46 protein-coding genes and 1 tRNA gene (2 of these 47 cut by a window edge) are annotated in these 57,671 nt (G+C 43.5%); 34 read left to right on the plus strand and 13 right to left on the minus strand.

Annotation, left to right across the window (positions count from 1 at the left end):
- The 4 genes in view from ACRD6K_RS10330 to ACRD6K_RS10345 are tightly spaced (at most 44 nt apart) and all read left to right on the plus strand, a layout consistent with a single transcriptional unit that may run on beyond the window.
- Nucleotides 1-389 carry the end of a Gfo/Idh/MocA family protein gene (locus tag ACRD6K_RS10330; RefSeq protein ID WP_430973200.1) on the plus strand. 1,207 nt of this gene lie to the left of the window's left edge, so only the last 389 of its 1,596 coding nucleotides appear in the window; the start codon falls outside the window, past its left edge; its stop codon occupies nucleotides 387-389.
- A 10-nt stretch (nucleotides 390-399) separates the two neighbouring features.
- The gene (gene nagA / locus ACRD6K_RS10335; RefSeq protein WP_430973201.1) at nucleotides 400-1,644 is read left to right on the plus strand and encodes an N-acetylglucosamine-6-phosphate deacetylase; all 1,245 of its coding nucleotides are present in this window, start codon (nucleotides 400-402) and stop codon (nucleotides 1,642-1,644) included.
- A 44-nt stretch (nucleotides 1,645-1,688) separates the two neighbouring features.
- Nucleotides 1,689-2,927, plus strand: coding sequence for an Nramp family divalent metal transporter (locus ACRD6K_RS10340; RefSeq protein ID WP_430973202.1), 1,239 nt, complete (start codon nucleotides 1,689-1,691; stop codon nucleotides 2,925-2,927).
- Between the two features lie 35 nt (nucleotides 2,928-2,962).
- Nucleotides 2,963-3,745 (plus strand): glucosamine-6-phosphate deaminase, encoded by a 783-nt coding sequence (locus tag ACRD6K_RS10345; RefSeq protein WP_430973203.1) that lies wholly within the window; start codon nucleotides 2,963-2,965, stop codon nucleotides 3,743-3,745.
- Nucleotides 3,746-3,861: 116 nt separating this feature from the next.
- Here ACRD6K_RS10345 and ACRD6K_RS10350 read toward each other — a convergent pair.
- Nucleotides 3,862-3,935 (minus strand) — tRNA-Cys (locus tag ACRD6K_RS10350).
- Between the two features lie 366 nt (nucleotides 3,936-4,301).
- Here ACRD6K_RS10350 and ACRD6K_RS10355 point away from each other — a divergent pair.
- From ACRD6K_RS10355 to ACRD6K_RS10370, 4 genes are all read left to right on the plus strand, one after another.
- A complete protein-coding gene (locus tag ACRD6K_RS10355) occupies nucleotides 4,302-5,378 on the plus strand; it encodes a FecR family protein (RefSeq protein WP_430973204.1) in 1,077 nt (358 codons plus the stop codon).
- Nucleotides 5,379-5,571: 193 nt separating this feature from the next.
- On the plus strand, nucleotides 5,572-8,946 hold the full coding sequence (locus ACRD6K_RS10360; protein WP_430973205.1) for a SusC/RagA family TonB-linked outer membrane protein: 3,375 nt from the start codon (nucleotides 5,572-5,574) through the stop codon (nucleotides 8,944-8,946).
- 13 nt (nucleotides 8,947-8,959) lie between these two features.
- Complete coding sequence (locus ACRD6K_RS10365; RefSeq protein ID WP_430973206.1) at nucleotides 8,960-10,480, plus strand: SusD/RagB family nutrient-binding outer membrane lipoprotein; 1,521 nt, start codon at nucleotides 8,960-8,962, stop codon at nucleotides 10,478-10,480.
- A gap of 11 nt (nucleotides 10,481-10,491) precedes the next feature.
- Entirely contained in the window at nucleotides 10,492-11,727 is a 1,236-nt protein-coding gene (locus ACRD6K_RS10370) for an alkaline phosphatase family protein (protein WP_430973207.1), read from the plus strand.
- Between the two features lie 260 nt (nucleotides 11,728-11,987).
- Here ACRD6K_RS10370 and ACRD6K_RS10375 read toward each other — a convergent pair whose 3' ends face one another.
- Nucleotides 11,988-12,629, minus strand: a complete 642-nt coding sequence (locus tag ACRD6K_RS10375) for an RNA polymerase sigma factor (RefSeq protein WP_430973208.1) — start codon at nucleotides 12,627-12,629, stop codon at nucleotides 11,988-11,990.
- Between the two features lie 135 nt (nucleotides 12,630-12,764).
- On the opposite strand from ACRD6K_RS10375, the gene ACRD6K_RS10380 reads away from it, so the two are divergent.
- Complete coding sequence (locus ACRD6K_RS10380; RefSeq protein WP_299580986.1) at nucleotides 12,765-13,022, plus strand: hypothetical protein; 258 nt, start codon at nucleotides 12,765-12,767, stop codon at nucleotides 13,020-13,022.
- 147 nt (nucleotides 13,023-13,169) lie between these two features.
- Nucleotides 13,170-14,618: a GDSL-type esterase/lipase family protein gene (locus ACRD6K_RS10385; protein ID WP_430973209.1), complete on the plus strand. Its 1,449-nt coding sequence runs from the start codon at nucleotides 13,170-13,172 to the stop codon at nucleotides 14,616-14,618.
- A gap of 22 nt (nucleotides 14,619-14,640) precedes the next feature.
- Here the strand turns inward: ACRD6K_RS10385 and folB are convergent, their stop codons facing one another.
- On the minus strand, nucleotides 14,641-14,991 hold the full coding sequence (folB, locus tag ACRD6K_RS10390) for a dihydroneopterin aldolase (protein ID WP_299580980.1): 351 nt from the start codon (nucleotides 14,989-14,991) through the stop codon (nucleotides 14,641-14,643).
- A gap of 228 nt (nucleotides 14,992-15,219) precedes the next feature.
- Here folB and ACRD6K_RS10395 point away from each other — a divergent pair, with 228 nt between their 5' ends.
- The 7 genes from ACRD6K_RS10395 to pulA all read left to right on the plus strand — a co-directional run bounded on the left by ACRD6K_RS10395 (nucleotide 15,220) and on the right by pulA (nucleotide 22,772).
- A complete protein-coding gene (locus ACRD6K_RS10395) occupies nucleotides 15,220-16,917 on the plus strand; it encodes a glutamine--tRNA ligase/YqeY domain fusion protein (RefSeq protein ID WP_430973210.1) in 1,698 nt (565 codons plus the stop codon).
- A 160-nt stretch (nucleotides 16,918-17,077) separates the two neighbouring features.
- Nucleotides 17,078-17,476: a hypothetical protein gene (locus ACRD6K_RS10400; RefSeq protein WP_430973211.1), complete on the plus strand. Its 399-nt coding sequence runs from the start codon at nucleotides 17,078-17,080 to the stop codon at nucleotides 17,474-17,476.
- Nucleotides 17,477-17,575: 99 nt separating this feature from the next.
- Nucleotides 17,576-18,277: a LiaI-LiaF-like domain-containing protein gene (locus ACRD6K_RS10405; RefSeq protein ID WP_299580971.1), complete on the plus strand. Its 702-nt coding sequence runs from the start codon at nucleotides 17,576-17,578 to the stop codon at nucleotides 18,275-18,277.
- A gap of 41 nt (nucleotides 18,278-18,318) precedes the next feature.
- Nucleotides 18,319-19,335 carry a sensor histidine kinase gene (locus tag ACRD6K_RS10410; RefSeq protein ID WP_430973212.1) on the plus strand — a complete coding sequence of 339 codons (1,017 nt, stop codon included), beginning with the start codon at nucleotides 18,319-18,321 and terminating at the stop codon, nucleotides 19,333-19,335.
- Nucleotides 19,332-20,081, plus strand: a complete 750-nt coding sequence (locus ACRD6K_RS10415; protein ID WP_430973213.1) for a LytR/AlgR family response regulator transcription factor — start codon at nucleotides 19,332-19,334, stop codon at nucleotides 20,079-20,081. The genes ACRD6K_RS10410 and ACRD6K_RS10415 overlap by 4 nt, the downstream gene beginning before the upstream one ends.
- A 207-nt stretch (nucleotides 20,082-20,288) precedes the next feature.
- The gene (locus ACRD6K_RS10420; RefSeq protein WP_430973214.1) at nucleotides 20,289-20,834 is read left to right on the plus strand and encodes a hypothetical protein; all 546 of its coding nucleotides are present in this window, start codon (nucleotides 20,289-20,291) and stop codon (nucleotides 20,832-20,834) included.
- Nucleotides 20,835-22,772: a type I pullulanase gene (pulA, locus tag ACRD6K_RS10425; protein WP_430973215.1), complete on the plus strand. Its 1,938-nt coding sequence runs from the start codon at nucleotides 20,835-20,837 to the stop codon at nucleotides 22,770-22,772.
- Here the strand turns inward: pulA and ACRD6K_RS10430 are convergent.
- Together ACRD6K_RS10430 and tsaE are read right to left on the minus strand one after the other, a co-directional pair.
- Entirely contained in the window at nucleotides 22,769-23,977 is a 1,209-nt protein-coding gene (locus tag ACRD6K_RS10430) for an alanine dehydrogenase (RefSeq protein WP_299580956.1), read from the minus strand. The genes pulA and ACRD6K_RS10430 overlap by 4 nt on opposite strands.
- Nucleotides 23,978-24,032: 55 nt before the next feature.
- Nucleotides 24,033-24,455: a tRNA (adenosine(37)-N6)-threonylcarbamoyltransferase complex ATPase subunit type 1 TsaE gene (gene tsaE / locus ACRD6K_RS10435; protein WP_430973216.1), complete on the minus strand. Its 423-nt coding sequence runs from the start codon at nucleotides 24,453-24,455 to the stop codon at nucleotides 24,033-24,035.
- Nucleotides 24,456-24,585: 130 nt separating this feature from the next.
- On the opposite strand from tsaE, the gene gcvH reads away from it, so the two are divergent.
- A complete protein-coding gene (gene gcvH, locus ACRD6K_RS10440) occupies nucleotides 24,586-24,966 on the plus strand; it encodes a glycine cleavage system protein GcvH (RefSeq protein WP_299580950.1) in 381 nt (126 codons plus the stop codon).
- A 239-nt stretch (nucleotides 24,967-25,205) separates the two neighbouring features.
- Nucleotides 25,206-26,075 carry a hypothetical protein gene (locus ACRD6K_RS10445; RefSeq protein ID WP_430973217.1) on the plus strand — a complete coding sequence of 290 codons (870 nt, stop codon included), beginning with the start codon at nucleotides 25,206-25,208 and terminating at the stop codon, nucleotides 26,073-26,075.
- 115 nt (nucleotides 26,076-26,190) lie between these two features.
- Here ACRD6K_RS10445 and infB read toward each other — a convergent pair whose 3' ends face one another.
- From infB to rimP, 3 genes are all read right to left on the minus strand, one after another.
- The gene (gene infB, locus ACRD6K_RS10450) at nucleotides 26,191-29,220 is read right to left on the minus strand and encodes a translation initiation factor IF-2 (protein ID WP_430973218.1); all 3,030 of its coding nucleotides are present in this window, start codon (nucleotides 29,218-29,220) and stop codon (nucleotides 26,191-26,193) included.
- A gap of 104 nt (nucleotides 29,221-29,324) precedes the next feature.
- Nucleotides 29,325-30,560: a transcription termination factor NusA gene (gene nusA, locus ACRD6K_RS10455; protein ID WP_299580944.1), complete on the minus strand. Its 1,236-nt coding sequence runs from the start codon at nucleotides 30,558-30,560 to the stop codon at nucleotides 29,325-29,327.
- 12 nt (nucleotides 30,561-30,572) lie between these two features.
- Entirely contained in the window at nucleotides 30,573-31,034 is a 462-nt protein-coding gene (rimP, locus tag ACRD6K_RS10460) for a ribosome assembly cofactor RimP (protein WP_430973219.1), read from the minus strand.
- A gap of 169 nt (nucleotides 31,035-31,203) precedes the next feature.
- Here rimP and ACRD6K_RS10465 point away from each other — a divergent pair, with 169 nt between their 5' ends.
- From ACRD6K_RS10465 to ACRD6K_RS10485, 5 genes are all read left to right on the plus strand, one after another.
- Nucleotides 31,204-32,511, plus strand: coding sequence for an HD domain-containing protein (locus ACRD6K_RS10465; RefSeq protein WP_430973220.1), 1,308 nt, complete (start codon nucleotides 31,204-31,206; stop codon nucleotides 32,509-32,511).
- A 37-nt stretch (nucleotides 32,512-32,548) separates the two neighbouring features.
- Nucleotides 32,549-33,595: a UDP-3-O-(3-hydroxymyristoyl)glucosamine N-acyltransferase gene (gene lpxD, locus ACRD6K_RS10470; RefSeq protein WP_430973221.1), complete on the plus strand. Its 1,047-nt coding sequence runs from the start codon at nucleotides 32,549-32,551 to the stop codon at nucleotides 33,593-33,595.
- Nucleotides 33,596-33,615: 20 nt separating this feature from the next.
- Entirely contained in the window at nucleotides 33,616-35,004 is a 1,389-nt protein-coding gene (locus ACRD6K_RS10475) for a bifunctional UDP-3-O-[3-hydroxymyristoyl] N-acetylglucosamine deacetylase/3-hydroxyacyl-ACP dehydratase (protein WP_299580932.1), read from the plus strand.
- Nucleotides 35,005-35,031: 27 nt separating this feature from the next.
- Nucleotides 35,032-35,814, plus strand: a complete 783-nt coding sequence (gene lpxA, locus ACRD6K_RS10480) for an acyl-ACP--UDP-N-acetylglucosamine O-acyltransferase (protein ID WP_299580929.1) — start codon at nucleotides 35,032-35,034, stop codon at nucleotides 35,812-35,814.
- A 108-nt stretch (nucleotides 35,815-35,922) separates the two neighbouring features.
- Complete coding sequence (locus ACRD6K_RS10485) at nucleotides 35,923-36,393, plus strand: hypothetical protein (RefSeq protein ID WP_430973222.1); 471 nt, start codon at nucleotides 35,923-35,925, stop codon at nucleotides 36,391-36,393.
- Between the two features lie 98 nt (nucleotides 36,394-36,491).
- Here ACRD6K_RS10485 and ACRD6K_RS10490 read toward each other — a convergent pair whose 3' ends face one another.
- Genes ACRD6K_RS10490 through ACRD6K_RS10500 form a run of 3 tightly spaced genes read right to left on the minus strand, consistent with a single transcriptional unit; the run spans nucleotide 36,492 to nucleotide 41,065 of the window.
- Complete coding sequence (locus tag ACRD6K_RS10490) at nucleotides 36,492-37,460, minus strand: glycoside hydrolase family 130 protein (RefSeq protein WP_299580923.1); 969 nt, start codon at nucleotides 37,458-37,460, stop codon at nucleotides 36,492-36,494.
- A gap of 27 nt (nucleotides 37,461-37,487) precedes the next feature.
- Complete coding sequence (locus tag ACRD6K_RS10495; protein WP_299580920.1) at nucleotides 37,488-38,792, minus strand: MFS transporter; 1,305 nt, start codon at nucleotides 38,790-38,792, stop codon at nucleotides 37,488-37,490.
- A 23-nt stretch (nucleotides 38,793-38,815) separates the two neighbouring features.
- Nucleotides 38,816-41,065, minus strand: a complete 2,250-nt coding sequence (locus tag ACRD6K_RS10500) for a GH92 family glycosyl hydrolase (RefSeq protein ID WP_430973223.1) — start codon at nucleotides 41,063-41,065, stop codon at nucleotides 38,816-38,818.
- A gap of 316 nt (nucleotides 41,066-41,381) precedes the next feature.
- Between ACRD6K_RS10500 and ACRD6K_RS10505 the strand changes: the two genes are divergently transcribed.
- The 9 genes from ACRD6K_RS10505 (at nucleotide 41,382) to ACRD6K_RS10545 (ending at nucleotide 54,695) form a co-directional block, all read left to right on the plus strand.
- Complete coding sequence (locus ACRD6K_RS10505) at nucleotides 41,382-42,314, plus strand: lytic transglycosylase domain-containing protein (protein WP_430973224.1); 933 nt, start codon at nucleotides 41,382-41,384, stop codon at nucleotides 42,312-42,314.
- Between the two features lie 5 nt (nucleotides 42,315-42,319).
- Entirely contained in the window at nucleotides 42,320-45,184 is a 2,865-nt protein-coding gene (gene uvrA / locus ACRD6K_RS10510; RefSeq protein ID WP_430973225.1) for an excinuclease ABC subunit UvrA, read from the plus strand.
- A 452-nt stretch (nucleotides 45,185-45,636) separates the two neighbouring features.
- Nucleotides 45,637-47,301: a uridine kinase family protein gene (locus tag ACRD6K_RS10515; RefSeq protein ID WP_430973226.1), complete on the plus strand. Its 1,665-nt coding sequence runs from the start codon at nucleotides 45,637-45,639 to the stop codon at nucleotides 47,299-47,301.
- 243 nt (nucleotides 47,302-47,544) lie between these two features.
- Nucleotides 47,545-48,144 carry a TetR/AcrR family transcriptional regulator gene (locus ACRD6K_RS10520; RefSeq protein ID WP_430973227.1) on the plus strand — a complete coding sequence of 200 codons (600 nt, stop codon included), beginning with the start codon at nucleotides 47,545-47,547 and terminating at the stop codon, nucleotides 48,142-48,144.
- Nucleotides 48,145-48,195: 51 nt separating this feature from the next.
- The gene (locus ACRD6K_RS10525) at nucleotides 48,196-48,849 is read left to right on the plus strand and encodes a TetR/AcrR family transcriptional regulator (protein WP_430973228.1); all 654 of its coding nucleotides are present in this window, start codon (nucleotides 48,196-48,198) and stop codon (nucleotides 48,847-48,849) included.
- A 12-nt stretch (nucleotides 48,850-48,861) separates the two neighbouring features.
- Entirely contained in the window at nucleotides 48,862-50,160 is a 1,299-nt protein-coding gene (locus ACRD6K_RS10530; RefSeq protein ID WP_430973229.1) for a TolC family protein, read from the plus strand.
- Between the two features lie 21 nt (nucleotides 50,161-50,181).
- Complete coding sequence (locus ACRD6K_RS10535) at nucleotides 50,182-51,231, plus strand: efflux RND transporter periplasmic adaptor subunit (protein WP_430973230.1); 1,050 nt, start codon at nucleotides 50,182-50,184, stop codon at nucleotides 51,229-51,231.
- 39 nt (nucleotides 51,232-51,270) lie between these two features.
- Entirely contained in the window at nucleotides 51,271-54,390 is a 3,120-nt protein-coding gene (locus ACRD6K_RS10540) for an efflux RND transporter permease subunit (protein WP_430973231.1), read from the plus strand.
- Nucleotides 54,391-54,401: 11 nt separating this feature from the next.
- A complete protein-coding gene (locus ACRD6K_RS10545; RefSeq protein ID WP_430973232.1) occupies nucleotides 54,402-54,695 on the plus strand; it encodes a PG0541 family transporter-associated protein in 294 nt (97 codons plus the stop codon).
- 91 nt (nucleotides 54,696-54,786) lie between these two features.
- On the opposite strand, the gene ACRD6K_RS10550 is transcribed toward ACRD6K_RS10545, so the two are convergent.
- The gene (locus tag ACRD6K_RS10550) at nucleotides 54,787-56,094 is read right to left on the minus strand and encodes an MATE family efflux transporter (RefSeq protein WP_430973233.1); all 1,308 of its coding nucleotides are present in this window, start codon (nucleotides 56,092-56,094) and stop codon (nucleotides 54,787-54,789) included.
- Nucleotides 56,095-56,361: 267 nt separating this feature from the next.
- On the opposite strand from ACRD6K_RS10550, the gene ACRD6K_RS10555 reads away from it, so the two are divergent.
- Complete coding sequence (locus tag ACRD6K_RS10555; protein WP_299580884.1) at nucleotides 56,362-56,961, plus strand: superoxide dismutase; 600 nt, start codon at nucleotides 56,362-56,364, stop codon at nucleotides 56,959-56,961.
- Between the two features lie 284 nt (nucleotides 56,962-57,245).
- Here the strand turns inward: ACRD6K_RS10555 and ACRD6K_RS10560 are convergent, their stop codons facing one another.
- On the minus strand, nucleotides 57,246-57,671 hold the final stretch of the coding sequence (locus ACRD6K_RS10560) for a metallophosphoesterase (protein ID WP_430973234.1). Its footprint extends 834 nt past the window's final position; only the last 426 of its 1,260 coding nucleotides appear in the window; its start codon lies beyond the right edge, outside the window — the gene reads right to left on this strand; its stop codon occupies nucleotides 57,246-57,248.

A 57,671-nucleotide genomic window follows, 5' to 3' on the forward strand; every position in this document is an offset into this window, starting at 1 on the left:
ACGGTTCCATGGAGTTGGGAAATAATGCCATTATTACGGCCGATCGAAATTCGACGCGCTATGCCGAAGGGATTCAGTCAGGCGTGATTGATCCGTCAGCGCCGATGATTTCTTTTAACCCGGATGCCGGACAGATTGATGCCGTGAGTTCTGCAAGCGAGCGGTATTATGCCTCGCGTGGTTTAACCACAACGACTGTTAATGGACGGCGTATAGATGTCACTCACCTTCATGTTCGCGAATGGATTAACTGCATTCGCAACGGGAATGAGCCAAGTGCCAATATCGAAATGGCTTATGAGGAAGGCGTAGCTTGCATTATGGCTCATCAGTCCTATGTCGAAAAACGGATGGTTCAGTGGGATGAGGTAAATCGAAAAATCGTTTAAAACCAATAAGATGAAACGAAATAAATATCAGATTAAAACAAAGAAGGTACTCTTCTTTTTGTTGGCCTTTTTTGCCTTAAATAGTGCTTGGGCTGGCGATAAGATCGTGGGTTTGCTTTATTATGACCAGTCTCCGGTGGAAATTCAGCTTGAGGATGGGAAGATTCAGGAGGTTGTTCGTTTGGGGAAACTGCCTGAGGGAGCTCCGGCTGTTTACATTGCACCAGGTTTTATCGACAACCAGGTGAATGGTTTTGCCGGCATTTCATTTTCTTTTGGAGGAAGTGATTTGACTTTTGCTAGTGTTGAAAAAGCCACGCAGGAGTTGTGGAAAAAGGGGGTGACCACTTATTTGCCAACTTTGACGACGAATGATCATGAGTTGTTGATTAAGAATTTGAAGATTTTAGCAAAGGCTTCTGATGATCCGAAGTTGTTGGGCTCAATTCCTGGCTTTCATATGGAAGGCCCCTATATCAATCCCGAAGATGGCTATCGGGGAGCTCATCCTAAAAAGTTTGTTGAATTGCCTGATTGGAAACGATTCACAGAGCTGACGGAGGCTGCGGATAATAAAATACTGCAGGTGACTTTAGCGCCTGAGTTGGAGGGTGGTCTTGACTTTGTGAGTCAGTGCAGTCGTGCGGGCATTGTTGTGGCTTTGGGGCATCATAATGCACCGGCCGATGTGGTGACAGCTGCCGTTGATCGTGGGGCTAAAATTGCAACACACCTCGGAAATGGTGCTGCGAATATGATTAATCGGCATCGGAATCCATTCTGGTCGCAGTTAGCTGATCAACGTTTTATGATCAGCATTATTTGCGATGGTTTTCATTTGCTTCCTGAAGAAATCCAGACTTTTTACCTGACCAAGGGAGTTGACCGAACGATTATTACTTCGGATGTAACAAGTTATGCCGCCCTGGATCCGGGGATATACAAGACGCAAACCGGGGAGACAATCGAGCTGACAGAAGAGGGAATGCTTCGGTATCCGGCGCAAAACGTGTTGTACGGATCGGCTTCAGCAATGACCAAGGGAGTTGGACACATCATGGAAGTGACGGGCTGTACGTTGGCGCAAGCTGTTCAAATGGCTAGTACTAATCCTGCCAAATTGTATGGATTGAATGATCGTGGTGTTTTAGAGCCGGGTAAGCGTGCTGACCTGATTGTTTTTAGTTTGAATGACTACCGGATTGATATTCAGAAAACCTATGTTGAGGGGCAGTTGGTTTACGAGCAAAAGTAAATCGAACCTGCTCTGGTGACAAAAAACTAATCGAACTAAACAGAATGGATAAAAAAATTTGGTATAGAATAAAACTGGCCCTCGCTGCCGTAGGTCCGGGCTTGTTTCTTATTGGCTATAATATTGGTACGGGAAGTGTGACGACCATGGCCAAAACAGGGGCAGAGTTTGGGATGGAGCTTTTTTGGGCCTTGGTGCTGTCCTGTGTTTTTACCTTCATCTTGATGGTTGCCTACGGAAAGGTGACGCTGGTTTCCGGCAAAACAGCTTTGTATAATATTAAGCATGAATTTCGGTATGGCTGGGTGTTGGCTTTGTATATTCTTGCAGCTCTAATCATTGGCGAATTACTGGCTTTAATGGGCGTGATGGGCATTGTGGCTGATTTGGTTCAGGAAGCCATTCGGCTGTTGTTTAACGATCTGGTGGTGTCGCGTGGATGGATTATTTTGGTGCTGGCTGTGGGCTTGTATTTGTTGTTGTGGTTTGGCCAGTATAAAACCTTCGAGAAAGCACTGACTGTCTTTGTAATTTTTATGGGGCTGTCGTTTATTGTGGTGTTTTTTATGGTTCGGCCTGATTTTTCAACCTTGGCTGAAGGATTGGTTCCCGGAATTCCGGATACGCCCGGAGCGTTGGGTTTGGTCGCAGCCATTGCTGGTACCACCTGTTCTGCTGCGGTATTCATCATGCGAAGCTCAGTCGTTGCCGAGAAGGGCTGGACAATTAATAACCTCAAGGATGAAAAGAAAGATGCCTTTGTTTCTGCGTCAATGATGTTGTTTTTGAGTGGGGTGATTATGGCTGTGGCAGCCGGTACGCTCCATGTGATGGGCTTGAAGTTGGAAAATACAGTTGAGATGATTCATCTGTTTGCTCCAATTGGCGGGAATGTGGCCGCTTTTGTTCTGATTTTGGGAATTGTTGGAGCTGGTTTATCAACAATTTTTCCAATTGTGTTAATTGCTCCCTGGTTAATTGCCGACTATTCAGGAAAGCCCCGAGATACGAAATCGACGCAATCTCGTATCTTGATTTTTGTGGCGATGATATTTGCTTTTGGAACGATCTTCCTGGAGCAGCGACCTCCCGCCTTAATGGTGTTCTCTCAGGCTTTTCAGGCTGTTATTTTACCGGCTGTTGCTATTCCAATTTTGTTATTGATCAATCGTCCTGCATTGATGGGAAAGAATCATGCTAAACTCAAGGAAAATGTTGGAATTCTGGCCGTCGTACTTTTCTCCTTTGTAACCAGTTGGTTTGCAATCGCTGAATTGTTTTAGCATCCCTTCGTTACTTTATCTTAAATCGAATTAACATGAAAAATATAAATTTTCAGGCCGATAAGCTTGAAGTGAAATTGTTTGAAACAAATGATATCATTGGGCAGGCAGCCGCTAAATCTGTTGCTGGAATTTTGCAAGAGGCGATTGCTCAGAGAGGTTCTGCTAATCTGATTTTGGCAACGGGAGCGTCTCAGTTTAAGTTTTTGGAATATCTGCAAAAGCAGGAGATTGACTGGCAAAAGATCACTGTGTTTCATTTGGATGAGTACAAAGATCTTCCTGAAACACATCCTGCAAGTTTTCGAAAATATTTGAAGGAGCGTATTCTGGAGCAGGTGAATCCCCGAGAGGTGCATTATCTGAATGGGGATGCTCTGGATGTGGATGCAGAAGTGACTCGTTATGAAAAGTTGCTTCGGGAGCACTCGATTGATGTTGCCTGTATTGGGATTGGCGAAAATGGACACATTGCCTTTAATGATCCTCCGGTGGCTGATTTTAACGATCCGAAGCTGGTAAAAGTGGTTGAATTGGATGAGGCCTGCCGGCTTCAGCAGTTGGGCGAGGGCTGGTTCCCAACCTTGAGCGATGTGCCTAAAGAGGCCCTTTCATTGACAATTCCTGCGATTATGCGAGCTAAAAGAATTAGCTGTGTTGTTCCGGGAATTCAAAAGGCCAAAGCGGTGTTTAATACGCTAAATCAGGAGATATCTACGGCATGTCCAGCGACAATACTTCGGGAACATCCACATGCAATTTTATATCTGGACAGGCTTTCTTCTTCAGAGTTAAAGCCCGAAGAACAGGCAAGATAAAACTAAATGGGGTGCGGATAAGATACTCACGTAATTAAAAGTGAGCGCTAAAGGAAATCGAAAGAGCGTGTGATAAATGAAAAAAGACCTTCTGTTATTTCAGAAGGTCTTTTTTATGGAGGTCTCTGGCGGATTCGAACCGCCGTACGCGGTTTTGCAGACCGCTGCCTAGCCACTCGGCCAAGAGACCATTTCGTAATCGGACTGCAAATGTAATAAAATTTTCCACTTATGCACAACAAAATTTCATTAGAAGAATTTCGTCAGGTAAAAAATTTAGCGGATTAATCATAGAGGGGAATAGTAGGAGTATTTGATTGTCTTTAAATTCTGTTTGATTGATAAAAAACTTTTTGAAATAACTTGGGATGCCTGTTTGTCGACAGGCATTCTTTTTTTGTTGCGTTGCATCATCTCATAGGAGTTGTAGCTGAGGTTGTTCTGTGTCTTCGTTGTCGTCTGTTGATCCATGAGAAAGAAAAAGGTTTAAAATTTTCCCAGAAACATGAGTAGGTTTTTCTATTGACAAGGTATTAACAGAAACGAATGAGTAAGTATGACCAGTAAGAAAAAAAATACCTTGGCTTTATTTGATGAGATTGTTGACTTTCTGAAAAAGCAAGAAGCGACTACGGACATTGACGAGAAAAAGCACTTGTGGAATAAAATAATTCAAACAGCAGCTTTTAAAAGGCGCCAGAGGCGGGCACGAATTTATGCCTCCTTAACTACTGCAGCAGCTGTTTTCGTGGGGCTAATGGTGTGGATTGAACCTGCAAGCCGGTTTGAAGATGATACGAAGCTAAACATGGTTTTTTCAGAGGTTTCCATCCCAAAGCAAGCTTCAGATATCATTCTCATGGTTTCTGACAGCAATGAAATTCGAATTGATAAGGATACGGCGGTTGTCAATTTCTCTGAAAATGGAAAGATCACAGTAAATAACAAGGCAATAGCAACCCAGAGCTCGTCAAAGGGGATGGAAGAAAAATATAACCAAATCATTGTCCCCGGTGGAAAACGTACCATGTTAACGTTATCGGATAGCACGAAAATCTGGATCAATGCGGGTACACGAGTTATTTTTCCAAAAGAATTTAAAGGAGTTAAGCGGAAAATTTTTGTTGATGGAGAGGCTTATCTGGAAGTAGCTAGAAATACTGAAAAGCCTTTTATTGTTGAAACTCCTGCCCAGTTTGAGATTGAAGTGTTAGGAACTTCGTTTAATGTTTGTACTTACGATGAATTAGAATTTGCCACAGTCGTTCTTGCTCATGGAAGCGTTGAGATCAAGGGAGTTGGACGGCAGAAGAGGATTATGAGCCCAAATCAACTCGTCCGAATTGATGAAAAAGGGGTATTGGACGAAACGATTTCAGTAAATGCTGAGGACTATACCAGTTGGACCAAAGGAATAATGGTTTTGAACTCCAGGCCTTTTTCTGAGGTGGTGAAAACGCTTCAAATTTATTTTGGTGTTTCGTTAGAGGTAGATCAATCGTTGGATGAAATCATTTCAGGACAGCTGGCTCTTAAAGACAATTTTGATGAAGTACTTTCCGGCTTGCAGCATATTGTTGCTTTCACTTATTCGAAGGATCAGAATGGAATATATAAAATTGAAAAGCATTGACTTTTTAAATAAAAGGATATGGAAAATTACAAATACGAACCTAAAATCTAAATGAATAAAAACGAATTGCCTATGAGGAAATGACAAGACAGAAAGAATAAAAAACAAATAAGCCGGTCGATACTGGTATTATCGTCCGGCTTTTAATGAGATTCAAAATGTAAATTTTAAAATCTATTACTTATACAAATATATGATTAAAATAGATGCAAATGGCTTAAATAAGCGGTCACTATTAAGGAATAATATTCGCAGAATGAAATTGTTAATGGTCTGCCTTATTTTAGGGTTACAATTAGGTTACGGCGAAAACAGTTATTCGCAAACGGTAACAATATCCGTCAATGCCGCAGGGAAGACGGTAAAAAGTGTGTTAAAAGAAATCAGTCAGAAAACAGAGTTTGTTTTTATCTATCAAGATAATGCTCTGGATCTTAACCGGGAAGTTGAGGCTCAATTCGATCAGCAAGAGATAACGACTATTCTCGATGAGTTGTTTAAAAATTCAGAGAATGCTTATGTGATATCAGGAAGGCAAATCTATATTACCAAAAAAGCAAAAGCTACTCCGGAAACGAAATCTCAGTCTCCTAAGAGAGTTGTAACTGGTACTGTATCAGAGGAGGCAGGAGAGTCTCTGCCTGGAGTAACTGTTCTTGAGAAAGGTACTGTAAATGGTACCATTACTGATTTTGAGGGACGGTATACTCTTGAGGTTAATCCTGATGCTGTGCTTGTATTCTCGTTTGTTGGAATGACGACCAAGGAGGTGAATATTGGTGATTCGAATGGTGCTGTTGATGTGACGTTAAGTTCCAGCGAGATAGGCATCGATGAAGTGGTTGTAACGGCACTGGGAATAAAAAAAGAAACCAAAGCTTTAGGTTATGCTGTTCAAAAAGTTTCGGGCGATAATGTTAGCAAGGTAAAAGGTGTTGACTTTGCCACTAGTTTAACGGGAAAAATTGCCGGTTTAAACGTTGCTAATAGTACTGAATTCAATAGTGCTCCTACCATTTCATTGCGCGGAGAATCTCCTTTATTGGTTGTAGATGGAGTTCCATATAACAACCTTTCATTAAGAGATATTGCTGCCGATGACATTGAATCGATCGATGTTTTGAAGGGAGCAACAGCTTCTGCTCTTTATGGTGCGCGTGGAGGAAGTGGTGCGATCATGATTGTGACTAAGCGTGGCAAGGAAGAAGGTCTTCAGGTCGAGATCAATAGTAGTACCATGATTAATGCCGGTTATTTGCGTAAACCGGAAGTTCAAACATCATACAGTACCGGGCAGGGAGGTAAATACCTTGCAGGTAGTTATGTATGGGGAGATAAAATGGATATTGGTCGTGAAGCGGTACAATACAATCCATTTACTTATGAATGGGAAACACAGCCCTTGGTGGCTAAAGGAAAAAATAACCTGAAAAATTTCCAGGAGTTTAGTTCCATTGTCAATACTAATGTGAGTGTCACACAAAAGGGAAAATATGGAAGTTTTCGTACTTCTTTAACTCACGTTTATAACAAGGGACAATGGCCCAATGAAAAGCTTAATAAAATTACATATTCTGTAGGTGGGGATATGAAATTTGGAAAGTTTAAATCAGATGCCGGATTGACCTATAATAAACGGTTTTATCCGAATAAAGGAGGTACCGGCTATGGAGGCAATGGCTACTTGTACAATTTATTAATCTGGTCGGGTGTCGATTTTGATATTCGTGATTATAAGGATTATTGGTACAAAAAAGACGAGTTATCAAACTGGATGGATCGCTCCTGGTACGAAAACCCATACTACATAGCTCATGAAATTACATCGGGCAATGATTATGATATAGTTAATGGGTTTATCAATACTTCCTATGATATTGCGCCATGGCTGACTGCGACGCTTCGATCAGGTATGGATATGGGCGTTAGTAAATCGGAATATAAGACGCCTATCGGCGCGACAGCTGGTTGGGGTGGTCGAAAAGGATACTATAGTGTTTCCAGAAATAATAACTTCAGCATTAATAACGATCTGATACTAATGGGGGATTATACCTTTAATGATTTTAATGTTAATGGCTTGCTGGGCGGATCTATTTATTACCTAAAGAATGATGGACTGAGTTCAAATACGGAAGGTGGTATTATTGTTCCCGGTTATTATTCTTTGAATGCTTCTGTGGATCCAGCCCAAACCAGCAAATGGTATTCACAAAAGCAAGTTAATTCATTCTACGGAAAATTTTCTGCCTCTTGGAAAAGTGCTGTTTTCTTAGATGTTACCGGGCGTAATGACTGGTCTTCAACTTTGCCGGAATCAACCCGTTCGTATTTTTATCCTTCAGTGGCATCAAGTTTGGTTCTGTCAGAATTCATTACGATGCCTGAGTTTTTTGATTTTTGGAAACTTAGGGGCTCATGGACAATGACTAAGCAAGACATGAGTATTTATGCCATTAATCAGGTTTTCAACATCAGTACCGATGTGTGGAATAACATGACGGCAGCTTACGCCCCAACTTCGATAAAAGATGCGATTATTTCGCCAGCCACTTCTCGTTCCTATGAAATTGGAACAGCTGCTCATTTCTTAAATAATCGGTTGCGATTAGATGTAACCTACTATAACAAGCTCAACTATAATAATTCTCGTTCTGCAAGAATTAGTTCGACGACAGGCTATTACAATACTCTTATTAATATTGATGAAGAACAGGAGCGTAAAGGGTTCGAGGTAATTTTGTCCGGCGATATCATCAAAAGCAAAGAGCTAAACTGGAAGGCGACATTTAACTGGGCAAGAGATCGTTATTATTACGCGAATATCGATCCGGTTTATTCGACGCAAAAAGGTTGGGTTGCAAAAGGTAAACGTTGGGATTGGTTAAGTGCTTATGACTACCAAAGAGATCCTAATGGCAATATTATTCATGGAAATGATGGGATGCCATTAATTAACCAATATGAAAGTTTGCAAGGATATACTGCTCCTGACTGGATGTTTGGTTTGAGCACGCAAGTTTCGTACAAGAATTTGACACTTGATATAAGTGTTGACGGAAAAGTAGGAGGATTAGCTCATGCACAAATTGATCAGGCCATGTGGAACTCGGGTTCTCACATTGATAGTGATAATGATTATCGTTATGAGGAGGTGGTCAATGGAAATAAAACATTTATTGGAGAGGGAGTTAAAGTGGTCTCAGGAAGTGCCGAATGGGATGCCGATGGCAATATTATTCGGGATGATCGGGTATATGAACCGAACGATAAAGTGGTTTCTTATGAGACATATATGACTCGTACAAATCCTTATATTGGAACTGTTCGGACTCAAAATTTACTGGATAAAACCTTTGTTAAGTTGCGAAATATTGCCATTAGTTACGCTTTGCCACCAACTTTTTATGAAAAGTTGAATTTGAAGCAAGCATCAATTGGAGTAGTGGGGCAAAATCTATTGATGTGGACCCGCGATTTTAAATTTTCAGATCCTGATGTCGGCGTTGAGAATATCAATTCTCCATCCATTCGCTATGTTGGTTTTAATTTGAAACTTAATTTCTAATCTTTTTAAAACTATGAATTTAAATAAAATAATAATTGGGTTTGCAGCTTTAATCTTATTTGCCGCATGCAGTAAATTCGATGAGTTGAATACCAATAGCGATTCAGCTACGAAAGTAAACTCGAAACTTTTAGCTACCGGGGCTATTATGGGAATCATGAAACCGTCATCAGGTGCAGGTTTTGTAGATAGTCAATTTCTTCCCAAGTATTTGGCGTGGGGTGAAGGTTCGCGAGGAAATCAATATAACAACTTTGGAAGGGCGAGTTTTGATAGTTTTACGACATTGCGAAACTATCGACTTATGGCTGAACTGGCCGAAGAACGGGATCGTAATGCCTATGAGGCATTAGCTCTTTTCTTGGAAAGTTATTTGATTTACAATCAGACTATTGCCGTGGGCGATATTCCCTACTCCGAAATATTGAAAGGTAAAGAGAATTTGTTAACCCCTAAATACGATGCTCAGAAAGATATTTTTAAATCTTTGCTGACCAATTTGGATCGTTCTGTTGAGTTATTCGGTAACGCTTCAGATTTTGAAGGAGATCCTATTTTTGGAGGAAATGTCAATAAGTGGAGAAAGGTTGTTAATGCCTTTGAGTTAAGGGTACTTATCAATCTTTCCAAAAAAGAATCAGATCCTGATCTTAATGTAAAGCAAAAATTTGCACAAGTTTATCAACGTGGTCTTTTAATGGAAGGGAACGGAGATAATCTCCAACTGGTATTCTCAAGTAAATCAGGTCAGTTGTATCCTTTTAATATTGCCTATAATAAGCACTTTGACTATCCGATGCTTTCGAATACGTTGATGGATATTTTGCAAGAGAATAACGATTATAGGATGTTTTATTTTGCGTCTCCTTCAAAAGCTAAACTTGCGGAGGGGAAGGTAGAAAGTGATTTTGACGCTTATGTTGGAGTAGAGGTTTCGGATCCTATTGAGGATATTAGAGCTAAATATGTGTCTGGAGAATATTGTGGGTTTAATAAACGATTCATTTACTATGAGCCAGGCGAGCCTTATATTTTGATTGGTTATGCTGAGCAAAACTTTATTCTTGCTGAAGCTGCATTGCGTGGCTGGATTACAGAAGATGCTTCATTGTTTTATACAAAGGGAATACGAGCCCATTTTGATTTTCTTCGTGAATGGACTCCTGATGATGTCACTTATCATCATGGGCGAAAGATTACAGACGAAGTAATTGATGATTATTTGGTAAATCCTTCGGTTCAATTATCCGGAGAGTTTGAAGACAAACTGGAGATGCTTATGGAGCAAAAGTACGTAGCTTCATTCTTGCAACTCGCTTGGCAGTCGTATTATGATTACAGACGTACGGGATACCCGGTTTTACCAATAAATCCCGAAACGAATTTGAATTTTAAAGAGCCGTCTAAAATCCCGGTGCGTTGGTTGTATCCTCAGGTTGAATTTGATTATAATAAGGAACAGGTTCAGAAAGCACTAGATAGCCAATATGAAGGAGTTGATGAGGTGAATAAACTCATGTGGATATTAAAATAATGCGAAATTGAATGATGAGTATAAAAAAAGTGTTTTTGACAGTAGTCTTTGCTTGGATGGTATTTTTTACCATCCAGGCAAAAACTCGCAAAGTTGTTTATATTGTTCTTGATGGTATCCCAGCCGATTATGTGGAACGTGTTCGTCCCAAGACTGTATTTGATATTGCCGATAAAGGGGCTTATGCGCGAGGGTATACCGGCGGCGAAATAGGAGGATATTCGCAAACCCCAACTATCTCGGCTGTAGGATATACTAATATTCTAACCGGAACGTGGCTTAATAAGCATAATGTACCAGGCAATTCGAATTTGAAGCCTAACTATAATTATTGGAGTATTTTCCGAATAGCGAAAGAGCAACAACAGGATTTTAAGACGGCGCTTTTTTCCAGCTGGGTTGATAATCGAACCGTTCTTATTGGCGAAGGAAAAGAGGAAACGAATCAGCTTCAAATAGACTATGTATACGATGGCTATGAACTTGATAAAACGCGCTTCCCGGAGAAAAAAGACCATAAGCAGATTTTTGAAATTGACTCTGTTGTTTGCCAAAAAGCAGCAGCAAGTATTCGTCGCGATGCTCCGGATTTGAGTTGGGTTTATTTGTGGTATACCGATTCTGGTTTTCATCTTTATGGAGATGGAGCCTTTATGGATGACTATGTGAATAAAACAGATCAATTGATTGCTCAAATCTGGGAGGCTGTTCAATATCGTGAAAAAATGTTTGATGAAGATTGGCTGGTTATTGTTACCACTGATCATGGTCGTTCGGAAAGTGGACACGGCCATGGTGGGCAGTCGGAAAGAGAACGCTCTGTATGGATTTCAACCAATCAGAAAAAGGTTAATAACCATTTTGGTAGTGCTTCCCTGTCTTTAGTTGATATTTTACCTACAATTTGTCATTTTATGGATTTCGATGTGCCCCGTGATCTGGCCTTTGAGCAAGACGGAATTTCATTTTTGGGAAAGAACGATATTTCAGCTCTTAAGACCAGCCCCTATGATGATACTGTGGTTCTTAGCTGGAATAGCTCATCGACAAATAATAAGGCTATCATTTATATGGCTACTACTAACCATTTCAAAGAAGGTGGAGTTGAAGAATGGATAGAACTGGGGGAAGTTCCTGCTAAAGCAGGGGCTTTTACGGTAGACTTATCGCAATATCCGGCATCGAAATTTTACAAATTTGTGGTGAGCACACCACACAATGCGCTTAACCGCTGGTTAAGAAAATAAGCTGTAGGTCTTCCGTTGCATTCGTTCACAAGGAGTGAAATGCGAGGAGCTACAAATGATATTTACGGTATTGATTTCCTGATCCACTGAACATCAGCGGGTCAGGAAATTTTATTTTGCGGTCAAAGTTCCTCTTTCGATCTATTTGTTTGACTGTGTTTTAGGTGGATTTACTCGGCTGCGAGAATGTGAACTATTTACAGGATATAACTTTTCTGGTTCCGATTATCGGATGAAAATCTTCGATACCTCGTCCATGCCTAAGTTGAATGATTTGCTTTATAAAAAGCTTGTCGATTCATAAGGAGTAACAAGGTCAGATTCTTTTCCAGTGTTTCGCTATTGAAAAAAGATTGGTTGTTTTTGTCAAGTAATAATTTCCGTAGTTTGGCCAGCGCTCTTGAAGCCAGATTCATTGAGGATTGTTCGTTAATACCAAGAATCTCAGCAATTTCTCTGTGGGAAAGTTCTTGTATATACTTTAAATAGATAATTTGTCTCTGGTTTTCAGATAATTGATTGTAGCAATTGATTAACTTCTTGACTAATAGAAGTTCTTCATCATTATTTGTTCCGAAACTTTTCTCCAGCTCATCTTCTTCAATAATCAGATGAAACGGTATGTCTTTTTCAGAAAGATAAAGCTTGTTTTTTGTCAGCTTATCAATGATAATATTACGAATCGATTTTAGCAGATACGAACGAACACAAGGAGTAGATTTTATATTCTTACCTGAGTACAGCTTTACAAACAAATCCTGTATACAATCTTTTATGAAATCTGTGTCAGGATATAACTTCAATCCATAGTTTAGTAAGTGGTCATAGTATTTGGTATATATGACTTCAAGAATTTGTTTTTGCCCATTAACAAAAATGTTCCAATATTCGGAATCTTTCATTACTCGTATTAGCTAGGTATGTTTGACATCTGATCCAATTGAACTGTTTCTCTACGAATGTCAGTTTTGGAATAAGATGTCAATCGTCAATTTTTTTAAAGTCAGGCTTTAGTGATTTTTTAAAAAAGGTAATTCATGGTGATAAAAATACAGAAAACTTTTATCAATGGGGGTGTTTCTTTGGTGGAATTTGAATCAGAAATCAGAAACACGGATTACGGAGTTGAGTGGGGAAAACCTTATTCTATAACCATTTCAGTGATTCTATATTTCAATAAACGTTTGGCATTTGAGAGTTTGACAGTTGACTTTAGTTATGGCCAATATGGGGAGCCTAAGTTTATTTTCTACTCTCCGTTTTTTATGGGTTTTGTCTGGAGGCTCTTCCGCTAGGTCTTATACCGATGATACTCAGGGACAATTTCTAACTTTCTGTATTGGAAGGCGGAAAACCTACTTATTTGTTTGTAACTTCACAAAAGCGAAGGGTGTATCTTTCGTTTCCTGTTGTTGCAAAGCTTGAATCAAAAAAATGAAATCATGATACGAATCGTAGTCTTTTTCCTGCTGATTAGTTTATTGAGTGGCTGCCAGGCTGACAAGGAGGAAGCACCGACCGGAAAACCGACTGTTTATCTTATTGGTGATTCCACCGTGAAAAACGGACGGGGCGATGGGGCCGACGGACTGTGGGGCTGGGGCGAACCTTTTGCACACTATTTTGATACAACCAGAATCCGGATTGAGAATCATGCCTTGGGAGGAACCAGCAGCCGTACTTTCAGGACTCAGGGACGTTGGGCGGAAGTTTTGCGTAAGCTTCAAGCCGGCGATTATGTGTTGATTCAATTTGGGCACAACGATGCCGGTCCTGTTAATGATAACTTTCGTGCACGTGGCACTTTTGAAGGCATCAGCGATAAAATGGAAGAAATTGACAACCTGCTCACCGGCGAGCGTGAAGTGGTTCATACGTATGGCTGGTATTTGCGTCAGTATATTATTGAAGCGAAGGAGAAAGGAGCCATCCCTGTTGTTATATCACCTATACCTCGCAACAGATGGGTGAATGGAGAGGTACTGAGGGATAATGCAAGCTACAGCGAATGGGCCCGCGAAGTGGCTAACTTTGAAGAGGTCGAGTTTATTAACCTGAATAGACAAATGGCCGAGGCAATGGAAGTTATGGGTAAAGATTCAGTAACCGGCACTTTCTTTTTCAATCACGACCCAACGCATACTTCGGCCAAAGGAGCACTTTTAGCAGCAGCGCTGGTGGTGGAAGGTTTGAATGAAGCCTCAAGTTGCAAACTGAAAGATTACCTGCAGGAAAACCCAACACTTAACTTTCCGGTGAAACGCAATATTTTTCTTGTCACAAATACATCCGAGAGCACGACTGAACGAAAAGCCGTTGACTGGAGTCGGGAGCTTCCGGCTTATCTGGACACCAGTCGGCTAAATATTTTCACCCCAACAGCCATTGCCAACAATGGTTTGAGTTATTATTCGGAGAGGTTTTGGAATGAGCTGATGGAACAGATGAAGGAAGATGATTTCTTGCTGATCCAGCTTGGTCGCTCAAGTACAAAGAACAGCCCCAATGCACAAAGTTATTCTTACACCGAAGTTTTGAAGAAGCACCTTATAGAGGCAAAAGCCAAAGGTGTAGTGGTCATCCTTATTTCTCCGACTCCGGACAACAAGTGGTCGGGTGGAAAATTGGAAAGCGTAAGTGAAAGCAATTCCCTGTGGGCTCGTGATTTGGCTCAGTCCGGACAGGTTTTCTATATTGATTTAAACCACGTTATTACCTTGGAGTATGAGGCCATGGGGCCCCAAATAGCCCGGCAGTTTTTTACCAACGATCAGATTCATACCAATGCCGCTGGTGCCCGGTTAACTGCCTTGACACTAGCCAAAGAGCTTAAAAAACTTCAATCCTGCGCCCTTTCAGGCTATGTCAATTTCAACAGAGGTAAATTGTAAGCAGGATGATTTGCTGCAAATTTTAGCGGCTGATCGTCAGACTAACTTTTTCAATCTGCCCGCCCATGGGGGGATTCATCTTTGAGATTTTTACTTTGGCATGCTCAATTTGCGGGAAGGCATCGTAGAGGCGATCCACAATGCGGGTGGCTACATTTTCCAGCAAATCAGATGGAATGGCCATTTCCTCTTTAATCAGTTCATAGGCTCTCTGATAATTCAGGGCATCTTTCAGGCGGTCCGACTTGGCGGCTGCTTCGCAGTCAGTTTGAATGCTTACATTCAGGATAAACTTGTTGCCCACTTCTTTTTCAACCGGGTAATGCCCGTGATAGGCAAAAAACTCCAGTCCTTCCAAATCAATTTGTCCCATTTTTCGTGTGTTTTAAAGGGTAAACTTCCAGAGGACAAAATTAATTTTCTTTTTTAGAAATAGATTTTATTGGACTTAAAACCATTTGTGCAGAATCATTTTATATTTTTGTGGATTATTCAATCTTATGAATGGTCATTTTTAGATTTCGACCTGTTCATAAGCTGTTTTATAGACGATTCGGAAAGTAATAAATAGGTCCGTGACCGTAATTAATTGAAAACTTCTATGAGCGAAAAAACTCCTGAAAAAGAGCCGGTGGTTAAAAAGAATTTTATCCATCAAATTATTGAAGAAGAACTGAAAGAAGGGAAGAATGACGGAAGAGTGCATACGCGGTTTCCGCCTGAGCCCAATGGCTATTTGCATATCGGGCATGCGAAATCAATTTGTTTAAATTTTGGTACCGCTCAGAAGTTTAACGGGCTGACAAATCTTCGCTTTGATGATACCAATCCTTCCAAAGAAGAAACCGAATATGTGGATTCGATTAAGGAAGACGTACGTTGGCTGGGATTTGACTGGGGAGACCGTGAGTTTTATGCTTCCGATTACTTTGATAAACTGTTTGATTTTGCTGTTAAACTGATTCAGGAAGGTAAAGCCTATGTGGATGATCAGGATGCGGAAACCATCAGTAGCCAAAAAGGAACACCCACCCGTCCGGGAGTAGAGAGTCCATGCCGAAACCGTTCTGTAGAGGAGAATCTCGACTTGTTTATGAGGATGAAGGCTGGAGAATTTAAAGAAGGAGAGCACGTTTTGCGTGCCAAAATAGATATGGCTTCGCCGAATATGCACATGCGCGACCCGATTATCTACCGGGTGATGCATGCGCCACACCACCGCACTGGCACAAAATGGTGCATTTACCCGATGTATGATTTTGCTCACGGGCAAAGCGACTATTGGGAAGGCATTACGCATTCGGTTTGTACCCTGGAGTTTGAAGTACACCGCCCGCTTTACAACTGGTTTATCGATCAGCTGAAAGACGGCGAATACCGTCCGCGCCAAATTGAGTTTGCCCGCTTAAACCTGACTTACACGGTGATGAGTAAGCGCAAACTGCTGGAACTGGTGAAGGATAAGCATGTGAATGGCTGGGATGACCCACGGATGCCTACCATTTCGGGCTTGCGTCGTCGGGGATATACGCCGGAGTCGATCCGGAATTTTGCCGAGCGCATCGGTGTAACCAAAGTTGATGGTATCATTGATGTCGCCTTGCTGGAACACAGTGTTCGCGAAGATCTGAATAAAAAAGCACAGCGGGTAATGGGAGTTTTGAACCCCTTGAAAGTGGTGATTACCAATTATCCGGAAGGACAGGTTGAAGAGATGGAAGCGATCAACAATCCGGAGAATCCGGATGCAGGTACACGCAGTGTTCCGTTTACCAAGGAGATTTACATTGAGCGCGATGACTTTATGGAAGAACCACCACGTAAGTTTTTCCGTTTGGCGCCTGGTCGTGAAGTTCGTCTGCGCTACGCCTACTACATCACCTGCAACGATGTGATCAAAGATGAAAATGGTGAAATTACCGAGTTGCACTGTACGTATGATCCTGAAACCAAAGGTGGCAATTCGCCTGATGGCCGTAAAGTAAAAGCTACGTTGCACTGGGTGTCGGCTACTGAAAACGTTGAAGCAGAGGTACGTTTGTACGACCGCTTGTTTTTGGACGAAGAGCCGGATGGACATAAAGACCGCGACTTCAAGGAATTTATGAACCCGGATTCACTGACGGTGCTGAATACGTGCTACATCGAGCCATTTGTTAAGCAAGCCAAAGCCTTGGATTCGTTCCAGTTTGAGCGGCTGGGGTATTTCAACGTAGACCTGGATAGCACTGACCAGAAACTGGTATTCAACCGGACTGCGCAATTGCGCGACAACTGGTCAAAAATTAAAGGAAAATAATTTTAGAAGATCGATAGAAAAGGGCGGGACAGATGATGTCTCGCCTTTTTTGTGAGTTTATCCTACTTCTTACCGATGAATCACTTCCATTAACCGATCAGCTTTTCAGCAGACAGCTTGGAATTCTTAGTTTTATCCTGGAAATTAAAGGTAGCTGGTTATGGAAAATAATTCTTACAGACAAGAACGAAAGTGTAGTAAAGAACGCAAGTCCGACGGATCATTTCTAGGCACAGTTTTAATCATTGTTGGGGTTCTTTGGATTTTGAAAGAATTTGGTTGGCATATTGGATTGCCGGGCTGGCATGCGGTTCGGGAGGGAATGTCAAACTTCTTCAACATTTTTCATGCCGGAGCAGTGAGTATTACCTGGCCGGTAATTCTGTTGATTGTTGGTGTTTTGCTGCTTGCAGGCCGCCGATTGGTTGGAGCCTTACTGCTTGTGCTGGCTGTTCTGTTCGTGTTGCCACACGTCATTATTCCGGGAATACTGACCATTGTTTTCTTCCCGATCATTTTAGTGGTGGTCGGAATTATTCTGATCAGTAAAATTCTTTAGCGGGTTTGTTAACCGCATGCGGGCGAGCGTATTGAAGCAAGGTGAGTTTAGGTGAAGAATTTAACTATTTTAGAGGTGGGATTTTTGATATGAAAGATTATGGAGAATAAGAAGAACAAAGGGTTTTATTTTGGAGTTGTACTGATTGCCATTGGGGCATTTATGATACTTGAACGTATTGGTCTGATTCCATGGAGTGTTCTTGATGTGTTGATTTCCTGGCAAATGTTGCTGGTGGGTATTGGAATAATCTCGTGGATTGGAGGTAACCGTACCGGAGGATTAATCCTGATGGTTATTGGTGGCTTTTTTATGTTGCCCGAATTCATTGAGGTACCTCAGAAACTGCGACGTTTGTACTGGCCAATGATTTTGGTGGCAGCCGGTGTACTCCTTCTGATGCGTCAAAACAGTTCAAAGGGCAGATTGGAGGAGGGTACAGGCGACCGGGATTTTGATCAGTTTGATGACTTTGTCATTTTTGGTGGCCGCGAAATATTTATCAATTCCCAAAACCTAAAAGGCGGTCGGGCCACTTCCATTTTTGGCGGTATCGATTATGATTTACGGCAATCTCGGCTGGCTCCGCAAGGCGCTTTTATCGATTCATTGGCCATTTTTGGCGGTTGCAGCATTAAGGTTCCGTTGGACTGGAATGTTCGGAATGAAGTGACCACCATGTTTGGCGCTTTTACCGATAAGCGGGGCGATACCTTTCAGCACCGTCAATACGATCCTTCCAAGACACTGGTTATTCGGGGATTTACGATTTTTGGAGGCTTTGAAGTCAAGCATGTATAAATCTTCGCATGAGGCATCCTTTTATCAATAACAAAAGATTAATGCTCTATTATGGAGTGTTTTGGCTGACCATTGGCCTGGTCAACATCGTGGTTCAAAACCTTTGGTTTGGCACCGATCTGACAACAGCCTTTTTGTCGGCTTTTCCCTTTTTTGCTTTGTACCCGATTTTAGGGGCTAGTATTTGGTTCATTATCAAATACAACAGTTTAGAGGAGAAGGATTTGTATTGGGTGTTGCTTTATCATCTTATTACGGGAAGTTTGCTCAATGCCATCTGGTTGTACCTCGGCTTTATTTTCATCAAATTGGTTGATGAAAGCTACCTTCAGATTTTATACGATTCCCTGCCCAATAAGATTTTCTCGGGCTACGTGATGTACACCATTTATGTCATGTTTTTCTATACGATAAACTATTATCAAAGTCTGAAAGAAAAGATACAGAAAGAAGCCGAGCTGAAGGCCTTGATTCGGGAAGCTGAACTCAACGCACTAAAATCGCAGATTAATCCGCACTTTCTCTTCAATAGTCTCAATTCCATCGCTTCCTTAACGCTCAGTGCTCCGGAAAAAGCGCAGGAAATGGTGATCAACTTGTCGCGGTTTATGCGGTACTCTCTGCAGCACGATCAGGATGAGGCCGTCTCGCTGGCTGATGAGCTGGAAAACATCAAGCTTTACCTGAGTATTGAGAAAGTACGTTTTGGAAAAAAGCTAAACCCGGTTTTTGACATTGAAGAAGGTTGTCATCGATGCAAGATTCCGAACATGATTTTGCAACCTTTATTTGAAAATGCGATAAAATATGGTGTTTATGAGGCAACAAGCCCGGTGAGTATTACCACCACCTGTCGCATAAAAGAAAAGCACATTCTGATCTGCATTGAGAATGATTATGATCCGGAAGCGATTAGAAACAGGGGAGAGGGCATTGGTTTGCAGAACATCAGGCAACGGCTGAGTTTGATTTACGGATCGGCTGATTTGCTGAAACTGACAGATAATAAAACAAGTTTTAAAGTTGAATTATTATTACCAAAGACAATACCGGCATGAAACAGACATTGAAAGCATTAATCATCGAAGATGAGGAACTTGCCCGCAATCTGCTTAAAAGTTACCTGAAAGATCATCCAAGCCTGGAGCTGATTGGCGAATGTGAAAATGGTTTTGAAGGGGTTCAGAAAATTAATGAGCTGAAACCCGATGTGGTGTTTCTGGACATCCAAATGCCCAAAATTACGGGGTTTGAGATGTTGGAGTTGTTGGATCATAAACCAGAGATTATTTTCACAACAGCCTACGACCAATATGCAATTAAGGCTTTTGACTACAATGCCCAGGATTATTTGTTGAAACCCTTTTCGAAAGAACGTCTGCTAAAAGCCATTGATAAAGTGCAGGAACGTATTGATAAGGGTGAACGTTCGACCAACAGGCTGGAGCAGCTAAGCACTTATGCCGTAGAGGAGTACCTTGACCGCATTGTGGTAAAAGACCGGCATAAGATCAATATTATTCCTGTTGATCAGGTTCGTTACATTGAGTCGCTGGATGATTATGTGCTGATTTACACCCAGGATGGCCGCCACATGAAGCAGAAAACCATGAAATATTTCGAGTCGAATCTGAATCCCCGGGATTTTATTCGCATTCACCGTTCATACATTGTGCACATCGAAGATATGGCCGAGATTCAGCAGTATGAAAAGGAATCTTATGTGGTTATTCTGAAAGATAAAACGAAGTTGAAGGTGAGTAAAACCGGGTATAAAAGAATTAAAGAAAGCCTGCACTTTTAACTTCAGCAACAACCCTGAAGGATTGACAACAACCCCAAGAGAAGGAGGCGGTATGAAAAGGACTGATGCTGCTCTTCAACTTTTTGGGGGACACAAGCATCGAAACTGGGGCAAAAGTATTTTTCGGTAGACAATTTAGTTGGTAAAACTTCTGAGTCCGTTATTAATTGCAGGACTTTGCTATTTTTACATACTTAAATTGAAAACATGAAGAAATTATTTTTTAGCATGCTTTTGTTACTTCCGGCTGGGGTGTTTGCTCAAAATGAAGTTCAACCGGCAGGGTATAAGTTACTGTGGTTTTTAGGAATTCTGGTGGCCTTGCCGATTGTCTATTACTTCATTCAAAAGTTCTTTTTTAAGGGCACGTCACAGAAAGGTAAGCCGGGTTCAGTTTCCCGGAGCAAATTGAAAATAAATTTATTGAAAGATCGTAAATACCGGCCCACGGTTCTTACCTTGAGAGTGGAAAATAGAAGCAAGAAGGATATTGACCTGGAAGCGCCTGTTTTGAGTTTCCGCAAATTATGGTCGAAGCGGAAATTTAAATTGAAAGGCATCAACCGATACGAGATTTATCCGCTGTTCTTGGAAGCCGGAAAAACCCATGAGCTTCGAATTGACTTAAGTGTTTTCTACGATCATGACCGAAAGCTGAAGCGTTTTTTCTGGGCCAAAGTTCAGCTTCAGGATACCAAAGGGAAAAGTTATTCATCCTCTTTCATCACCTTACGAAAAAGCTTGTTTTCATAAATGAGAAGCTGGAAGTTTAACCATATCGACTTTTCAACTTATCCTTACTACGGAGGAGATGATCTGGGAGTGCGGTATTCGGAAGAAAACTTGCAGGTGAAAGTATGGGCGCCAACTGCCCGACAAGTTGAGCTGAAACTGTATCAAAACAGCACTGGCGGACGGACGATCCGGCGCGAATTTCTGAGTCCGCAGGCCGATGGCGTTTGGCAACTGAGTTTGAAGGGAGCTTTTGAAGGGCTTTTTTACACCCTTAAGGTTAACGATGGTTCCTGGCTGAGTGAAACGCCCGGTATTGACGCCCGTGCAGTTGGCGTAAACGGGCGGCGAGGCTTGATCTTTGATCCGAAGAAAACAAACCCCCAAGGCTGGGAAAACGACCAGCCGATTGCTCCAATACCTGCCGTTGATGCCGTTTTGTACGAATTGCATGTCCGTGACTTTTCGATGTCCCCGGAGTCGGGCATGAAACATAGGGGAAAGTTTCTGGCTTTTACCGAAGAAAATACGGAAACACCCGGAGGAGCAGCAACCGGGATTGATCATCTAAAAAGTTTGGGAATAACCCATGTCCACCTGTTGCCGGTATTCGATTTTTTCACTGTTGATGAGAATTATCCGGAAAAGAAGTACAACTGGGGCTACGATCCGCTTAATTTTAATGCTCCGGAAGGAAGTTATGCCAGCCAGCCAGATGATACTTCGCGCATTACTGAGTTTAAGCAGCTGGTGCAGGCTTTGCACAAAGCCGGAATTGGGGTGGTGATGGACGTGGTTTATAACCACACAGGCTATACCCGCAGGTCGTGGTTTAACCAAACCGTACCCGGCTATTATTACCGGCAAAAAAGCAATGGGAGCTTTTCGAATGCCAGCGGTTGTGGTAACGAGGTCGCGACAGAACGAGCCATGGTGCGCAAGTACATTGTTGACTCATTGAAATACTGGGCTTCGGAATTTCACCTGGATGGGTTTCGGTTTGACCTGATGGGCATTTACGACCTGGAGACCATGAACGAAATTCGGAAGGCACTGGATGAATTACGTCCGGGAATGCTGCTGTATGGCGAAGGTTGGGCTGCAGACTACAGTCCGATGGATGAAAAGTACCGGGCGGTAAAGCGCAAGGTTGCAAAGTTGAATGGAATTGCCTGTTTTAATGACGATATGCGTGATGCGATCAAGGGCAATAACTTTGATGCCAAAAGCCAGGGCTTCGTAAACGGACGCACGCTCAATGAGGAAGCGGTTAAGTTTGGTGTTGTGGCGGCTTGTCATCATCCACGGATTGTGTACAGTTATGTGGAAAGTTCGCATGAGGCTTGGGCTAAAGAGCCTTGGCAGTGCGTGAATTATGTGTCGTGTCACGACAACTTCACCCTGTTTGATAAGCTCACCCAAAGCTGTCCGGATGCCTCGGAAGAACAGTTGAAGAAAATGCAAAAGTTGGCCGCTGCCTTGATTTTTACCTCGCAGGGAATTCCATTTTTGCATGCCGGAAGTGAGTTTTGCCGAAGTAAAGGCGGCAACCATAACTCGTATAAATCACCTGATGCAGTCAACCAAATTGACTGGAAACTCAAGGAGCGTTTTGGGGATATCTTTGCCTATTTTCAAAAATTGCTAGCGCTTCGGAAGGCTGTTCCTGCTTTTCGCATGCGTTCGGCTGATGAAATTCGACGGCATCTGCACTTTTCGGAGAATTATGAACCGGGCGTTTTAGCTTATTCTATCCTGGATTATCCCAATCCGTTTGGCTGGAAAACGATTCAATTAATTTTTAATGCCAAGCGGGTTGCGACTAATATGGAGTTAGATCAGCATAACTGGGAGGTGATTGCCCGTGAAGACGAGATTGAACTGAATGGAATAGACTGCTTGCTGGACAAAAACGTATCTGTTCCGCCGCTGTCCATGCTTATTTTGGTGAAAGGCTAGAAAATAGCCAGCAGCAAATCAATATCCTTGCTCGGAATATTCAGCTTACTGCCCAGATCCTTATTGGTTAGTATGCCGTTGTAAATATATACCCCTCTTCGGATTCCGGTTGAGCTTTTAATGTAATTTTGCATGCCTCCAATTTCCCCAACGGTAATGATGATAGGAGTTAGTACATTGCTAAGCGCAATGGAAGCGGTTCGTGCCACCATCGAAGCCATATTGTGTACGCAATAATGAATAACGCCGTGTTTGATGTAGGTCGGGTTTTTGAGGGTGGTTGGCATGCTGGTTTCAAAACATCCGCCTTGGTCAATGTTGAGATCAATAATGACAGACCCATCCTTCATATCGCGGACCATTTCTTCAGAGACCTGAAACTTAGTGTTGGAGTTAAAAGACATGGCTCCTAGCACAACGTCAGCGGATCGCAGTGCTTTTTTTAGCACATTAGGATATAACACCGAAGTGAAAATTCGCTGACCAAGGCGGTCTTCAAGTTCCTGCAGATGGAACATGTTGTCGTCGAAAACCTTAACGGTAACACCGAGGCCCAGCGCTGCACGGGCAGCATATTCGGCTGCCGTTTTGGCTCCGAGAATAACCAGTTCGGTAGGAGAAATGCCGGTAACCGATCCGAGCAAAACCCCTTTACCATTCCTCGAGTTGCTTAAATATTCGCTGGCGATGGTGATGGCCGTTGAACCGGCAATCTGGCTCATTAAACGAACAACAGGCAAGCACTTATCCTCGTTTTCCATGTACTCGTAGGCAATGGTGGTTACTTTCTTTTTCATCAGTTTTTGTACCGTTTCCTGGCAATGGTTGCTCAGGTGCATGTTCGAAATCAGGGTTTGCTGACCACGCAGCAGGTCAATTTCATCTGAATCAAAAGGGGCTACCCGGATAATAATGTCGCACTGGAAAATTTCCTCTCGCTTGTCAAGCACCATGGCTCCGGCCTCGCGGTATTCTTTGTCAGAGTAACTGGCTGCCTTGCCGGCATCTTTTTCAATGTAAATTTCGTGGCCGTAGGAAACCAGGAGGGCAACAGCTTCGGGGGTGAGTGGTACCCGGTATTCAATTTTTGAAAAATCAGATGGAATGCCAATGGTAATTCGCTTGCCTTTGCGTCGTATTTCCAACATTTCTTCTTTGGGCAGAAGTAAGGATTTAATCTCCGATTGTTGCTCTTTTTCAGTCATCCCGACAAAGTTAATGGCTCAATTTACTCTTTTATATGTAATAATTCAAAAAGAATCAGAGCTTATTCGTTGTGATCTTTCGCGCGTCTGTGTCCAGCACTTCAATATTGACCGCTATAACCTGATCAGGAAGCAGTGCTTCAATATTTTCAGGCCATTCCATAAAACAGTATTTACCACTGTAAATGTAATCATCAAAGCCAATATCCAGTGCTTCTTCAATATTTTTTATGCGGTAAAAGTCGAAGTGAAAAATGCGCTCATTTTGGGCGGTACTGTATTCATTAACCAATGCAAAGGTTGGACTGGTAATCGGGTCGGTTGAGCCCAGTGCCCGGCACAGGGCTTTGATTAAGGTTGTTTTTCCGGCTCCCATTTTTCCGTAAAAGGCGAATAGCCGCTCATTCGGGAAATGCTTGAGAAATGCTTCGGCCGCTTGGGGAAGCTCTTGAACTGAGTTAATTTGGATTGAAAACATGGTTTTAATTTCTTGATTGCAGCAAATTTAAATAAACTTCATTTTAAAAAACACGAAGGCTGATTTTTGTTCGATTTCTGTTTGCAAAAAATGTATTACTTTTGAAGAAATCACAATTGAAGTTAGCATTATGAATCTGCCAGAAAACTTAAAGTACACCAAAGAACACGAATGGGTTCGTGTTGAAGAAAACGTTGTTTACGTAGGTATCACTGACTTTGCTCAGGGAGAACTGGGTGATATCGTGTTTGTTGAAATAGAGACAGAAGGAGAAGAGCTGGATAAAGCGGAAACTTTTGGAACCGTTGAAGCCGTAAAAACGGTTTCGGACTTGTTTATGCCTGTTGCGGGTAAAGTTCTTGAATTCAATACCGAATTGGAGGATGAGCCCGAGCTGATTAACAAGGATCCTTATGGAAAAGGCTGGTTGATTAAAGTGGAGATTAAGGATGCGGCTGAATTGGACGAGCTGATGGATGCTGCTGCTTACCAGGCTATGCTGGAAGCATAATTCATTTTTTACAAAAACAGTTGTGCCTGACGGCGCAATCAAGATAGTACCGATCCCCGGAGAATAATTTCTTCGGGGATTTTTTGCTTATGGAGCTAAGAGATAAGCTTTGCCAATGCAACGGTGAAGATACTGGGCTAAATTTGGGGAAAATCTAACAATCTGTAAGGACCTCTTTGCTCTTATTTTATGATCATTACTATCTTTAGTCTGTAACCTGACTAAAACTCCAATAGAAAATGAAAAACCTGATCAAAAATTTGTTGAAAAAATACTTCCTGATATTGAAAATCAGGAATCGTTTATATCCATCGACACAAATCAGTCAACGGCATTTATTTCATTATTATCAGGATTGTAAGAAGAAGAACATTCCTAAACTTGCAGAAACCGGGTTTCGGGTGTTTTCCCAGTTTGAGGAGGATGGCAAACTGCTTTTTATTTTCTCAGTAATTGGGATGGATAATAAAACATTTATCGAAATTGGTTCAGACGATGGGGTAAATAGCAATTGTGCCAACCTGCACTTCAATTTTGGATGGCATGGGCTGTTCATTGATGGTAATAAAAACGCAATAGAACGAGGGCAAAAATTTTATTCTAAATATCCTCATCCTTGGAACTATTCGCCAAAGTTTGTTTGCGTGAAAGTGTTAAAAGATAATATTAACCAAGTTATTGAAAATGCAGGGTTTAGCGGAGAAGTAGGATTGCTATCTATTGATATTGATGGTAATGATTATTGGATTTGGGATGCTCTTGAAATTATTAGTCCGCAAGTGGTCATCATTGAAACGCATAATGAATTTGGCTATGAAGATATTGTAGTCCCCTATGATCCGGATTATTTATTTCCGGGGAAACATCCAGTTTATCATGGCGCTTCGCCGATAGCCATGAGAAACTTGGCCCGTCAAAAAGGGTATCGGCTTGTTGGCGCCAATGAAATGGGCTTCAATTTTATTTTCATTAAAAATGGTCTTGCAGAAACAGAAATTCCAGAGGTTAGTGTTGAGTCTCTTCTTCAACATCCATCGACTATCGAAAGCTTTGACAAATTCAAAGAAATTAGTGAATGGGAGTATGTCCGAAATCGATTCAATAATTAAGTTTCCAGCTTGACGGACGCCTAACTTTTGCTGTGTATTACAAGTCTACACGAAATATTAAGCCAAAAAAAATCCGGCTGGGAGGCCGGATTTTTAATTCTTTTCAATCGATTATTTATAGCGACTTGGCAACTTCAATTTCGTGGAAAGCTTCCACCATATCGCCAATTTTAATGTCATTGTATCCTTCAATGTTCAATCCGCACTCATAGCCTTTTGAAACTTCTTTCGCATCGTCTTTAAAACGTTTCAATGATCCGAGTGTTCCGGTGTAAATCACAATTCCATCGCGGATAAGTCGTACTTTGTTGTTGCGTTGAATTTTGCCATCGCGGACAATACAACCGGCAATTGTACCAACTTTGGTGATTTTGAAGGTCTCCAGAATTTCTGCGGTTCCCAAAATTTCTTCTTTGATCTCAGGCGAAAGCATGCCTTCCATCGCTGATTTAATTTCGCTAATCGCATCGTAAATAATGGAGTACAAGCGGATATCCACTTCTTCTTTCTCGGCCAGCTTACGGGCTTGTACGCTCGGACGCACCTGGAAGCCAATTACAATGGCATCGGATGCCGTAGCCAACATGATGTCTGATTCAGAAATGGCACCTACTGCCTTGTGAATAACATTGATCTGAATTTCTTCAGTTGACAGTTTGATCAACGAATCAGAAAGTGCTTCAATAGAACCATCCACGTCACCTTTTACAATCAGGTTCAATTCCTGGAAGTTTCCAATCGCAATCCGGCGACCGATTTCATCCAGCGTAATGTGTTTCTGCGTACGTAATCCTTGCTCACGTGCAAGTTGCTCACGCTTGGTAGCAATTTGACGGGCTTCACGTTCGTTTTCAAAAACGTTGAATTTATCACCTGCCTGTGGCGCTCCGTCCAGTCCCAGAATAATAACCGGTTCTGATGGGCCAGCGGATTCAATTCGCTGGTTACGCTCGTTAAACATGGCTTTGATGTGTCCGTAATATTTGCCGGCCAGCATGATGTCTCCCTGGTGCAAGGTTCCGTTTTGAACAAGCACAGTGGCCACATAACCGCGTCCGCGGTCCAGTGATGATTCCACGATGGTTCCGGTAGCTCGTTTGTCTTTATTTCCTTTTAGTTCCAGCATTTCAGCTTCCAGCAATACTTTTTCCAGAAGTTCGTCCATGTTGGTACCATGCTTGGCTGAAATGTCCTGACTTTGGTATTTCCCACCCCATTCTTCAACCAGGTAGTTCAGGTTTGCCAACCCTTCTTTGATTTTATCCGGATTAGCTCCCGGCTTGTCAATCTTGTTAATGGCAAAAACAATGGGTACTCCCGCTGCCTGGGCGTGGTTAATGGCTTCTTTGGTTTGGGGCATGATGTCGTCATCAGCCGCAACAATAATGATGGCAATGTCAGTAACCTGCGCACCACGTGCACGCATGGCGGTAAAGGCCTCGTGACCCGGTGTATCCAGGAAGGTAATTACCCGACCATCTTTTAAGGTAACGTGGTAAGCGCCGATGTGCTGGGTAATACCCCCGGCCTCTCCGGCAATTACGTTGGCGTTACGAATGTGGTCAAGCAATGAGGTTTTACCGTGGTCAACGTGTCCCATTACGGTAACAATCGGAGCCCTTGGGTGTACTTCGTTGGGTTCGTCGTCTTCTTCAACGCCATCCAGAATGTCGGCGCTGACAAATTCAACTTCAAAGCCAAATTCTTCAGCAACGATGGACATGGTTTCAGCATCCAGACGCTGGTTGATCGAAACAAACAAACCAAGGCTCATGCATGAAGAAATAACGTCGGTAACGCTTACATCCATCATGGTAGCCAGTTCTGAAACCGATACAAACTCGGTTACTTTCAGAATGTTTTGTTCTGCGCTTTCGCGTTCAAATGCAGCTGTGGCTTTTTCACTGGCCGCTTGTCGTTTGTCGCGACGGTATTTGGCTCCTTTGGATTTTTGTTTTCCTGAAGTCAGGCGGGCCAATGTATCTTTAATTTGCTTTTGTACATCTTCCTCGCTAACCTCTTTTTTAATGATTTTGCGCTTTCCTTTTCCACCTTGTTGTGACAGGCGTCCACGCTGTTGTTGTCCTTGTGGAGCTTGTCCGGGTTTGTTAACGGTAATGCGCGAGTCAGAGTCTTTCTGAATGCGTCTGCGTTTTTTCTTGGCGTTTTGCGCGTTGGAATCACTGGAGGAAGCGACTGGCTTCTTCTTTTTAATTTCAATTCGACCAACAACATTGGGGCCTGCAAGTTTTTCAACGCGGGTTTTAATTTCATTATCCGAATTGCTGCCTTGTTCCTGGTTGCCCTGACGCTTTTGCTTTTCTCTTTCCTTGCGTTCCTCTTCTTTTTGCTTTTTCGTCTTCTTCGTAGGACGTGTTTTTTGGTTGATGGACGAAAGGTCGATTTTACCGACTACTTTAATTTCATCAACTTTAGGAACATTTGTCTGAACTTCTTCTGTCGGTTCAGCTTTTTTCTCTTCTTTTTCTATCTTTTCAGTCTTTGGTTCTATTTTCTTCTCTTGCTCAACAGGCTTGGGTTCAACCGGAGTGCTTTTTTGAGCCTTGGGCGCTTCAACTGGTTTTTCTTCCTTTTGTGGCTCAGCTGGCTTTACCTTTTCTTCTTCTTTTTCTTGCTTCAGATCTGCCTTCTTGATGACGGTAGGTTTTCCTTCCCGTTTCTTAGGCTGCATGCTTTCCAGGTCAATCTTACCAAGGACCTTAGGATGTTCCACTTCCGGTTTTGCCTGTTCTTCTTCTTTTTCTTCCTTGGGCTGTGGTTTTTCTTTGGCTTTCGGAATTTCCTTTTTAGGCGGATTCATATCCTTAATCCGAACTTCTTCCACTTCCTCTTCGTCCTCATCAAGATCATTATCGTCTGAAGAGGCATCGGTATTTTCAAGCGAAATAGATTCGTTTTTACTACGGTGACTCATCAGGTTGATCTTTTCTGACTCTTTTTTCAGCGTGATGTCACTCTTATACTCTTTTTCGAGCATCTGGTATGCATCTTCCGAAATTTTAGAGTTCGGGTTTGAATCAATTTCAAATCCTTTCTTATGCAGAAACTCTACAATGGTATTAATTCCTACATTAAACTCTCGTGCTACCTTACTAAGTCGCGTACTTTTTTTGCCAATTGCCATATACCCAATCTGTTTTTTTGTCTTTTTTTTAATTTTGCGCAAAAACTATGCAATTCTATATCCAATTTGATTAACTGCCAATCGTATGAAACGATTGATCTTGACTATTCAAACTCGGAACGCAAAATCTTTAATATGTGATCAATTGTTTCTTCTTCCAGATCTGTTCGTTTAATCAGATCATTGCGGCTAAGACTCAACACGTTTTTTGCGGTGTCGCAGCCAATGGATTTCAACTGATCCAAAATCCAGGCGTCAATTTCGTCTGCAAATTCTTCCAGGTTCACGTCTTCATCATCGGTCTCCATTTCCCGGTAAACATCAATTTCGTAACCGGTAAGTTGGCTTGCTAAACGAATGTTTAAACCACCTTTACCAATGGCCAGAGAAACTTCATCGGGCTTAAGGTAAACATCGGCACGTTTGATGTCTTCGTGTAATTTGATCGACGTTATTTTTGCCGGATTTAATGCCCGTTGAATAAACAACTGGACATTGGCTGAATAATTGATCACATCAATATTTTCATTTCTCAGTTCACGAACAATGCCGTGAATACGGGATCCCTTCATGCCGACGCAAGCGCCAACCGGGTCAACCCGTTCATCATAGGATTCAACTGCTACTTTCGCACGTTCGCCAGGTACCCGAACAATTTTCTTAATGGTAATCAGTCCATCAAAAATTTCAGGCACTTCTAACTCGAACAATCGCTCGAGGAATACAGGAGAAGTGCGGGACAAGATAATTAAGGGGTTGTTATTTCTAAGCTCCACCTTGTAAACCACAGCCCTCAGGTTATCTCCCTTGCGGAAATAATCGGAAGGGATTTGTTCTGTTTTGGGCAGGATCAACTCATTACCTTCGTCATCTAAAACAAGAATTTCTTTTTTCCAAACCTGGTAAACTTCTCCGGTAACAATATCGCCAATTTTGCTTTTGTACTTGCCGAAGATGTGGTCTTTTTCCAATTCCAGAATCCGACTGGCCAGGTTTTGACGCAGGTTCAGAATCGCACGACGACCAAAGTCTTTCATCTTAACTTCGTCCGTAACTTCTTCGCCTACTTCGTAGTCATCATCAATTTTCTTGGCTTCAGTAAGTGTGATCTGAGTATTTGGATCTTCGATGTCGTCATCTTCCACAACCTCACGGTTGCGCCAAATCTCAAAGTCACCCTTATCGATATTGATAATGATGTCGAAATTCTCATCTGTTCCGTATGTTTTTTGCAAAACATTCCGGAAAACGTCTTCAAGAACGCTCATCATGGTGACCCGGTCAATATTTTTCAGGTCCTTAAATTCAGAAAAGGTATCGATAAGATTAATCGTATCCATTTTGCGTTCGTTTTAGAATTTTATAATGTTTTTAACTGTTTTTGCTTCATCAAACGCTATACGGTGAAGGCGGGTGATAAGTTGCTTTTTTTTATGGCCTTCTACTTTTTCACGTTTAACTGTTTCGAGTTCAAATCCATCCTGATTGACCGATTTTAACTCTCCGCTTAGTTTTTCGCCTGTTTTCAGGACGACTTCCATTTCCTGCCCGATGTTTTTGACATACTGACGGTAAACTTTAAGCGGTTGTCCTAAACCGGCAGAAGCGACTTGTAATTCAAAATCTTCTTCTTCACGATCTAAGCTACCTTCAACTAAACGGCTAATTTGAACACAGTGATCAATTGTAATACCGTTCTCGCTATCCAACGATACCTTGATTTGGTTACTTGGAGTCACTTCCAGGTCAACGATAAACTGGTCTTCACTTAGTTCATCTTCAATGAGTTGTGTTATTTTACTTTTATCAATCATAAATTCCGACTAATAAAACAGGGGACTTTTGGTCCCCTGCAAACGGTCTATCTTCCAATTGTCAGCGCAAAATTAGCAAAAGGAATTCAAAACTCAAAATGTGGAAGTTAATGAATGTCAGTTATTACGTGTTTGCGAAGTATGTCGTGAGGCTTGCTTAGGCGCAGGAATGAAAAAGTTTTTTACTTTTGTTGAAGACACATTTAATGAAAACGTAATTATTGGATTGAAAACAAATAAAAAGAAGATTATCAATGATCCGGTTTTCGGATTCATTACCCTTCAGTCTGAGTTTATCTACGATTTAGTCGAGCATCCTTTTCTTCAGCGTTTGCGGCGCATTAAGCAATTAGGCCTTTCAAATATCGTTTTCCCCGGTGTGAATCATACCCGGTTTGAGCATGCCATCGGTGCGGTACACCTTATGGGGATGGCCATTTCCAGTTTGAAGATGAAAGATGTTGACATTAGCGATGACGAAGCTGAAGCCGTGACGGCAGCTATTTTGCTGCACGACATTGGTCACGGTCCGTTTTCGCATGCCTTGGAGCACTCGTTGGTGGAGGGAATTTCGCACGAAAGCCTTTCGCTGATGTTGATGGAAGAAATGAACCGGCAATTTGGAGGGCGACTGGACATGGCGATTCAGATTTTCAAAAATGAATATCCTAAAAAGTTTTTGCACCAGTTGGTGGCAAGCCAGTTGGATATTGACCGCCTGGATTATCTTCGCAGGGACAGCTTTTTTTCTGGTGTTACGGAAGGAACCATTGGCTCAGACCGGATCATTAAAATGTTGAATGTGCGCAATGACGGCTTAGTGGTTGAGCACAAAGGGATTTATTCCATTGAAAAGTTTTTGATTTCGCGCAGACTGATGTATTGGCAGGTGTACTTACATAAAACGGTTTTGTCGGCCGAGCAAATGTTGGTGAAAGTGCTGCGCCGGGCAAAGGAGTTGATGATGAGTGGGGTGGAGGTTTTTGCAACCCCTGCTCTGAAAGTTTTTCTTCAGCATAAAATTACCAGCCACTGTTTTGATCAGGCACAGTTTGTAGACGGTAAAAATTTGCTGGACTTGTTTGTCGAACTGGATGACAGTGATTTAATTTTGGCGATGAAACAGTGGCGGCATCATGATGACCAAATTTTAGCCTACTTGGCCGGAGCTGTCATTAATCGGAAGCTTTTTCGGATTAAAATTAAAAGTTCGGCTTTTTCAACGGAAACGATTTTGGGATTGAAGGAGCAGATCATGAGGCGCTGGACGATTACAGAAGATGAGGTGCATTACTTTCTGATCAGTGATTCCATCAGCAATTATGGTTACATTTCGGGAAGCGATAAAATAAATATATTAATGAAAGACGGGAGTGTAAAGGAGATCAATGATGCGTCAGATGTGAACATTTCAAGCTTGCTGCAAACGGTAAGGAAATATTTTGTGTGTTACCCGAAAGAATTGGACGTTAAGTAATTTAAACCTATTTTTGCACCGCGCCAAGAAAAAAAATATGGAATTTAAAGCACTAAATATCGCTGATTTCCTTCAAGGTACGGTTGAGGGAGATGAGCAAGTAAGCGTTAACAATGTATCGAAAATTGAAGATGGAAAGCCCGGTACGCTGGCTTTTTTGGCTAACCCCAAATACGAACGATACATTTACGAAACCGAGGCCTCAATTGTGTTGGTCCGTCAGGATTTTAAACCGGAAGAGCCTGTTAAAGCCACTCTGATTCGAGTAGAAGATCCTTATGAGGCCTTCGCCTCTTTACTTGAGTTGTACGAGCAGACCAAGAAATTGAAGCAAGGCATTGAGCAGCCCTCTTTTATCGATCCTTCAGCGAAGGTTGGTGAGGAGGTTTATTTTGGAGCCTTCGCTTACCTCGGACAAAACTCAACCCTTGGAGATAACGTCAAGGTCTATCCTCAAACATTTATTGGTTCCGGAGTAACCATTGGTAAGAATACCATCATTTACGCCGGAGCAAAAATATATGATGGCACTGTCATTGGTGCCAACTGTGTAATTCATGCGGGGGCGGTTATTGGCTCTGATGGCTTTGGATTTGCTCCTAAACCGGATGGATCATACAGGAAAATTCCGCAGGTTGGAAATGTTATATTAGAAGATGATGTGGAGATTGGAGCCAATACAACGATTGACTGCTCCACCATGGGATCAACCATTATTCGCAAAGGAGCCAAGCTGGATAACCTGATTCAGATAGCCCATAACTGCGAGGTAGGAGAAAATACCGTCATGGCAGCTTTGGTCGGGATTGCCGGATCAAGCAAAGTGGGTAAAAACTGTATGTTTGGTGGACAAGTCGGAATTGCCGGACACTTGAACATTGGTGATGAGGTGAAAATTGGAGCCATGTCAGGGGTAACCAACAATATTAAATCGGGACGTACCGTGCTCGGAGCTCCTGCTATGGATCATGAACAAGCCCTGAAAACCTATGTGGTTTACAGGCGTTTGCCTCAATTGCGAAGTCAATTGATTGATTTGCAGAAGGAAGTAGCGGAACTAAAATCGAAGTTAAACGAACAATAAGTTTTAGAAAACGACTGGTAATGACAATAATGCAAAAAACTTTAGCCCGGGAATTTTCATTAAGTGGCAAAGGATTACATACGGGAGTAGAGGTTAATATGACCTTTAAACCAGCTCCCGAAAATCATGGATTTAAATTTCAACGAATTGATTTGGAAGGTGCTCCAGTTTTGGAGGCCGATGCCAGCCTGGTGGGAGATACCTCACGGGGAACGGTAATTGGTAAAGACAATGTACGCTTGAGTACAATTGAGCACGCTCTGGCAGCACTTATCGGTATGGACCTGGATAACGTGTTGATTGAGATTGATAATGAGGAAGTACCTATTTTGGACGGAAGCGCGAAATTATTCGTTGAAGCCATTTCCGAAGTGGGAATCGTGGAGCAAAGTGCTGAGCGGGAATATTTGGAAATCACGGAAAAGATTGTGTATAAAGATCCAGAGTCGGGCTCTGAAATTGTTGCTTTGCCGGATACGGATTACAGCCTGAACGTGATGATCTCTTTCAACTCAAGTGTGCTGAACAACCAATTTGCGACCTTGGAGAATCTTGCTGACTTTAAGCAGGAAGTGGCTCCTTGCCGCACCTTTGTTTTTGTGCGTGAACTGGAGTTTTTGTTGAAAAACAACTTGGTTAAAGGAGGTGATCTGGATAATGCCATTGTTATTATGGATAAGGACATTACTCAGGACGAACTGGACCGTTTAGCCGATTTGTTCAACCACGAGCATATTGAAGTTCGTAAAGAACAGGGGATCTTAAATAACCTGGATCTTCAGTTTGAAAATGAATGCGCCCGTCATAAACTGCTTGATGTTATCGGTGACTTGGCTCTGGCTGGTCGTCGTATTAAGGGGCGCATTATTGCAACCAAACCTGGTCATAAAGCCAATACCGAGTTTGCTAAGTTGCTGAAAAAAGAAATCAGAAAACAAGAAGTCGCTAAAATCATCCCGCAATACGATCCACTTCAGGAGCCTTTATTGGATATCAACGATATTCGCTCGTTCCTTCCGCATCGTTTTCCGTTTTTGTTGGTTGATAAAGTCATTGAAATTAAAGATGACTATATTGTAGGCGTGAAAAATGTTACGGTTAACGAACCATTCTTTCAGGGGCATTTCCCTGACGAACCGGTAATGCCGGGCGTGCTGTTGATTGAGGCAATGGCTCAGTGTGGCGGTTTGTATGTGTTGCATGATAAAGAAGAAAAATATTCTACCTATTTCATACGTGTTGATAATGTTAAGTTCAGGAAGAAAGTAGTTCCGGGTGACACCTTGTTGTTCCGGATTGAGCTGGTTTCTCCTATCCGTCGCGGAATTGCTAATATGAAAGGGCTTTGTTATGTCGGAGAGACCGTAGTGGCCGAAGGCGATTTTATGGCGCAGATTGTAAAGGCTTAAAAAATTACTGAAAACAATTATTATAAGATGAAACAACCGTTAGCTTACGTGCATTCAGAGTCACAGGTGGCAGAAAACGTGGTGATTGAGCCATTTGTCACAATCGACAAGGATGTCATTATCGGGGAAGGTACTCGTATTGGTTCAAACGTAACCATTATGCCCGGAACCCGAATAGGTAAAAATTGCCGTATTTTCCCTGGAGCAATTATTGGAGCTGTTCCGCAGGATTTAAAATTTAAAGGTGAATATACAACAGTTGAAATTGGTGATAACACCACCATTCGCGAGTGTGTTACCATTAATCGGGGAACTTCAGCAAGGGGAAAAACAGTAGTTGGTAACAACTGCTTGATTATGGCTTATGTGCATATTGCCCATGACTGTCTTGTAGGAAATAATGTGATTCTGGTTAATAGCACGCAGTTAGCTGGCGAAGTCGTGGTTGATGACTGGGCAATCATTGGTGGAATGACAGCGATTCATCAGTTTTGCCACATTGGCTCTCATGTTATGATTTCCGGCGGATCGCTGGTTCGTAAAGATGTTCCTCCGTACATTAAAGCTGGTCGTGAGCCGCTTTCTTACGTTGGAATCAACTCCATTGGGTTGAGACGTCGCAGTTATGGCAACGAAAAAATACGGGAAATCCAGGAGATTTACCGGTATATCTATCAAAAAGGATTGAATATTGCTCAGGCAGTTGAAATTATCGAAGCAGAGATGTCAGCCACTCCCGAGCGTGATGAAATCCTTCTTTTTGTGAAAGATTCTAAGCGTGGAGTTATTCGTGGTTATTTCCCCGATTGATTTGTACCTGAAAATATTGAAGAAGAAGCCCGGTTTATACCGGGTTTTTTTGTGCAACTTTTTGTGAAAACCATTGTTTCTATACCAACATTTTAACACGATATTCGCATGAAAATTCAATTATTGGCCTTTATTCTTTTGTTGTCGAATGCAGCGTTGGCACAAGAGCATGACCACGATCACCATCGTCACCACATTGGCATTGGAGTTGGAGGATCGAGCCTGCTTTCGGAGTATGACCTGGCTTTAGGTACGCACCTGCACTACTTGTATCGAATTCGCCCGCACAGTCCTTTGTCGGTTGGGCTTGGGTTTGAATCGGTATGGGACGAACATACACACAATACAATTACGGCGTTACTGAACTACCGTATTCTTCCGCGTTTGTCCGTTAATATTGGGCCGGGCTATAGTTTTGCCAAGGAAGAGGATGAAACGCACAAAGCCTTGTCCGGTCACTTGGAAGTTTTATATGAATTTACGGTTGGGGAGTTTCATATTGGGCCCATGCTGGGCTTTGGCTTCGAAAAGGAAGAATCGCATGCCTCTTTGGGCCTTCACCTGGGCCTGGGCTTTTAGTGCCTGAAGCAATCTAAGAGATATAAAAAAATCCGGCTGATTGCAGCCGGATTTTTTATTGCTCCAACACCAGATGGGTGGAGTGTTTCTTCAGTAAGCTATAATGAGTTATTCTTGATGAAATCGATGATTTCTTGTTGATAACCGAAAGCCATTCCCACGACCGTGTCAGCAGCTCCGTAGTAAACAGCAATTTTCTCGCCATCGTTTAGGGCAGCGCATGGGAAAACCACGTTAGGCACATCGCCAGCCAATTCGTATGGCGCAGCTGGAGCCAACAAGTAAGGTTGTGTACGGTAAAGTACCTTGGATGGATCTTCCAGGTCAAGCAAAGCTGCTCCCATGGAGTAACGGAAGCCGTTGCAGGTGTTGATTACCCCGTGGTAAAACTCCAACCATCCGTCTTTGGTTTTAATTGGCACTGATCCAGCTCCAATTTTAGTACACTGCCAGGCACTGTTTTCAAATGGGCTAACTTTCATCACACAGCGGTGCTCTCCCCAGTATTTCATATCCGGGCTGTAGCTGATGTAGATGTCACCAAAAGGCGTGTGTCCGTTATCACTTGGGCGGCTCAGCATGGCGTAGCGACCATTGATTTTTTCAGGGAAAAGCACGCCGTTGCGGTTGAAGGGCAAAAAGGCATTTTCGCACTGGTGGAATGTTTTAAAATCGAAGGTGTAAGCGATTCCGATTGTTGGTCCGTGGTAGCCATTACACCAAGTTACCCAGTAACGATCTTCGATAAAAACGACCCGTGGATCGTATTTGTAATCGGAGTCGATCATTTCCGTATTTCCAGCAACCATTTCAATGGGTTCGTGGTTGATGTCCCAGTTGATACCGTCTTTACTGAATCCAGCAAAAATGTTCATCTGAACCGCTTTGTTGTCGCAACGAAAAACGCCGGCAAAGCCATCTTCAAAAGGAACAACGGCGCTGTTGAAAATACTGTTTGAGCTTGGAATGTGGTAGCGTCCAATAACTGGATTCGCCGAATATCTCCACATGACCTCGGTTGACCCTTCCGGTCTGTTTTCCCATGGAATTGCAGGTTGTGTAGTCATCGTCTTGTATTTTTTAATTGATTAAAATTATGCGTTATTTTCGATCTCTTGAGGTTCTGCTTCTTTGTTGTCGGGATGGGTGAACGGAACAAAACGGGCAGCAAAGAAGGACGGAATCATGGCCACTAAAATAAACAGAAAGAATGATTTGTAACCAATTGAATCACTTAAAAAGCCACTAAGCATACCAGGCAGCATAACACCCAGGTTCATAATGCCTGAAGCAAAAGCATAATGAGCCATTTTGTATTTTCCCGGAGCCACTTGCTGCATCATAAATAAGGTTAGTCCGACAAACCCAAAGCCGTAGGCAAAATATTCAACAATAACAGCAGAACTGATTAAATAAATGTTTGACGGGCGAAAAACAGCCAGTAAGGCATATACGACAAACTGAAAGTTAAAGATGCAGATGAGGGTAAAAAGCGATCTCCGCAATCCTTTGCCAGCAATGAAATAGCCAGCCAGCAAGGACCCCAGAACAAATGCTCCGGACCCAAATACCCCGTACAGAAGCCCAATTTTCGAAGTGCTTAATCCAAGTCCTCCATCAGCAATGGATGCTTTAAAGAACAGGGGTGCAATTTTTACGGCAAAGCCTTCGGCAAACCGGTAGATGATGATGAAGGCGATGTACCAGCCAATGTATTTCTTCTGGAAAAATGTTCGCAATACATCCCACAGGGTTTGAAAGCCTTCTTTCAATGAATCGACTTGCCCTGTGGCAGCCCCTCCTGAGGGCAACATCCGGGTGTGGTAAAGGGCAAGCAGGATCATGGTTGCTCCATAAATTACCATGATAATCATCCAGCCATGAACAGCCCCAATTGTGTTTTCCAATATTCCGGCCAAGTAGACCAACCCACCGGCTGTTAAAACTTTGGCGATGTTGTAGGCAGCTCCCTGCCAGCCAATATACCGGGCCTGGTTTTGCGATGATAAAACATTCATGTACACCCCATCGGTGGCGATGTCGTGCGTTGACCCACTCAGGGCAATCACGGCCAGCAGCGCAATGGAGTAAGTGAAGAACTCATTCAATTGTAACGAAAAGGCTACCAGAGCAAAGGTGGCACCGGTTACAAACTGGGTCGCTACCACAAAATGTTTCTTTGTTTTGAACATTTCCAGTACCGGGCTCCATAAAAATTTCAAGGTGTAAGGCAGAAGAAGCAACGACGTCCAAAAGGCAATCATCGCATCGCTAATGCCCAGGCTTTCATACATCAATGGCGAAGCCTGATTAATAGCAGCAAAGGGAAGTCCCATGCCAAAGTAGACGGTAGGGATCCAGGCTGCAGGGTGGATTTTTTTCAGTTGATTAAAACGCATGTTCGTTGGTATTTTGTATTCTTTTATTTCTCAATTTCCAGTACACCACCCGAAACAAGCTCTTTGTGGTTGATGAAATAACGATTCAGCTTTTTCCCGTCTTTGCTAATCTTTTGAATGTACTCTCCATCTCCTTTGGTGCGGATGATGAGTTCTTTGCCTGGATAGAAATTTTGATCCAGACGAATTTTAACTTCGTCAAAAACGGGTTGAGCAATGCTGTAGTCGGTATTACCCGGGCAAACAGGGTAAAAGCCCATCATGCTGTAGACGGCCCAGGCTGAAAGTGTTCCGCAGTCGTCGTTCCCCGGAATTCCTCCCGGCGCATTTTTATAATGCTCGTTTAGCAAGCGGCTCACTTCTTTTTGGGTGCGCCATTCTTCTCCTTTCACGTAGTTGAACAACCACGGGTAATGAATGTCGGGCTCGTTGGCCACATCATAATGACCGTCGTCAAAAATACCCTGCAGTTTTTTTGTGAATTTTTTCTTTCCACCCATCAATTTCATGAGTCCATTGATGTCATGAGGAACGCAAAAGGTGTATTGATAGGCGTTTCCTTCGTGGAACCCAGGGCTTGGCTCAAAGTTCTCTCCTTGTTTTGGATCGAAATCTTGATAGAATGAGCCATCGGCCATTCTGGGTCGAATCATCTGGAATTCATCCTTGTCGTAATATTCTTTGTAACGCAGCGACTGAGCCAGGAAGCGTTTGTAGTCTGCATCTTTGCCCAAAGCTTTCGCAAACTGAGCCAGGTTCCAGTCGGCAATGTAGTATTCCAAGGCATGCGATACCGAGTTGTCAAAAGGTGTTGTGTAAGGCACGTATCCTTTGGACAGGTAATCGTCAATATCCGGGCGTAACTTGTTTTTGGCTCCTTCGGTGGTTGCCGACTTATACATGGCTTCATAAACAGACTCCGTGTCGAAGTCAGTTAGTCCGCGCAGGTAAGTGTCAACAATTACCGGGATGGCAGGGTCGCCTTCCATTACATGCGTTTCGGTGCTGTTAAGTTCCCATTTCGGAAGCCAGCCACTTTCTTCGTACATGGCAATCATCGAACGCACCATGTCCAGCTGCTGCTCGGGGTAAATCAAGCTCATTAGCGGATGAAAGTTCCGGTAAGTATCCCAAAGCGAGAAAACGGTGTAGCGGTCGCCTTCTTTAACTTCGCCAATTCCGTAGGACTCCATCAAAGGGTATTGACCGTTGACATCATTAATTACGTTGGGGTGAATGTGCATGTGGTACAGCGCCGTGTAGAAAATGGTTTTCTGATCGTCCGTTCCACCTTTTACCGATACGCGTGATAGCGCTTCTTCCCATTGGGCTTTGGCTGCTGTGCGTGTTTGGTCAAAGTTGAAGTCGGGCATTTCCACCTCCATGTTTTGGCGGGCATTTTCAATGCTGACGTACGAAACAGCCACTTTTACCAATACTTCTTCGTTACTTTCGGTATCAAATGTCATGTAAGCACCGATGCTGTCGCCGGCCATCTGTGCTTGAAATTCAGGATAGAACTTGAAGGCACCATCGGTTGAAGACCAAGCTGATTCGGCTGTCATTTGTGGCATCTTTTTCCAAGCTCCGAATGATTTGGCCGGCTTGCTAAAACGGGCTACAAAATAAACCGGGCGTTCAGTTCCATCGTTGTAACAAAATGTGCCGGTCATGCGCCAGCCTTCAATTTCACGGTTATTAACAATCCGTAGCGCGGCTCCGCTTTCGTTGGTTAATCCCGTTCCCAAGTCCAACAGGATGTTGGATTGGCCTTTGGGGAATTTGAACTTACTCAGTCCAACCCGGGCGCTGGCGGTTACTTCTGTGGTAATGTCATATTTTTCCAGGTGGTTGGAGTAAAAGCCGGGCGACGCTTTTTGCTCCGTCATTGGCGAACCATAAACTTTATTGCTGGCTTCCACTTTGCCGGTGGTTGGCATCAAGAGGATCACACCAAGCTCGGGACATCCAACACCACTTAAGTTGACGTGAGAATAGCCGGTGAAAAAGTGATTGTCCCACGAATAAGGCGTTGACCACCACTGGTTATCTTTGTCCCATTTGTTGCTTGCCGATCCACTAACATTGAAGGGCACTACCGAAACCATGCCTTGCGGAACAATGGCTCCGGGGTTTGTTGTTCCATAGTTGGTACTTCCGATGAATGGGTTTACCCAATCCGTCGATTTTTTTTCTTGCGAATAAGCGGTGCCCAGACCACTCAAAGCTAAAATGAAAGTCAGGATAGCTAAGCGTAAAACGTTATTAGACATCGTAGTAGAATTTGAGAGTTTTAAGTCGCAAAGTTAATTAATTCGCTTCTTAATGAGTCGTTTTATGTGGAATATGGCCTCGGTGGCGAATTCTTTAAAAAGTCGGTCAGCTGTAAGCTGTTGTCCGGTAAATGTTTGAGGACTCGGTTTGGAATTACTTTTTTTATCTAATTGTCGTGCTAAATGCTTTGTTGCTGTGTAATTTAAGCCATCGCGGCGATTTGATTCAAAATCTTGTTTTTTCAGATTAATTAAGTTGAAAGCCAGCTACAAATGCATTATTTTTGCCGTTTAGTAAATTTTGAATAGTAAGATTATGAAGCGGATTGTAAGTCAATTGTTGTATAGTTTGATCTTAGTTGTTGTGGTGTTGGTAGCTTACCAGTTTTTGGAATCTTCAACCTATCCGGAGGAGGCTGCGGAGCCTGAGGCCCGGCATTATTATAGCGCTGTTCAGGTGCCGGATTCGCTCACGTTCTGCGGCGAAAAAGTGCCGTTGGAACTTTTTGACATCTACGAAAGTCTGGATCGGGAACTGCTGGTCAATTCGTATTTTCATTCGCAAACCTTACGCTTTATAAAAATGGCTCCTCGGTTTTTCTCCATTATTGAGCCCATTTTAGAAGCCGATAGTATTCCCGAAGATTTTAAATACCTGGCCCTGGCTGAAAGTGGCTTTAACCCTAAGGCGGTATCTCCGGCAGGAGCTGTTGGCTTTTGGCAGTTTATGAAAGGAACGGCTCGGGATTATGGCCTGGAGGTGAGCGGTGAGGTGGATGAACGTTACCACATTGAAAAAGCGACGCATGCAGCTTGTGCCTACTTGCACGAGAGCTATGCCAAATATGGCAGTTGGACGACTGTTGCAGCCACTTACAATGCCGGACGTAGTTTTGTGGGACGCCAAATTGAAAGGCAAAAGGAAAACAACTACTACGATTTGTTGTTAGGAGAAGAGACCAGCCGTTACGTATTTCGGATTCTGGCGTTGAAATTGGTGATGGAGAATTCTTTGGCCTATGGATTTGAGGTGAGTGAGGATGACTACTACCCCGTCTGGAACACCAAAACCATTCAGGTTTCGGGACCTGTAGCCAACTTTGCTGATTTTGCCCGGGAACACCAAACCAATTATAAAATACTGAAGATGCTGAATCCGTGGTTACGCGAAGCCTACCTGACGAATACCTCCGGTAAAACCTATGAAATCAAATTGCCGGCTGAAGGATTCAGAACACTTACAAAGTAATGCACATGCAGAAAACAGAAACAGCGGTTCTGGAAGAAGAACGCTTAGAGAATGAAGAAAAGGTTGTGGTGCTCGGTGCCCGGGTTCACAACCTCCAAAATATAAATGTGGAGATTCCGCGAAACCAGCTCACGGTGATTACCGGCCTGAGTGGCAGTGGGAAATCTTCACTGGCTTTTGATACCATTTATGCAGAAGGACAACGGCGTTACGTTGAAACATTTTCAGCGTATGCCCGGTCGTTTTTGGGTAATATGGAGCGCCCCGATGTTGATAAGATTACCGGTCTTAGTCCGGTTATTTCCATTGAGCAGAAAACCACCAACAAAAATCCCCGCTCCACGGTAGGTACGGTTACCGAAATTTATGACTTCCTGCGCCTGCTGTATGCGCGTGCCGGCGAGGCTTTCTCCTACGAAACCGGAGAGAAGATGGTGAAATACACCGATGACCAAATATTGAAACTGATTCAGGAGAATTTTGCCGGCAAGCGAATTTTGGTGATGGCGCCCTTGGTGCGCGGTCGGAAAGGGCATTACCGCGAGCTGTTTGAGCAGTTCAGGCGCAAGGGTTTTTTGTATGCTCGAATTGATGGCGAGGTGAAAGAGCTGGTGCCCAATATGAAAGTGGATCGCTATAAAAATCACTTCATCGAGGTGGTAGTCGATCGGCTGGAAGTGGAGCCGGAAAGCATGAAAAGACTGAAAGAGTCGGTTCAAACGGCCATGACCCAGGGACATGGAATTATTTTGGTGATGGAGCACAACTCCGACCACATGAAGTATTACAGCCGGCAGCTGATGTGTCCCACTTCTGGGATTTCCTATGCCGAGCCAGCGCCGCATAACTTTTCATTCAACTCGCCGCAGGGCGCGTGTACCCGGTGCAATGGCCTGGGGCAGGTAGCCGAGATTGATCTGGAAAAGATCATCCCTGAGCCGGATAAAAGTATTGCTAAAGGCGGAATTGCTCCGCTTGGTGCGCAAAAAAACACCCTGATTTTTTGGCAGATTGAAGCCTTGGGCGAAAAGTACGGCTTTACGCTAAAAACACCCGTGAAAGACATTCCGGAAGATGGATTGAATGTCGTGCTTTACGGAACCAATGAACGCATTCAGTTGAAGAATTCCCCGCTCGGAAGTTCGGTCAATTATATGATGAGTTATGAAGGGGTTATTAAATACATTAACAGCCAGCGCGATGATAACCCATCGAAAAAGGCGAAAAAGTGGGCCGATCAATTTGTCAAGGAACAAACCTGTCCGGATTGTGGCGGGCTGCGCTTGAAAAAAGAGTCGCTTCATTTTAAAATTGACAACCGGAACATTTCAGATGTGGCCAAACTGGATATCAGTGAGCTGGGTATTTGGTTGCAGGATTTGGAAGAGCGATTGACTGACCGGCAGCAAAAAATCGGTACCGAAGTCATTAAGGAAATTCGTGACCGGGTGGGCTTCTTGGTCGATGTTGGCTTGGAGTACCTGTCGCTGGATCGAACTTCACGTACCTTGTCAGGTGGTGAATCGCAACGAATCCGGCTGGCGACCCAAATCGGTTCCCAGCTGGTTAATGTCTTGTATATTCTGGATGAACCCAGTATTGGACTGCACCACCGCGATAACCTGCGGCTGATTCATTCGTTGCAAAAATTGCGCGACACTGGTAACTCGGTTATCGTGGTTGAGCACGATAAAGACATGATGCTTACGGCCGACTATATTGTGGATATGGGGCCGTTTGCCGGAAGGCATGGGGGCGAAGTTGTGGCCGCGGGTACGCCCGATCATTTGCTGAAGGCCGATACGTTAACCTCCAAATACCTGAACGGCGAACATCAAATTGCTGTTCCGGAGTCGCGTCGGGCAGGAAGTGGAAAATCCATCAAGTTAAAAGGCTGCTCGGGGAATAACCTGAAAACGGTGAATGTTGAATTTCCCTTGGGGAAACTGATCTGTATTACTGGGGTTTCGGGTAGCGGAAAGTCCAGCCTGATCAACGGGACGCTGCAGCCAATATTAAGTCAGCATTTCTACAAATCGGTGAAGGATCCTTTGCCTTATAAAAAGTTGGAAGGGCTGGAAAATATTGATAAAGTGGTGCAGGTTGACCAGTCGCCTCTGGGGCGCACACCACGTTCCAATCCGGTTACTTACACCGGCGTGTTTTCCGACATTCGGGCGTTGTTTGCCCAGTTGCCCGAAGCCAAAATCAGGGCTTATAAGCCGGGACGCTTTTCCTTCAATGTAAAGGGCGGACGATGCGAAGACTGCCAGGGCGGAGGCTTGAAACTGATTGAGATGAATTTCTTGCCGGACGTTTATGTGCACTGCGACAGCTGCAACGGGAAGCGTTATAACCGCGAAACGCTGGAGGTTCGGTATAAAGGCAAATCCATTGGCGATGTGCTGGACATGACAATAAACCAAGGCGTGGAGTTTTTCGAAAACTTGCCTTCCATTGCGCACAAACTGAAAACTCTGCAAGAAGTTGGTTTGGGCTATATCACTCTGGGGCAATCATCCACAACCCTGTCGGGTGGCGAGTCGCAGCGGGTAAAGCTGGCTACTGAGCTGGCCAAGAAAGACACCGGAAAAACGCTTTACATCCTGGATGAGCCAACCACCGGCTTGCATTTTGAAGACATCCGCGTGTTGCTGGAAGTCTTAAACAGGCTGGTTGACCGGGGAAACACGGTGATTGTGATTGAGCACAACATGGATGTCATCAAGGTGGCCGATCATATTATTGATATGGGACCCGAGGGCGGAAAAGGGGGCGGACAACTGTTGTGTGCCGGAACGCCCGAAGAAGTGGTAAAGAACCGGAAGTCATATACGGCCAGGTATCTAAAAAAAGAGTTAGCTTTATAGCAAAATCATCTCATGTCCGAAGGAAAACGGAATTGTGATTCTTATAATTGAAGGACAATGCCGGAGATATGTTAAGCCAGAAATGGACGTCTACGTTGAATAACCAGTAATGTAACTGGAAGCAACGGAGATGCAGGTCGATGCAGCGCATTTTCAGGTCGAAGCAGAATTTGCGGGCATAAACCTTGAATTGAAAAACGAACTGAACCAAGGGAAACGGGCTTGCATCGTGAAATAATGTCTTGGAAACGCAGGTGTTCCTCCTATGAAGCCTGTACTGGCAGGTCCGGCTACCGACCATCGGTGTTATGAACCTGCTATCGTTCCGTGAATATTCCCTTTTCCCGGAGATGATGAAAACGACATAAGTCCCGGCTTTTTTCAGATTTAGTCTGGGAATTGTTGAGGGGTGAGCTTATGTCAGATGTCTAAAAAACTAAAAAGAAGAGCTGATGAAAACCATTGAAATTTATTGTGAGAATAACCAAACAACAAAAGCATATCCTTTAGGAACCACGCTGGAAGAGATCAAGGATGATCTTCAGATAAAGTTGCAAAACCCGGTTTGCGGGGCTTTGGTGAACCACAAAGTGAAGGAACTGTCCTTTGCGGTTGTGAAATCCAAGCGCATTCGCTTCATCGATTACTCGCATCCGGATGGACGACGTTTGTACACGCGTTCTTTGCTTTTCCTGCTTTATGTGGCGGTAAAGGAAACCTTTCCCCAGGTGAAACTGAAAATCATGAATGGAATTTCGCAAGGATACTATTGCGAGCTGGTTGGCCTGGAGCGCCCCATTACCGAGTCGGATATTTTTGAATTGAAAAGTGAAATGCGACTGTGGGTTGAGCGTAACCTGCCCATTGAAAAACGCGGCATGCCTACCACCGAGGCTGTCGATATTCTGCTTCAGCAAGGGCTGGAGGAAAAAGCCCGTTTGTTTGAGCAACAAGGAACATTGTTTAGCTACCTCTATTTTGTTAATGGGCTGGCCAATTATTTCTACGGACACCATGTCCCCACAACGGGCTACCTGACCAATTTTGGTCTGGAAAGCTATTTCGATGGCTTGTTGTTGCAGGTTCCGCAACCCGATAACTTTGACACGCTGTATCCGGTTGTCAAACAGGAAAAGCTTTTCGGTGTTTTCAAAGAGCATAAACAACGGGCCAGCATTCTGGATGTGCCTGATTTGGGGAAACTGAATGAATATACGGCGCGAGGGAAAAGTGGAGACATCATTAAAATATCGGAAGCCCTGCATGAAAAGAAGATTGCCGAAATTGCTAACCAAATTGATGCCTTGCACGATAGGATTAAGGTGATCCTGATTGCCGGACCTTCTGCCTCGGGGAAAACCACCTTTACCAAGCGGCTGGCCGTGCAACTTGCCGTAAATGGCCTGGTGCCGCATATGATTTCGCTGGACGACTACTTTGTCGATCGCGAGAAAACACCGCTCGATGCCAATGGGGAATACGATTTTGAAGCCTTGGAAGCCATCGATATTGAGTTTTTCAACGAGCAGCTACTTCAGCTGTTTAATGGCGAAGAGGTGGAGTTGCCCAAGTTTAACTTTTCGCTTGGCAAGCGCCTGAACTCCGGCGAGAAACTTCGTTTAGGGAATGGACACTTGTTGCTGGTGGAAGGAATTCACGGAAATAACCCGGGATTGACACCGCATGTGGATGAAGGACAGAGTTTCCGCATATTCTTATCGGCGCTTACCCAAATTTCGTTTGATGATCACAACCATATTTCCACGACGGATAACCGCTTAATCCGGCGAATGATTCGCGATAGTATGTATCGGGGCTATTCTGCTGCAGAAACAATCCGGCGCTGGCCGAGTGTGAAAAACGGCGAAGAGAAAAATATTTTCCCTTACCAGGAAAATGCGGACGTGATGTTCAATTCGGCCATGGTTTATGAACTGGCCGTGTTGAAAAAGTACGCTGAGCCCCTGTTGAAGCATGTGCCGGAGAACCAGGTTGAATACTGCGAAGCCAATCGTTTGCTGAAATTTTTCAGCTACATTCAGAGCATTGACGACGAGGAAATTCCCCCAACCTCACTTATCCGGGAGTTTTTGGGAGGCAGTAGTTTTATGTATTAACCCAGATTCGGTATCGCTTCAAAGGTTGGTCTGCTTAGCTGTAGAAAGGCCTTGCCGAAATTGATAAATACTTCAAAAAGGCTGAGTTTTAGATTGAACTCAGCCTTTTTTTATGCAGTGAGGTGAGCGATGTGCACATTTGGGGCAAGGAGCGGTGAGGGATTGGTTATTTAACTTTTTTTGGGTGAAAAAACTTTGGCGGTTTTTAAAGTTTTCTCTACTTTTGGCCGAAATTGAATTAAAATGGAAGTACGCGATCGAATAATAGAAGAGGCCACCCGCTTATTTTTCAAATTTGGTATCCGAAGTGTTACCATGGATGATATTGCTGTTGGTATTGGTATCTCGAAGCGGACGGTTTACGAGAACTTTAAGGATAAGACGGAATTGGTTTATACCTGTATGCGTGTCTTGATGCAGAAGCAGGAGCAAAAGAATCAGGAGGTGATGAGCCGTTCGGGCAATGTGATAGAAATTCTTTTGACTTCAATGAGGGAGGGAATTAAAGCCATTAATAGCATTAGTCCGTTGTTTTTTCATGACCTGAAGAAATACTATCCGGAAATCTGGAAACCGTTGCATGAGGAAAATCAAAAAAAGAATTACAACCAGATTTACACCCAGCTCCGAAAGGGGATTAATGAGGGATTGTTTCGAAAGGAAATTCATGTGGATATTGTATCCAAGTTGTTCTACGAACAAATTAACCTGATTTCGGATGAAACCATTTTCCCTCATGATGAATACATGTTTGCTGATGTATTTCAAAGCATGATGATTAATTTTATTCGCGGTATTTCAACGCGCAAGGGAATTGATTTGGTGGATGAAATGTTAGCGTAAATTTTTTTAGCCCATTAAAAACTTTTAAAAACGCCAGAGTTTTCGAGGTTTATGATCGATAATCAAAAAATAATAGAAAAGACCTATCAGCTTTACTTAAAATATGGGATTAAAAGTGTTAGTGTGAACGAAATTTCGGCCATGCTCGGTATTTCCAAAAAGACACTTTATCTCCATATCCGAAGTAGAAATGAGTTGTTGGAGCAGGTTGTGGACTATGGCAGGCATAAGTTTCTGACAGGCTTACGCCGAGCTATTGATGCTGAGGTAGAGGTGCTTCCGCAATTGGCTCAGTTTTTTCATTATGTGATCAAGAATGTCCGAAAAACAAACCCTTCTTTCCTGCTTGATCTGAAGAAGGTGAGTCCAGTCCAGTACCAGAAGGTGGAAGATCTTCGAAACAACCAGTTGTACCGGCTGATTCGTCCGATTATTGAGCGGGGAGTTGAGCAGGGGCTGTTTCGTTCTAATCTGGATCTTCGGTTGGTCTATCTCAACCTGATTTCGAAAATGTCGGAACGCGCAGTACGTGTGTCACCGGCTTATAGTCAGGCTATTTTGGGAGATACCATGTATCGGCTAATTCTAAATGATTTGATTGGAATAAGCACGGTGAGCGGACATCAGAAAATTGAAAGACAGTATAGTGATTTGCTCCAGCTTGTTCAGCCGGAGTTGTATATAACTAATTCAGAAAACAATTAAGACCAATTAACAATGAGTAGAAAACAGATTATGCTGTTTGTTCTGGCGTCGCTCCTTTTTCAGGGAGCGATTGCTCAGGACAAGCTTTCCATCGACTTAAACGAGGCGAAGCAACATGCTTTGCAGTTCAATAAAAATATCCAGAACTCAGCGCTTTCGGTGCAGCTTTCGCAAGAGCAGCTGAAGCAGACAATTGCTGCTGGATTACCACAGGTTGATGCTACGGCGGATTATAACAATGCTTTGGGAGCCGAAATTTCCATTCAGTTTGCCGAGGGACAACCAGCCTCTCAAATTCCGATTGACCCGACCAGTAGTTTCAATTTAACGGTAGGGCAGTTGATTTTCAGCGCCAACTACTGGGTGGGTGTTCAAACGGCCAAGTTGTATCAAAAGCTTTCGGAGAAGAGTCAGACCAAGACCGAGCGCGATGTCCTTAGCCAGGTTGTTGAAAGTTATTACCTGGTTCTGGTTTCTGGCGAGACCCTGGAAATCCTGCAGGGAAACGTCAAAAACCTGCAAGCCATCTATGACAAAACGGCCCCTTTGGTGGAGTTCGGAATGACCGAAAAGGTGGAGTTGGACCAATTGTCGGTTCAGCTGAACTCGCTTAAAAATGCAGTGAAATCGGCAGAGAGACAACACCTGATGGCGGAGAATATGTTGCGCTTGCAGTTGGGAGTTGAAGCCGATACGGAGTTGGAATTGACCGAAGAACTGGATGGATTGCTGGCTGATGATCCGTTTGAACAAAGCCTGATGGAGGGATTTGAACTAACTGAGAACATCGACTACCAGCTGATGACGGCTCAGGGAGAAGTGCAGGAAAAGCAAGTGGACATGCAAAAAGCCAATTACCTGCCTACCTTGTCCAGTTACTATTCGTTCAACCACAAAATTCTAAAGCCGGCTTTTGATATGGCTCCTACACACATGGTTGGTTTGCAGATGAATATTCCAATTTTCTCAAGTGGCGAGCGCAGGGCAAAAGTGCGGGCAGCTAAGATTGATCTGGAAACTTATCGCAATGAGCAAGCCCTCTTGGAAGACCAACTTGCCATTCAATATAAGCAGTTGAGCTTTAACCTGAAAAGTGCATTGGAGAACTTTAAGAATCAACAAACAAACATTGAAGTCTCGCGCGAGGTGTACCAAAACCTTAAACAGAAATATGAGCAAGGCATGATATCGAGTCTGGAGTTAACCAGTGCTGATAACAACTACCTCAAAGCCGAATCGGATTATCTGCAGGCTGCATTGGAGCTACTGCAGGCCCAAAATCAATTAAACACGTTAACCGGAAAACTTTAAAAAACAATGAAACAAATAAACATGAAACGATTCAATTACAGCATAGCTCTGGGAGCATTGGTGTTGTTTGGCCTGGGGGCTTGCTCTTCTGATCAGGAGAAAAAAGTGAAGGAAACTCCTGATGCGGTTACCGAAAGGGTACGCGTAACAACACTGGGAGCTGAAGAAATTACCCGGACCGTGGAATATACAGCTACCCTGGAACCCTTTAAGGAAGTGCATATGGCACCAACTTCGCCTGGACGTATTGAAGCTATTCGGGTTGAGCTTGGCGACCGCGTGAAAGCAGGACAGGAGTTGGTTCGGATGAACGACACCCAACTGATTCAGGCTGAAATTCAACTGAATAATTTGAAGGCAGACTACACGCGTCTGGATACTCTGAAAAAACTGGGAAGTATTGCTCAGCAACAATACGAACAATTGCAGGCGCAATACGAAGCAGCTCAGGAAAATGTTGACTTTTTAAGAAAAAATACCATTCTGAAGGCTCCTTTCAACGCGGTTATTTCAGGGAAGTATTTTGAATCGGGCGAGATGTATTCCGGAACACCGGTGGCAACGGTTGGTAAAGCAGCCATCCTTTCGGTCATTCAGGTAGATAAGTTGAAAGCCATTGTGAGTGTTTCCGAAAAATACTTTCCTAAAGTGGAACTGGGAATGCCGGTGAGCTTGCGCTTTGATGTTTTTCCGGGAGAGTCTTTTGAAGGCAAAATCTTCCGTATTGCACCGACCATTGACTCACAAAGCCGCTCTTTTGAAGTGGAAGTAAGTATTGACAATCCCAAATGGCAGTTTCGTCCGGGAATGTTTGGTCGCGTAACCATTGGTCTGGAGAAAACCGAGGCAGTTGTACTTCCGGCCTTAGCTATTCTGAAAATGCAGGGATCGAACATCCGCTACCTGTTTGTTGAGGAAAATGGCCGGGCAAAACGGATTGACGTTCAGCTGGGAAAACGTTTCGATGACAAGGTGGAAGTTATATCTGATCAGTTAGCAATTGGCGATCAGGTGATTGTTGAAGGTCAGGCCCGCTTGTTGGACGGTGGTCTGGTTGAAGTGGTAAACTAGTCTGATCAGAAATAATGTAGAATTTAAGAAACAACAATTATGAGTATATATAAAAGTGCGGTTGACAAACCGGTTACTACCTTCATGATTTTTGTTGCCATCATGGTGATGGGGGCGTTCTCGCTCATCAACATTCCGGTTGATTTGTACCCGGAAATGGAGCCGCCCTATGTCTCGGTGATGACAACTTACTCCGGAGCCAACGCGGCGGATATTGAAACCAACGTGACCAAGGTGCTCGAAGATGCCTTGAACTCCGTAGATAAATTGAAGGAAATTTCGTCCACCTCGTCGGACAATATTTCGGTTATTTCTTTGGAATTTGAGTGGGATGCCAACTTGGATGAAGCAACCAATGATATTCGGGATGTGATTGACCGGATGCTGGACAACCTGCCGGATGGGGTAGATCGTCCCACTATTTTCAAGTTCAATACCAGTATGTTCCCCATCCTTTTTTATGCCATCACGGCAGAGGAATCCTATCCGGGACTGGAGAAACTGATTGACGAAAAAGTGATTAACCCCTTGAACCGGGTTGATGGTGTTGGTTCGGTTGCCATGGTGGGAACGCCCCAGCGGATGGTTTATGTGGATGTGGATCCGAAACGACTGGATGCTTACGACCTGACGCTGGAACAAATTGGTTCGGTCATCTCGGGCGAAAACCGGAACCTTCCCTTGGGGAATGTGAAAATGGGTAAGATCGATTACCAAATTCGGGTTCAGGGAGAGTTCTCCGAAAGTGAACGAATCAACAACCTGGTAGTGGCCAGCAGAAATGGCAAGCAGGTTTTTGTGAAGGATGTTGCCACGGTGCGCGATACCTTGAAAGATGTTACGCTGGAAGAACGGATTAACGGAGAAACCGGGGTGCGGCTGTTTGTCATGAAGCAGTCGGGTGCCAATACCGTAAAAGTTGCCCGCCAAATCAAAGACCGGCTGGAAGAGTTGAAAGTAACTTTGCCTCCGGATGTCAAAATTCAGGAGATTTTTGACTCTTCGACCTTTATTAAAGGATCAATCAGCAACCTGTCGTCCACCCTGATGTACGCCATGATCTTTGTTGTGCTGGTGGTGCTGTTCTTCTTAGGACGTTGGCGTGCCACCTTCATTATTGTGCTTACGATTCCAATTTCGCTGATTGTTTCGTTTGTTTACCTCTACCTGACGGGCAGTTCGCTTAACGTTATTTCATTGACCTCGCTGTCGATTGCCATTGGAATGGTGGTGGACGATGCCATTGTGGTCTTGGAGAACATTACCCGGCACGTGGAGCGAGGAAGTAGCCCACGGGAAGCTGCCATTTATGCGACCAACGAAGTGTGGATGTCTGTTATCATTACCACGTTGGTGGTGGTGGCTGTGTTCTTCCCGCTGACCTTGGTGTCGGGAATGACCGGCGTATTGTTCAACCAGTTGGGATGGATTGTGACCATTACCGTTGTTACTTCTACCCTGGCCGCTATTTCGCTGACACCGATGTTGGCCTCGCGGATGTTGAAGCTGAGTCAAAAGAAAAAACCTCGCCGGTTCTCCTGGGAGAATACCATTGAAAAATGGCTCTATAAATTTGACTTGATGTATGAGAACTTATTGCGTCGACTGTTGCATTACAAGTCCATGGTTATTATCAGTACCTTCCTGGTGTTCTTTGGCTCTTTATTCCTGATGAAATACATTGGAAGTGACTTTATGCCGGAGTCGGATGAAAGCCAGATTCAGGCCAATATTGAACTTCAAACTGGTTTGCGGGTGGAAGAAACTGCAAAGGTTACGCGCCAGCTGGAGGCAACCATTCGTGACCGGTATCCGGAAGTGGAATTGATTTCATCTTCTTCGGGAGCCGATGATGAGGGCGGCTTTATTTCAATGTTCAGCACCACCGGGTCCAACATCATTAACCTCACTCTTCGCTTGAGTGATATTGATGAGCGTGAGCGGACGGTTTGGCAGATTGCGGATGATTTCAGGGCGCAGGTTGCCTTGCTGCCTGAAGTTGTAAGCTCTACCATTTCAACCTCTACGCAGGGACTTGGAGGATCAGGAAATACCGTGGATTATGAAATCTATGGTTACAACTTCGATGTAACCAACCTGTATGCCGAGCAAGTTTTGGATCGGCTGAAAAGAATGGATGGAGCACAGGATGTGACCATTAGCCGGAAGAATGACAAACCCGAACTACAAATTGTGCTGGATCGGAACAAGTTGTCGGAACACGGACTGACAACCGCCCAGGTGTCAATGTTCATTCGTAACCGCATCAACGGCCTAGTTCCTTCTTACTATAAAGAAGAAGGGGAAGAGTATGACATCAAAATCCGTTTGGAAGAAAAATACCGGAACTCCATTTCTGATATTCAGGAAATGACAATTGTGACTCCGGCCGGACAAAAAATCAAGCTAAAAGAACTGGGTAAAATTGAAGAATACTGGTCGCCGCCAAGCATTGAGCATAAACGTCGCGAACGCTTGGTTACCATTTCGGCATCACCCGACGGCATTTCATTGGGTGAGCTGGCTAACCGTATTAAAACCGAGACCGCTCAGCTTGATACGCCTCCTGAAATTGTGGTTTCGGTTGGTGGAGCCTATGAAGATCAGCAAGAATCATTTATGGATTTGGCCATGCTTTTTGGCTTGAGTTTGATCCTGGTGTTTATTGTGATGGCTTCTCAGTTTGAATCGTTGCGGATGCCGCTGATTATCATGTTCTCAATACCGTTTGCTTTTACCGGGGTGATTTTGGCCCTGGTGGTTACCGGAACAACCCTGAGTGTTGTGGCTGCCTTGGGAGCGGTACTTTTGGTGGGTATTGTTGTGAAAAACGGTATTGTATTGGTCGACTTCATTAACCTGATGCGGGATCGTGGAGTGGAGTTGTATGAAGCCATTGCCCTTTCCGGAAGGTCGCGTTTGCGTCCGGTACTGATGACCGCTGCCACGACCATTCTGGGAATGCTGCCCTTGGCCATGAGTACCGGTGAAGGAGCTGAAATCTGGCGCCCCATGGGAATTACAGTTATCGGTGGTTTGATATTCTCAACACTGGTTACCATGGTTATTGTGCCCGTGATGTATGCTGTTTTGGCCAGCCGTGGCGAACGCCGCAAGAAGGAAAAAGTGAGACAGCAGTTTGTATTTATGGACAAGTAAAACGGAAAAAAATGAAAGCGGTATTTATAATTTTTAATCAGGCGAATACTGAACGTGTTGAGTACATGTTGGATCGCCTGGATGTTAGAGGATATACCTGGTGGAACAATGTACTTGGACAGGGCTCGGTTGATGGTGAACCCCGGATGGGTACTCACACCTGGCCTGAAATTAACTCAGCAGTCATGACGATTGTGCCCGACGAGAAAGTCGATGTTCTTCTGGAAAAAGTGCAGAAACTGGATGAGGTCAACAAAGAAGTTGGCGTGCGGGCCTTTGTTTGGGACGTTCTAAAATCAGTATAAATCACTCTTTGTCATGGCCCTTCCCAATCGCAGTTTTGTTGATAGGGGAGGGCCTTTTTTTGTCCGAATGCTTGGGGCCGGACTTCAAAAGCTATTGTTTGATGAAGTTGTGGCGCATCACCCGGGGAAACAAAAACGTTTGAAATACACCACGGCTAAGCATAAACAACATCATAGCCACCCAAAGTGCATGGTCGCCTAAAAAAGGCTGCATCAGAAAATACCCCGGAAGGAAGACTAGTAGACTGGCGCCAAGCATGCTGTTGCGCATTTCTTTGGAGGCTGTGGCACCAATGTAAATTCCATCCCAAATAAATGAGGCAAACGAAAGCAAAGGAAGCAGCACCAGCCAACAGCGAAAGGTAAGCGCTGTTTCAATCAAATCGGGCTGATTGGTGAGCAAACCCAAAATGAAACGGTTGGCAAACAGGTAAATCAGTGCAAAAGCAAAGGCCAGCAGGCTGCCCCAATAAAAGAGCAGACGGGTTAGCCGCAGGAATAAACCCCGGTTTTGTTCGCCTTTGTAGCGACCGGCTAGTGCTTCGCCGGCATAGGCAAAGCCGTCAATAAAAAAGGCAAAAAACAGTAAAAACTGTATAAGAATGGAATTGACAGCCAGCATGTGGTTGTTAATACTGGCCGATTTTGAGGTGAAAAAGGTAAAAACAAAAATGACACAGAAGGTGCGGATGAAGATATCGGAGTTGACCCGAAAAAAGTTTTTCATGGCCTTGGCATCGATAATGGCGGTCCAGTTCCAAGGCTGAATCAATTGACGATAGGATCTGAAAAACAAGAACAGCCCCAGCACAACACCCAGGTACTGGGCCAGCACCGTGCCCAGAGCTACCCCAGCCGAATTCAGGTGAAATGTTTTAACAAACAGAAAACTTAGCACGATGTTGAAAACATTGGCAGCAATCGATGTAATCATAGGTAGCCGGGCATTTTGCATGCCTAAAAACCAACCGTTGAGAACATACAGCCCGAGTGTGGCCGGAGCTGCCCAAATTCGAATGCGGAAATATTCGCGAGCCAGTGCTTCCACTTCATCTGTTCCGTTAATCAATTGAAAGCTCAGCCATTCAATCGGAAACTGCAGCAGAAGGATGAGTAGCCCGATAACGCTTGAAATCAGCATGGCGCGCAGCAAAATATGGTAACTTTCTGGTTTGTTTTTTTCGCCGTAAGCCTGTGCGGTAAACCCACTGGTGCCCATACGCAAAAAGCTAAAGCCCCAATAGATGAAGTTAAAGATTACGGTCCCCAACGAAACAGCGCCAATGAAGACTTCAGAATCCAGATGCCCCATTAGTGCCAGATCGACCAGTCCCAATAATGGAATGGTGACGTTGGCAACAATGTTTGGAATAGCTAAACGGAGAATATTTCGGTTCACAATTTTTTTTGTGCAAAGGAACAAAAAATAGTTTAGGCCACTAAATTCACTTTACGCCAGTCTTATGTAAGCAACGAAGAATGACAGAAAGCCTGTAAACAAAGGAGCTTTTCAAAGGAGGAGCCGCATTTCCTCTCATTGGCAGATCCTATTTGGGATAGATATTTTCAATAAAAATAGATCGAAACTAATTTGGTTGAAAACAATTTACCCCTTAGTTTTGTATATAAAGATAAAGAAATCCGAAAATCATAAAATAGAATTAATATGGCATTTGAATTACCAAAATTAAGTTACGCATACGACGCTCTTGAACCATTAATTGATGCGCGCACAATGGAAATCCACCATAGCAAGCACCACGCAGCTTACACCAGTAAGTTGAATGACGCGGTTAATGGAACCGAGCTCGAAGGAAAATCAATTGAAGAGTTGCTGGCCAATGTGTCATCGCACTCAACAGCCGTTCGTAATAACGGTGGTGGTTTCTATAACCACAATTTGTATTGGGAAATCATGACCCCCGGTGGGGCATCCCAACCTGAAGGAGATTTATTAAAAGCTATAACTGATTCGTTAGGATCAGTCGATAAATTTAAAGAAGCTTTTGCCAATGCAGCTGCAACCCGATTTGGTTCTGGTTGGGCTTGGTTGGTAAAGCAGGGTGATAGTTTGGTTGTTTCATCAACACCCAATCAGGATAATCCTTTAATGGATGTTGCTGATGTGAAAGGGACTCCAATTCTTGGAATTGACGTTTGGGAACATGCTTATTATTTAAAGTATCAGAACAAACGCCCCGATTACATTGAGGCTTTTTGGAAAGTCATCAACTGGGATGAAGTAGCCAAACGGTTTAAAGGTTAGTTGATTTTTGGTTTTTTTCCCCGAAGCAGAGGCTTCGGGGTTTTTATTGCCCTAAAGTTTGTAATCTCCTGAGCTTTTGAATATCGAGGAAATCCTCAATAGAACTTCTGTTTTAAGGGGCAGAGGTTGTTGCATACCGAAATTCGGGACTAACTTTTACTGGAAAATTCAAAGCCTTTTTTAAGCTCGACTCGGGCAGTTACAGCTGACCGTTTAACATCGCTTTCAATATTCTCCTTATTATTTCTCCCACCAATATTCGATCTTCACTCGATTTGTAAAAATTAAGTCAATTCAATCATTGTAATTTCAGGTAAGATGCCTAAACGACCTTGGTAACCAATAAACCCAAAGCCACGATTTACATACAGGTATTGGTTTTGTTGTTGGTATAGCCCTGCCCATTGGTCGTACACGTATTGAACCGGACTCCATTTAAAGCCGGGAATGTCAATGCCAAACTGCATACCATGCGTATGTCCGCTTAGGGTGAGTGTAATGTCCGTGAAATTTTGACGAACCTCAGCATCCCAGTGCGAAGGATCGTGACTCAGTAATATTTTTAGCGGAATGTCTTTGTTTTCCAATCCGGCAACCGCTTGGTTCAGATTTCCATATTTTGGAAAGCCAACTTTTGCTCCCCAGTTTTCAATACCAATTAAGGCCAGTTGTTGCTTATCCCGGTCCAGGAGCACGTGTTCATTGAGCAG

It is taken from the genome of Sunxiuqinia rutila (assembly GCF_050589705.1).
In the GTDB taxonomy this organism is placed as follows: Bacteria; Bacteroidota; Bacteroidia; order Bacteroidales; family Prolixibacteraceae; genus Sunxiuqinia; species Sunxiuqinia rutila.

Bases quoted from the DNA above. Each gene is read 5' to 3' on its own strand.
- ACRD6K_RS10415 (WP_430973213.1), top strand. From the start codon at position 19,332: ATGAAACAGACATTGAAAGCATTAATCATCGAAGATGAGGAACTTGCC.
- ACRD6K_RS10530 (WP_430973229.1), top strand. From the start codon at position 48,862: ATGAGTAGAAAACAGATTATGCTGTTTGTTCTGGCGTCGCTCCTTTTT.
- pulA (WP_430973215.1), top strand. From the start codon at position 20,835: ATGAGAAGCTGGAAGTTTAACCATATCGACTTTTCAACTTATCCTTAC.
- ACRD6K_RS10475 (WP_299580932.1), top strand. From the start codon at position 33,616: ATGACAATAATGCAAAAAACTTTAGCCCGGGAATTTTCATTAAGTGGC.
- lpxD (WP_430973221.1), top strand. From the start codon at position 32,549: ATGGAATTTAAAGCACTAAATATCGCTGATTTCCTTCAAGGTACGGTT.
- ACRD6K_RS10355 (WP_430973204.1), top strand. From the start codon at position 4,302: ATGACCAGTAAGAAAAAAAATACCTTGGCTTTATTTGATGAGATTGTT.
- ACRD6K_RS10535 (WP_430973230.1), top strand. From the start codon at position 50,182: ATGAAACGATTCAATTACAGCATAGCTCTGGGAGCATTGGTGTTGTTT.
- nusA (WP_299580944.1), bottom strand. From the start codon at position 30,560: ATGGATACGATTAATCTTATCGATACCTTTTCTGAATTTAAGGACCTG.
- ACRD6K_RS10520 (WP_430973227.1), top strand. From the start codon at position 47,545: ATGGAAGTACGCGATCGAATAATAGAAGAGGCCACCCGCTTATTTTTC.
- ACRD6K_RS10490 (WP_299580923.1), bottom strand. From the start codon at position 37,460: ATGACTACACAACCTGCAATTCCATGGGAAAACAGACCGGAAGGGTCA.
- ACRD6K_RS10385 (WP_430973209.1), top strand. From the start codon at position 13,170: ATGATACGAATCGTAGTCTTTTTCCTGCTGATTAGTTTATTGAGTGGC.
- ACRD6K_RS10465 (WP_430973220.1), top strand. From the start codon at position 31,204: ATGAAAAAGTTTTTTACTTTTGTTGAAGACACATTTAATGAAAACGTA.
- ACRD6K_RS10500 (WP_430973223.1), bottom strand. From the start codon at position 41,065: ATGTCTAATAACGTTTTACGCTTAGCTATCCTGACTTTCATTTTAGCT.
- uvrA (WP_430973225.1), top strand. From the start codon at position 42,320: ATGCAGAAAACAGAAACAGCGGTTCTGGAAGAAGAACGCTTAGAGAAT.
- gcvH (WP_299580950.1), top strand. From the start codon at position 24,586: ATGAATCTGCCAGAAAACTTAAAGTACACCAAAGAACACGAATGGGTT.
- tsaE (WP_430973216.1), bottom strand. From the start codon at position 24,455: ATGTTTTCAATCCAAATTAACTCAGTTCAAGAGCTTCCCCAAGCGGCC.
- ACRD6K_RS10525 (WP_430973228.1), top strand. From the start codon at position 48,196: ATGATCGATAATCAAAAAATAATAGAAAAGACCTATCAGCTTTACTTA.
- ACRD6K_RS10345 (WP_430973203.1), top strand. From the start codon at position 2,963: ATGAAAAATATAAATTTTCAGGCCGATAAGCTTGAAGTGAAATTGTTT.
- ACRD6K_RS10395 (WP_430973210.1), top strand. From the start codon at position 15,220: ATGAGCGAAAAAACTCCTGAAAAAGAGCCGGTGGTTAAAAAGAATTTT.
- ACRD6K_RS10410 (WP_430973212.1), top strand. From the start codon at position 18,319: ATGCTCTATTATGGAGTGTTTTGGCTGACCATTGGCCTGGTCAACATC.
- ACRD6K_RS10485 (WP_430973222.1), top strand. From the start codon at position 35,923: ATGAAAATTCAATTATTGGCCTTTATTCTTTTGTTGTCGAATGCAGCG.
- ACRD6K_RS10365 (WP_430973206.1), top strand. From the start codon at position 8,960: ATGAATTTAAATAAAATAATAATTGGGTTTGCAGCTTTAATCTTATTT.
- ACRD6K_RS10540 (WP_430973231.1), top strand. From the start codon at position 51,271: ATGAGTATATATAAAAGTGCGGTTGACAAACCGGTTACTACCTTCATG.
- nagA (WP_430973201.1), top strand. From the start codon at position 400: ATGAAACGAAATAAATATCAGATTAAAACAAAGAAGGTACTCTTCTTT.
- ACRD6K_RS10405 (WP_299580971.1), top strand. From the start codon at position 17,576: ATGGAGAATAAGAAGAACAAAGGGTTTTATTTTGGAGTTGTACTGATT.
- folB (WP_299580980.1), bottom strand. From the start codon at position 14,991: ATGGGACAAATTGATTTGGAAGGACTGGAGTTTTTTGCCTATCACGGG.
- ACRD6K_RS10370 (WP_430973207.1), top strand. From the start codon at position 10,492: ATGATGAGTATAAAAAAAGTGTTTTTGACAGTAGTCTTTGCTTGGATG.
- ACRD6K_RS10360 (WP_430973205.1), top strand. From the start codon at position 5,572: ATGATTAAAATAGATGCAAATGGCTTAAATAAGCGGTCACTATTAAGG.
- ACRD6K_RS10380 (WP_299580986.1), top strand. From the start codon at position 12,765: ATGGTGATAAAAATACAGAAAACTTTTATCAATGGGGGTGTTTCTTTG.
- ACRD6K_RS10555 (WP_299580884.1), top strand. From the start codon at position 56,362: ATGGCATTTGAATTACCAAAATTAAGTTACGCATACGACGCTCTTGAA.
- ACRD6K_RS10545 (WP_430973232.1), top strand. From the start codon at position 54,402: ATGAAAGCGGTATTTATAATTTTTAATCAGGCGAATACTGAACGTGTT.
- ACRD6K_RS10430 (WP_299580956.1), bottom strand. From the start codon at position 23,977: ATGACTGAAAAAGAGCAACAATCGGAGATTAAATCCTTACTTCTGCCC.
- ACRD6K_RS10400 (WP_430973211.1), top strand. From the start codon at position 17,078: ATGGAAAATAATTCTTACAGACAAGAACGAAAGTGTAGTAAAGAACGC.
- lpxA (WP_299580929.1), top strand. From the start codon at position 35,032: ATGAAACAACCGTTAGCTTACGTGCATTCAGAGTCACAGGTGGCAGAA.
- ACRD6K_RS10340 (WP_430973202.1), top strand. From the start codon at position 1,689: ATGGATAAAAAAATTTGGTATAGAATAAAACTGGCCCTCGCTGCCGTA.
- ACRD6K_RS10445 (WP_430973217.1), top strand. From the start codon at position 25,206: ATGAAAAACCTGATCAAAAATTTGTTGAAAAAATACTTCCTGATATTG.
- ACRD6K_RS10515 (WP_430973226.1), top strand. From the start codon at position 45,637: ATGAAAACCATTGAAATTTATTGTGAGAATAACCAAACAACAAAAGCA.
- rimP (WP_430973219.1), bottom strand. From the start codon at position 31,034: ATGATTGATAAAAGTAAAATAACACAACTCATTGAAGATGAACTAAGT.
- ACRD6K_RS10495 (WP_299580920.1), bottom strand. From the start codon at position 38,792: ATGCGTTTTAATCAACTGAAAAAAATCCACCCTGCAGCCTGGATCCCT.
- infB (WP_430973218.1), bottom strand. From the start codon at position 29,220: ATGGCAATTGGCAAAAAAAGTACGCGACTTAGTAAGGTAGCACGAGAG.
- ACRD6K_RS10505 (WP_430973224.1), top strand. From the start codon at position 41,382: ATGAAGCGGATTGTAAGTCAATTGTTGTATAGTTTGATCTTAGTTGTT.
- ACRD6K_RS10375 (WP_430973208.1), bottom strand. From the start codon at position 12,629: ATGAAAGATTCCGAATATTGGAACATTTTTGTTAATGGGCAAAAACAA.
- ACRD6K_RS10420 (WP_430973214.1), top strand. From the start codon at position 20,289: ATGAAGAAATTATTTTTTAGCATGCTTTTGTTACTTCCGGCTGGGGTG.